This is a genomic window from Micrococcoides hystricis (genome assembly GCF_042434215.1).
GTDB lineage: Bacteria > Actinomycetota > Actinomycetes > Actinomycetales > Micrococcaceae > Micrococcoides > Micrococcoides hystricis.
The window spans coordinates 403512-459882 of record NZ_JBHLUB010000001.1; the positions used below are offsets into that span (position 1 = coordinate 403512).

The following is a 56371-nucleotide window of genomic DNA, read 5'->3' on the forward strand; positions in this document are numbered from 1 at the left end:
AAAGTTGACTTGGTTGCTACCAAGAATTGGCCAATTCAGTGATGACATAGTGGAGAGACTTCTCATCCAGTAATTCTTTGCCTTCATACTTCACAGATAAAATTCTGCGTACGTGTCGCTCCTGTGGTTCGTTTAAACCCAAAACCAACTCCGAGTCAGATGCCACGCTACATTCTTTGGTCGTCATGTCATCATTTTTATCCGGCCGATCTCTGAAGAGCTCACCAGAAGGGAAACTCAGAGTAAAGGCACAAATGATATACGTTTACTCCCTAACCTTAAGTCCCGAGTTGCACCAAACCCTCACTCGCGGCTCACTTAATTTACTCGTGAATACCCTAGAGTTTTGTCGGCACACCACCGACGCCATCATTATTGAGGAAAACAACGATCCTTTCTATTCGGATCTACCTAAATCCGAATAGATCTTGTCATTTGTCAAGTTGCTTTTGCAAAACTTGTCGCAGAGATTTATAACGCGCCTCTAGCGCAGACATCGCTTTTTCGATAACGTCAACGCGCTGGGTACGCCATTTAGCGGCATCATTTTGATAGAGAATATTAAATCGCGGAATGATTTTATAAGCAAGATCAAGGCTGGTTGTCAGCATGAAATCATTATGATTCAGCTCTTCGGGAACTAAGATGTTGTTTCTTTTGATCTCGAATCCTCCATCGAAATGGAGCTTCACTTCATAAGAGAACTTTTCTGTTCCAACGTCACGTATGAAACAAATATCCATTGGCCCGAGAGTGTCCTTTTCTGCCACAGCTGTCAAAAAATTAGAACGGTCAAAATCAACTCCATACCGTAAGTCAGCTGTCCTTGAAGTTCGATCGCGACTACTAATGCCTTCAATTTTTTCAAGGAAAATATCATTAGCTAACTGTGGTTTATCTCGATGCTGCACAGCTAGCCAGAGAAAAATCTCTTCGTTAGTAAGTCTAAACGGAGATTCGTAACGATCTATTGCTTGATTAGCGTCGGTGGACTTTAGAATCGAGTTTAAAGATGCGATCACGCCCATCTTTCGATTAAGATACGTACGCGTACGGGTCGAAAACAAGAGAGCGAGTTTACCGCTCCCCTGAGAAGTGATCATGACATCAATGGCGTTCAGTTTTCGCACTGTACGCGGATCTATATCTTGATTTTCCCTAAAACCAGCGGGCGGAGCGTCCCAGTAATAGAACCGAGCTCTAAGCATTCTAGGAATTTCAAGATCAGCTTCCACTATCTCAGGAACGGATTCGGGAGGTTCGGCATTTACCTGTCCGAGATTTGAACCTTCGTTTTCAATGCTAGCCCAGCCCGCTCTTAATTCACTGAGTAGGGGCTTCTTCTCAGCCATCCGGTCCCGAATTTCTTCAAGAGTCATCTCTGATCGCGCCAACATAGGAAGAACTCTGACGGAACTCTGACTAATCGTGGGCATACTTCACTGTCCTACTATTCGAAAATGGCGTGCGTTTGCCGAGCGCCAAATAAGCTTTAATAACCAGTTTCTTAGTCGGTTTTTGTTATAGAAAGAATACTCAACATTGAATTCTTCCCCCTTAGGCGTCTGCTCATCCTTCCATCGTACTTCAGCCCAATGCCAGAGAGCTGGACGACTGGGTGGTTTGCCTAAAAGCACCTTAAATCCGTTAAACTCATCATTTGATTTGATTGCGATCAAATCATTTACCTTAGATGATAATTCGCATATAGGCACTATCGAAGCTCTTTCGATACTAATCTTTAGCTCGGTTTGTTCATCAACGACCAGTCGAAGTACTTTATGCCCCAACCAACCCCTTCGTGCAGCAGATATTTTAAGTAAGAACACCTGGGATTCGGGATTAGAGAGACGCACTCTGGCTTGCAGTTCGTTTAGTGGAGCGCCCTCATCTTTCACACTCCATTCAATCAAGATTGTTGGCCAGCCGAAAAGTAATTGCACAACTATTTCGAGCGCGATCGCTGCTATCAGAGCTGCGATCAGGACCGACCATGGCATACCAATTGATTGGAACTGATCCACCCACGGTTCAATCCATAAGACATTCCATGCTGCAAATGCGACTTTTGCTGCATCGAACAATACCGAAGCAAATCTTGAGGTCACGTGAGTTGTAGCTCCTGCCAAGCGGCTTTGAGTAACTTTTCAGCTTCATTCACTACGGAAGTTTCCACATAACCATGACGCCGGATACTGATACGTCTTCCACTCTTGGCAGCTATCAGATTAACAGCTATGACATATAAACCCGAGAACTCGTCACGCATGGCCGCTTCTAGTTCATCACTACCGAAGTCATGCAGCATCGAAAGCATATCTTCCGAAAGCTCAGCTGCCTCATCCGCTGGCAAAGGAACGAGATTGGCATCAGCAATGATCAAAGAGGAGACCTGGAATCCTATCCGGGACGCATAGGCTGCCAATCGAATCAGGTCCTGACTACCAAGGTGTAGTTCACTTCCAGACACTCTACGAAATTGAGCATTTTCACACACTGAATCAATGCGAAGAGAATGCTTCCCGTCGCTAGCTTGGCTCAGAACAACCTTGCTCATCATGCGTCTATTCTAGCCAACACCTCCGACAGCTTCCTGCAAGAGTTAACATGTCGCTGCTCTGAAGCCGATCACACGCGTGTTTCTTGATTACACTCTCGAACTCCTAAATCTAAGGTCAAATATGCAAACTCCACACGCCTACTTCGTTGTACACGATTCAGGCTCGTAGAATGAAGCGGCCCTAAGTGTCGGTGTCGGACACCAACAGAGATAGGTCAGCGGCCCACCTAGATGTCTCACAGATGGGCCGCTGCCACTTGCTTAGAAGTATTGGATGAGGAGCTTAGAAGTCCCAGTCCTCGTCTTCGGTGTTGACGGCCTTGCCGATCACGTAGGAGGATCCGGAGCCGGAGAAGAAGTCGTGGTTCTCATCGGCGTTCGGGCTCAGTGCGGACAGGATGGCCGGGTTCACGTTGGTGACCGAGGATGGGAACATCGCCTCGTAGCCAAGGTTCATCAAGGCCTTGTTGGCGTTGTAGTGCAGGAACTTCTTCACATCTTCGGACAGGCCGACTGGATCATAGAGTTCGTGCGTGTAGGCTACCTCGGACTCGTACAGGTCGTAGAGCACGTCGAAGACCATGTCCTTGAGTTCTTCGCGGCGTGCCGGGGTCTCGGTTTCCAGCGCGCGCTGGTACTTGTACCCGATGTAGTAGCCGTGCACGGCTTCGTCGCGGATGATCAACCGGATCATGTCTGCGGTGTTGGTCAGCTTGGCGTGTGCGGACCAGTACATCGGCAGGTAGAACCCGGAGTAGAACAGGAAGGACTCCAGCAGGGTTGAGGCGATGCGCTTCTTCAGCGGGTCATCGCCGTGGTAGAAGGCCTCAATGGTCTGGGCTTTCTTCTGCAGGTGCTTGTTCTCGTAGGACCAGCGGAACGCGTCGTCGATCTCCTGGGTGCTGCACAGCGTGGAGAAGATCGAGGAGTAGCTCTTGGCGTGCACTGACTCCATGAAGGCAATGTTGGTGTACACGGCTTCTTCGTGTTGGGTCAGGGCGTGCGGGATGAGGCTGACGGCGCCGACGGTGCCCTGCAGGGTGTCCAGCAGGGACAGGCCGGTGAATACGCGCATGGTCAGCAGCTTCTCGTCCTCGGTCAGGGTCTGCCAGGACGGGATGTCGTTGGACACCGGGATTTTTTCCGGTACCCAGAAGTTGTTGACCAGACGGTTCCAGACCTCGAGGTCTTTGTCGTCCTCAATCCGGTTCCAGTTGATGGCCCTAATGTTTTTGGCCAGCTGAACCTCAGTCATGGTGGCTTATGCTCCTTGAAAAATGTGTGCGTGACGTCTTACAGCATGCAGGAGACACAGTTTTCCATCTCTGTGCCTTCCAGCGCCAGCTGGCGGAGTCGGATGTAGTACAGGGTCTTGATGCCTTTACGCCAGGCGTAGATCTGGGCGCGGTTGATGTCCCGAGTGGTGGCGGTGTCCTTGAAGAACAGGGTCAGGGACAGGCCTTGGTCTACGTGCTGGGAGGCAGCTGCGTAGGTGTCGATGATCTTCTCGTAACCGACCTCGTAGGCGTCCTGGTAGTACTCCAGGTTTTCGTTGGTCATGTACGGAGCTGGGTAGTAGGCGCGTCCGAGCTTGCCTTCCTTACGGATCTCTACCTTGGCCGCGATCGGGTGGATCGAGGAGGTGGAGTGGTTGATGTAAGAGATGGAGCCGGTCGGTGGGACGGCCTGCAGGTTCTGGTTGAAGATCCCGTGGGCCATGACTGATTCCTTCAGTGCACGCCAGTCATCTTGGGTTGGCACGTGCACGTTGGTGAACAGTTCCTTGACCCGCTCGGTTGCTGGTTCCCAAACTTGGTCGATGTACTTGTCGAAGAACTCGCCGGAGGCGTACTTGGATTTCTCGAACCCGGAGAACGCCTGGCCGGTTTCCATGGCTAGCTTATTGGAGGCACGCAGGGCGTGGTACAGCACGGTGTAGAAGTAGATATTCGTGAAGTCGATACCTTCTTCAGAACCGTAGAAGATCCGTTCGCGGGCGAGGTAGCCGTGTAGGTTCATCTGGCCGAGGCCGATGGCGTGCGTGGCGGCGTTGCCGTTGGCGATGGATGGGACGGATTCGATGTTACTCATCACGGAGACGGCGGTCAGCGCGCGGATGGCGGTCTCAATGGAGAGCGCGAAGTCCGGCGAGTCCATGGTCTTAGCGATGTTCATCGAGCCCAGGTTGCAGGAGATGTCCTTGCCGACTTCGGCATAGGTCAGGTCCTCGTTGTAGGTCGATGGTTCGGAGACCTGCAGGATTTCCGAGCACAGGTTGGACATGATGATCTTGCCGTGGATCGGGTTCTGCCGGTTCACGGTGTCTTCAAACATCACGTACGGGTAGCCGGATTCGAACTGGATCTCTGCCAGGGTCTGGAAGAACTCGCGGGCATTGATCTTGGACTTCTTAATCCGTGCGTCGTCGACCATCTCGTAGTACTTCTCGCTGACGTCCACATCCGAGAATGGGATACCGTACACGCGCTCCACGTCGTACGGGGAGAACAAGTACATGTCTTCGTTGCGCTTGGCGAGCTCGAAGGTGATGTCCGGGATGACCACGCCCAAGGACAGGGTCTTGATGCGGATCTTCTCATCGGCGTTTTCCCGCTTGGTGTCTAGGAAGCGGTAGATGTCCGGGTGGTGGGCGTGCAGGTAGACGGCGCCGGCACCCTGACGTGCACCGAGCTGGTTGGCGTAGGAGAACGCGTCTTCCAGCAGCTTCATGATCGGGATGACACCGGAGGACTGGTTTTCAATCTGCTTAATCGGGGCGCCGACTTCACGGATGTTGGTCAGTGCGAAGGCCACACCGCCGCCGCGCTTGGACAGCTGCAGGGCGGAGTTGATGGACCGGCCGATCGACTCCATGTTGTCTTCGATGCGCAGCAGGAAGCAGGAGACGAGTTCGCCGCGCTGCTTCTTACCGGAGTTTAGGAAGGTTGGGGTGGCTGGCTGGAAGCGGCCGCCGATGATTTCATCGACGAGGTGCTCGGCCATCTTCTCGTCACCACGGGCCAAGTGCAGTGCGACCATGACAACGCGGTCTTCGTAGCGCTCCAGGTACCGCTGGCCGTCGAAGGTCTTCAGGGTGTAGGAGGTGTAGAACTTGAAGGCGCCCAAGAAGGTTGGGAAACGGAACTTTTTGGAGTAGGCACGATCGTAGAGGTTCTTGATGAACTCATCGGAGTACTGATCGAGTGTTTCCTTCTCGTAGTACTCGTTCTCCACCAGATAGGTAAGTTTTTCTTCGAGGTTGTGGAAGAAAACGGTGTTGTTGTTAACGTGCTGCAGGAAGTACTGACGCGCGGCAGCCTTGTCAGCGTCGAACTGGATGCCACCGTCCTCGCCGTAGAGGTTCAGCATGGCGTTGAGCTCGTGATAGCCCAAGCCCTTCCATTTTTCAGGCAGGTCCTTGTCGGTGTTCACGTGCTGTAGTTCGTGTGTTGCGGTCACTGTTTTCCCCAAAACTCTTCTAGGCCTTCTTTAACTTTTGTCACATCTTGTTCGGTGCCCATCAATTCGAACCGATACATGACGGGCTTATCCGTTTTGCGTGCAACGATGTCCCCACCGAGGCAGTACGCGTCATGGAAGTTGGTGTTCCCTGAAGCGATGATGCCTTGCAGGAGGTCCCGGTTCTCCGGGACGTTCAAAAACTTGATCACTTGCTTGGGTACGGCTCCCCTGCCATCACCCCCACCGTAGGTGGGAAAGAGCAGAACGTATGGCTCCGTTGTCAACAGGGTTGGTCGTGAGGTGATCAGGGGCAATCTGGCCACAAGATCATCTGCGAAGCCAAGTTTCTCGACGAACCGGTGCGTGTAATTGGACGCCGAGGAAAAATAGATCAGCTTAGCCGCGGTTGTCTGGCCTTCAGCTGAGGGTTTCATGGTTGACTCTGCCATAGTGCTGGCAACCATTGAGATTCACCTTCAGATCCATGTTCGACGGTGGATGGGTGGCTGACATAGATCAAGGTGATGTCTACCGGTCTTGAGTTATACCTCGGTAGACACCACCTTGGGCGGAGGAGTTTGTGGCTCCTCCCGAAACTTAGTTAGGCGACCACGCTTGCGGACTCGTCAGAGATCTGCGCGATCATGTCTGGGCGGAAACCGGACCAGTGTTCGGAACCGGCCACCACAACTGGGGCCTGCATGTAGCCCATGGCACGAACCTGCTCCAAGGCCTGTGGGTCCTGGGACAGGTCGACAGTCTTGTAGGCGATGCCACGCTTGTCGAGGGCGCGGTAGGTTGCATTGCACTGGACACATGCTGGTTTGGTGTACACAGTCACCGACATGGTTTCTGCCTTTCCTCTGGCCGCCCTCTTGGCGGGACCTCATCATTTGTTGGTTTCCAACTCGTAGGGCCGAATTGGAGTGATAATTCTGCTCTTTCGGGGAAGCAAGATCCGGATGTCTAGCACCGGATCCGGTGGACCCCAACAACAGCTTCAATACTACATGTAGGGCCTCGCTCCAGAAACAACACTACATGATGTATCACACCGTTGTAATTACCTTTGCACAATTTATGCACATCCGGCTGTGGAAACCTCCTGGTGGATTAACTGCTGATTCAAGCCTAAGTAGGGCTACCGACAGGTTTAGATCCACAGCTTGTGGAGGGAGCCATAAACAATTCAAAAAAGATTCTCCGCACCGCGTGTCGTGTTGGCAGCGGGGCTGCGACCTACACTTAGTACAACGATTTTTCCGGCCAAAGGATTCCCCAGATGAGCTCTTCGCAGACCCCCGCTACCCCGCCGCGGCCGTCCCGTGCCCACGCCATCGAACAGGCCACCGGTCAAGATTGGCAGGACTGGATCAGCTGGTTGGAATCTGCGGATGCAGCCAGCCTTGAGCACCAACCAATGGCCGAACTGATCTTGGCCCAGTTAGAGGCAGGAGGTTTCCAGCAGCTGGAGAACAAGCCGTGGTGGGCCCAGACCATCGCCATCAGTTACGAACAGCAGATTGGGCGGCGGATCCCCGGCCAACGCTCCGACGGAAGTTTCGAAGCAACCGCCTCCAAGACGGTGGCCCTGGACAGGGCCGATGCTTGGGACGTCATTACCAATAACGTGGCCAATCGCACCAGTTTGTTTGGTGCGCAGCTGGCCGATAGTCGCACCTCCACCACCCTAAAGCGCGACTACTGGCGGGCAACGCTGGTGCCCGAACGGAAGATCCAGATCGCGTTGGAGTCCAAACCGGGTGGAAAGACGCTGGTCACCGGCACCTCCTACGGGCTGGTGACCGATGCGGAACGGCAGGAGCACAAGCGGGAGTGGAAAGAGCTCTTCGGGCAGCTGTTTAGCTAGTCCTTTCGCCCCGGTTCGGGTGTGATTCAATGAATATCTGGTGTTGAAATATCCGCACCCGCCTGCTTGAAACACCGCACTCACACTAAGGATGTAGCTGAACTTGATCGAGATTCGAAGTCTGCGCAAAACCTACCGCCAAAAGAAGCGTCAGGTGCAGGCACTGGATAACGTCGACCTGAGAGTCGGACCCGGACAGATCCACGGCATTATTGGCCGCTCAGGTGCCGGTAAGTCCACCCTAGTGCGCTGTCTGACCCTGCTGGACCGGCCGACCTCCGGCACCGTGTCCATCGCCGGTAAGGACATGAGTTCACTCTCCGGCAAAGAGCTCCTTCAGGCTCGCCGGAAAATCGGCATGGTGTTTCAACACGCGAACCTGTTCGACTCTAGAACCGCAGCCGCCAATGTTGCTTACCCGCTGGAGTTGGTGAAGACCTCTAGGGCACAGATCAACGCCAAGGTGCAGGAGCTGTTGGACCTTGTCGGGTTGGCCGAGTACGCCGACGCTTACCCAGCTCAGCTTTCCGGTGGACAGCGTCAGCGCGTGGGGATCGCCCGGGCGCTGGCTACGGACCCGGATGTGTTGCTGTGCGATGAGCCAACTTCTGCGTTAGACCCGCAGACGACCTACGATGTGCTGGATCTGATCAAGTCGCTGCGTAATCGGTTGCGGTTGACCGTGGTGATCATTACCCACGAGATGCATGTGGTGAAGTATGCCTGCGACGCGGTCTCGCTCTTGCGCGATGGCCGGATCGAAGAGTCCGGTTCCATTCATGACGTTGTACGTCATACGGGCAGTGATCTTTCTCACGCGCTACTGCCGTTGCCTGCCACGCTCCCGGAGAACTTGGGCCCTGGCCCGGTGCTAGATCTGCTGTATGCCGGCACGCACGCCACCGAACCGGTGATCTCCGGTTTGACCAAGCGTTTCGGCATCGACGTGAACGTGCTGGCGGGCACGGTCGAGGAATTGGCCGGACAGCAGTTCGCCCACCTGCGCATCCAGTTGCCACCGGAGTCGGATGTGTCCGTGATTCAGAATTTCTTGGCCGCACAACAGGTCACCGCGCAACCTGCTGAGCTGGTTGACCCGACCGAAGAGTTGGAGTCCTAAATGCACTTCCCCACTGAATTTTTCAACGACCTGCTCTCCCACCCCGGGATCACCAAGGCCCTCTGGCCGGCGGTAGTCGAAACTCTGCAGATGACCGGGATTACCGCGGCCATGACGATTCTGATCGGGTTGCCGTTGGGGGTTCTGCTGAACAATCTGTCCCCGCGCGGACTGACCCCGAACGGGCCGATCTATTCGGTGCTGGCGGTCATCGTGAACATCACCCGGTCGATCCCGTTTGCAATCTTGCTGATGGCCCTGTTGCCGGTGGCAAAGTTCCTCACCAACAAGACCTTAGGTCCGGTTGCGGCCTCGGTCTCCTTGTCTGTGGCAGCCATTCCGTTCTTTGCCCGCATCGTCGAATCCGCCCTACGTGAGGTGGATCCGGGCAAGATCGACGCGGCCCTGGTCATGGGCTCCTCCAACGGCCAGACGGTGCGCAAGGTGATCATTCCGGAAGCTATGCCCTCGCTGATTTCCGGTTTCACGACCACCATCGTGGCGGTGATCGGGTACACGGCCATGGCCGGCCTTGTCGGCGGTGGCGGCCTAGGACGGCTAGCATACAACTATGGATTCCAGCGCTATGAGACGACGATCATGATTGTCACGATTGTCATCATCGTGCTGTTGGTCCAACTGATCCAGATGATCGGTGACCGCCTGACCAAGGCTGTCTCCCATCGTTAGGTTGGACAAAAAACGCGTCGGGAAACGGCGCACACGCAGCCAAGTAGCCGCTTGCTGCGACCCTTAGCAGAATAGGAACACGCACACTATGCGTAAGAAACTCGCTCTCGCTCTCACCAGCGTCACTGCTCTGTTTGCGCTGACGGCTTGCGGTGGCGGCAACGCCGACACCCCCAGCGCTAACGAATCCACACCCGCCGGTGAGAACACCGTGGTGAAGGTTGGCGCCTCCGCCGTACCGCACGCCCAGATTCTGGAATTCGTGGATGATGAACTGGCTGAAGAGGCCGGCATCGACCTGGAAATCGAAGAAATCGATGACTACCAGATCCCGAACCAGGCCCTGACGGACGGTTCGATTGACGCCAACTTCTTCCAGCACAAGCCGTTCTTCGACGATCAGGTTGAAACCAAGGGCTACAAGCTCGAACACGGTGAAGGCGTCCACTTGGAGCCGCTGACCGCGTTCTCCAAGAAGTACGACAAGGCCGAAGAGGTTGAAGATGGCGCCACCGTGGTCATCAATAACGACCCGGCCAACCAGATCCGCGGCCTGAAGGTCTTGGAGACCGCTGGGCTGCTCAAGGACATCAGCGATGATGACACCGTGCTTAGTGTCCAGGACGATGAAGCCAAGAACCCGAAGAAGCTGACCTTCAACGAGGTTCAGGCCGAGCAGGCACCGAAGTTCTACACCGACGATGATTCGGTGGACATCGCCATCGTCAACGGCAACTACATCCTGCAGGCCAAGTTGAACATCGAGGAGGCCATCGCGGTGGAAGACCCAAAGGATAACCCGTACGCCAACTTCCTCACCTGGCGTGAAGGCGAGCAGACCGATGCCATCAAGACCCTTGATGAGCTGCTGCACTCCGATGAGGTCAAAAAGTTCATTGAAGAGACCTGGGACGACGGCTCCGTCATTCCAGCCTTCTAAGCTCAGCTGAGCTTGCCTCAGGGTGTCCCGGTATCGCACCGGGGCACCCTGAGTCGCTTTAAGCTCCGTATTTACGGCGAAGGCGCTAGCATGAATAAGGTGATCAACCCGACCCATTTGAAGACCCTCTTGCAGGTGCTGGCCACCGGTTCTTTTACCGCTGCGGCCGAGCAACTCGGTTACACGGCCTCTGCTGTCTCCCAGCAGATGTCTACCCTTGAGCGGGACCTGCAGGTGAGTCTGTTCCAGCGTTCGGCCAAGTCGATCACCCCCACTCCGGCCGCCGAGGCGGTCGGCAGGCACGCCAAGAAGGTGCTGACCGATCTGGCGGCGTTGGCCGCCGCCGGGCAACGCCATCAAGCTGAACGCACCGACCTGTTGCGTGTCGCCCTGTTTTCCTCGCTGGCCGGGTACGCGATCCCCAGGCTGCTCGCCGATGATGCCTTCAGCTCCGCGGGCGTGGAATTGCAGTTGCTGGTGGCCGAACCCCACGATTCGATCGAACGGCTGCAGCACGGCCACGATGTGGACATCGCCCTAGTGTTTCAAGTCGGCCAGACCGGTCTGGCCTGGCCGCATCGACTGGAACGCTCCTGGCTCGGCGAAGAAGAATTCCGGGTGGTGCTCCCCAAACGGTGGGGTATCCCGCACGGCGCCCAAGTCGAGGTCGCGCAATTAGCCGAAATGCCGTGGCTGATGCACCATCCTGGAACCGCCGATGCCACCGTGATTGAGCGGCTCTTCACCTCTTGCGGGATCAACCCGACCATCACCGCGTTCTGCGATGACTTCTCCGCGTCCCTGAATCTGTCCGCCGCCGGAGTCGGCGCAGCCTTGGTCCCGGACTTAGCGCTCGAACACCGGGTGGTGCAGGAAAAAGCGAGCACCTTCGACCCGGTGTACGGCACTGTGATTGTGGACGTGCCGGAGATCAGACTCTCCCGTAGCATCTTCGCGTTGACCGCGGCCGAGCTCTCCGGACGTAAATCCACCGCCGCCTCCAGACTCTTTTTGGATCGTCTGGCGGCGGTGTTAGAACCGGTGGCAGAAACTGATCCCCTCTTGCGTTATGGGCGTGGGACGTAAACAATAGCTAACTAAGCACAGGGCGTGTGGCGCACCTCACAAAATCCTAAGGGGATCCTATGTTGCTTAGTACCTATGAGGTCACCGAACCGGTGGCTGAACTGTTCCAATTCCACCGCGGCCAAGACGTGTTCTTCATGCTCATGTTGGTCGCCTTCCTGATGTTGTTCATCAGGCGTTACGAATGGGGTGTGGCGCTAGCGACCATGCTCTCCTTCGTGGTTGCCTGGCCACTTTATTTGCTCATTTCCAATACTGTCTTAGGCATCGACATCAACATTGAGTCCGTCATCTTGGCGGTGTTCTGCGCGATCACCTTGGTCATTGCGATCGGTGTCTTCCTCGGACAAATCTCGACCATTCACTACATCACGGCCGCAGTGTTGTTCGTGCCCGCCTACATGTTCAACGAGTGGTTCATCTTCTCCTTCCTCGACGGGGTGCTGGACGCCGGTGGTTCCATCTTGGTCCACATGTTTGCCGCCTATTGGGGCTGGGGCGTGATCTTGGGGCTGCGCAACCGCAAGATCAACGATGAGCCGATGAAGACCTCGGTCCATTCGGTCTCCTTCGTCTGGTTGGCGTCCATGCTCCTGCTGGTGCTGTGGCCGTCCTTCGTGACCGCATTGCTGCCGCCGGAAGAAGTCCTGCCGGCCATGTTCACCTGCTACATGGCGCTGGTCGCTTCCGCGCTGAGCACCTACCTGCTGTCCTACATCCTGAAAAAGGAGATCGACCCGCTGGTCTACACCTACGCCATGCTGGCCGGCGGTGTCGCCATCGGTGCCACCGTGAACCTGGTGGGTCCGCTGACCGGGTGGATCATCGGTTTCATCGCCGGTTTGGTCTCCACGTGGTGCTTCTACTACCTGCACGACTGGCTCAACAAGACCACCGGTGTGCTGGACACCATGGGCGTGCACAACCTGCACGGTGTGCCCGGCATTGTGGGTGCGGTGGCGGCGATGGTTGTCGCCGGTGCACCCTTGGCTCAGCTGTGGGCCATCTTGGGCACGCTGGTGATCGGTATCGTCACCGGCGGCATTACGGGGCTGATCTTGAAGATCTTCAAGGAACCGAAGCAGCTGCTCGATGACTCCGAGGCTTTCGATATGACGGAGGCCCGGACACCTGATTCGCCGTTGATTCACGGTGAACAGCACGGTGGCACCGCTCCGGCGTGATCACCTCCTAGCGCCACAAGCAGCACAAGGCCCGGTGAGAAATTGTCTCTCACCGGGCCTTGTGCTGTGTTATTCAGGTGTGTCAGCGGCGGCTGACCAGCACCTCAGTGGCTTGCTCGTCGTCGGGGTGACGGCGCAAGTGGATGATCGCGGCAGCTAGGCCGCCCCAGACCGTGCCCAAGGACACGATCAGCATGATGATGGCTCCTGCAGACATGGTTACTGCCTTCCTTCACGGTAGGGATTGTCCGGATTGACATCGGCGTCGGTGGCCCCGGCGTTGGCGGCCCCGGTATTGGCGGAGACCAGTTCGGCCTCTTCATCGTCCTCGTGGGATGCTTCCCGGTGCAGGGCGGCGTTGGATGGCCACGGCATCACGGCCAGGACGATGGACAGGATGATCAGGGAGGCTGACATGCCCCATCCGAAGACGGCCAGGAAGTCCAATGGCATGTCTTCGTACGGGGTGGTGGCCTTACTGACGATGTCCGCAATGAGCAGGTAGCCCAGCACGATCGGCATCACCACGGAGACCAGCACACGCCAGATCATGCCCACCTTGAAGGAGGAGATCGCGTTCAGGTGCTCGGCCAAGGCTGGTAGGCGGCGCAGACCCCAGGAGACAACCAAGACGGAGACGAAGGCTGCGCCGACGATGCCGAGGTTGTTGACGAATGCGTCGGAGACATCCAAGACGTACACACCGGTGGTGGTACCGAACAGGACGACGGAGATGATGGCGCAGGCGCCGCCGACGATGGCGGTGGTCAGCCCGCGGGACCAGCCCAGCTTGTCCTTGACCGCGGAAATCACGACTTCCAGGATCGAGACTAACGAGGTGAACCCGGCGAAGACGAGCGAACCGAAGAACAGCACACCGATGAGCGAGCCCATGGGGGCTTGGGAGATGATCGCTGGGAAGGCCACGAACGCCAAGCCGAGCCCGCTGGTGACCACGCCATCAACGCTGGTGTTGGCGGCTTGGGCCATGAAGCCCAGGGCTGCGAAGACACCGATGGCGGCTAGGATCTCAAACGCCGAGTTGGAGAACCCGACGACAAGACCGGAGCCGGTCAGGTTGGAGCGGCGCTTCAGGTAGGACGAGTAGGTCACCATGATGCCGAACCCGATGGACAGGGAGAAGAAGATCTGACCGTAGGCGGCGATCCAGATCTGTGGGTTCGCCAGTGCGGCCCAGTCCGGGGTGAACAGGGCGTCCAGACCGCTGGTGGATCCTGGCAGGGTCAGGGCGATGCCGACCAAGATCAGGAACATGATGATCAGCACGGGCATGGCTACCAGAGAGGCCTTGGCGATACCGCGGCGAACACCCAGACCCAGGATGGTCAGCAGGACCAGCCAGACGGCGACCATCGGGATCCACACACCGTCGACGAAGTCGAAAACGACTCCTGGTGCGTCGGCGAGCTCGAGGTAGTTGCCGAAGAAGAAGGCTTCTGGGTCGTCTCCCCACGCTTTGGTGAAGGAGAAGTAGGTGTACATGGCGGCCCACGCGACGATGGCGGCGTAGTAGACGCCGATCACGAAGCAGATCAACACCTGCCACCAGCCGATGGCTTCAACGCCCTTGCCCATGCGGCGGAATGCCAGCGGTGGGGAGCCTTTGTAGCGGTGACCGATTGCGTAGTCGAAGAACAGCAGTGGGATACCGGCGGTCAGTAGTGCGACTAAGTACGGGATGATGAACGCGCCGCCACCACTCTCGTAGGCAACATATGGGAAACGCCAAATGTTACCCAGACCGACTGCTGAGCCGATCGCCGCGAGAATGAAGGCACCGCGGGTGTTGAAGGATTCGCGGGCAGCACGGCCCAGTCCCCCACCACCTTGTTTCAAGGTAGTCATGATTTCTCCTGGTGCGAGTAGGAAAAGTGCGCAGCATGATGCACGCGAACTTGTGGGTTATGTTATCCCAGTTGCACCGGGCAAAACTACGGTCAAGTTTAACGATGGTCGATGTGTCTTACTGATAAGAAACAAAATGCGGAATCGGTTTCACTTTCACGGTCTGTTCCGGGGTCAGCATCGGGTGGTCTTCGTCGATGAAGTTTTTCCAGCCCCACGCCACCTCGGGTGCATCTTGGTGCAGGTTGTCCCAGGTGGCGTTCTTTTCGCCTTGGCTGCCCTGACCGTCGGCGTGGATGAGCACGGCGATCTCGTCCCTGTCGAGTTTGATCTTGTCCCGGTCACGCAGCATCTGGGTCTGGAATTGGTGCAGCACCAACGCCTTTTGCGGAAGCTTCTTCTTGGCGGTGAAGTCAGCGAGGTAGTCCACGACGTCATTGACCTCGTCCGCTTCGACATGGCCGATGCGGGCTAGGTGGCGTTCGTTGTCACCGATGCGCCATTCCGGGTCGAGGGCGACTCCCACGTGTGGGTAGGCCAACAGGTCTTCGTAGAGTTTGATTTGTTCGACGAATTCGGTGCGGCCGGGCTGGAAGTCTAGGACGACGTATTGGCCGGCTTTCTCGGCGGCTTTGATCAGCGGCAGGAATTCTTTGGCGTCCCACTCTTCGGAGTAGTTATTGTCCGGACCGGCGGAGGACGAAGCGACGGTCACGATGATTTCCAGTGCGGGGATGGAGGCATCTTTGCCGAAGAGTCCGTCGTATTTCTTGGCGTAGGCTGCCGCTTTCTTAATGGTGGCGTTGGTGCCCTGTTCACCCAGGACACCTAAGGCCGGGGTGATGGGTGAACCGTAGAGGGCGACGTAGCGTTTACCGTCGAAGACCAGCTGGCCGCCGCCGGGAAGTTGTTTGCCGGTGGCGACGGTCGCCAACCGGTTCGAGAACTGTTTGGAGTCGTCAGCGGTGGCTGATATCCCAACCACGTGCTCGGCGGCGGAGACCTGCTTGATCAGCTCTTGCTCCGAGCGGATGTCGCCGGTGTACGGCTGCAGAGAGGCACCGGCGGCCAAGCCGTTGGCGGCCGCGCTCAGCGAGTCTTCGCTGTCTTCAATCACGGCGACGGTGGACGATTCGTTAGTCTCATCCGGCTCCAGCTCAGTAACGAGGTCTGTGATTGGTTTGCCGGAGGAGGCTTTCTCAGTCGGGGCCTCATCTCCGGTGGCCTCTTCTTCGGAAGGCGCGGAGGATGATTCCGGGACGTCTTTATCGAGATGTTCGTTGAGGACCGCGTGGTCTAGTTCGAAGGATTCGGCCTCGAGGTTGCGTACTTCCACGAGGTCACGGTCATCGGCGGCCACAGCGTCGCGTTGTTCGTCGCTGAGCTCACTGGCGTTCAGCACGGTCTGGGTTTTCAGATCGGTGAGGGCCTCAGTTGTCGGATCGACGTCCTCGCCAATTTCCAGCAGCGGAATCTGGGCGAAATAGGCAGTGCGGGCCAGCTGAGCTAAGGCAGCCGTGTCCTCGCTGCCGACGAGCAGGACGGTTGGTGCTTCGGTGAAGAAGGTGGTGGCCGCAGCGGCAGAAAGGGCGGCCGGGTCAGCATTGGTGTGGCTGATAAGTTCATCGGTGAGCTGCGCCACCGTAGCCTGTCCCGTTTTTTCCTGTTCGGACTGGGAGGTTGCTCCCCCGTCACAGGCGACGACACCCAAGGTGAGGATGCTGAACAGACTGAGGATTTTGGCTGCGGTGGCGCGCTTCACGCGATGATGCTCGTTTCGTTGGGAAGTGGTTGTCCTACAGGACGCGTTTGAGGAACCCTTGGGTCCGTTCATTCTTGGGACGTTCGAAGATGTCGGAAGGCTTGCCTTCTTCGACGATCTTGCCACCGTCCATGAACAGCACCCGGTCGGCGACCTCGCTGGCGAAGCCCATTTCGTGGGTCACCACGACCATGGTCATGCCTTCTTGGGCCAGCTGCTTCATGACGGCCAGCACGTCCCCGACGAGCTCGGGGTCCAGTGCGGAGGTTGGCTCGTCGAACAGCATGATCTTCGGTTCCATGGCCAGTGCGCGGGCAATCGCCACACGCTGCTGCTGGCCGCCGGAGAGCTGGCTGGGCAGCGCGTCGCCGCGGTCCCCGAGACCCACTTTGTCCAAGAGTGCTTGCGCACGTGCGGTGGCTTCAGCTTTGTTCAGGCCACGGACCTTCATGGGTGCCAGCATGATGTTCTCCAGCACGGTCTTGTGTGGGAACAGGTTGAACTGCTGGAACACCATACCGATCTCGGTACGGACCTCGTTGATATCAACTTTCGGGTCAGTCAGGGACTGGCCGTCAACGATGACTTCTCCGGAGGTGATGTCTTCGAGCAGGTTCAGGCAGCGCAAGAACGTGCTCTTACCGGAGCCGGAGGGCCCGATCACGCAGACAACCTCTCGTTCTTCGATGCCAGCGTCGATGCCGGTGAGCACCTCGTTGTCACCGAAGGACTTATGTAGGTTTTTGACTTCAATGATCATGAACGGTTCAACCTCTTCTCAACAAGGCCCAAGATCTTGGACAGAGTCACCGTGATCACCAGGTAGAACAACGCAACTGTGGTGTAGATTTCCACGGCGTTGAAGTGGTTGGACGCAATGAGGCGGCCCTGGAAGATCAGCTCTGGGACCAGAATCACCGACAGCAAGGAGGTGTCCTTGATGGAGATGATGAACTGGTTGCCCAGTGGTGGGATCATCCGGCGGAAAGCCTGCGGCCAGATGACGTGGCGCATGGTGTCTCGATGGTTCAGACCCAAGGAGCGGCCTGCTTCCATCTGACCCTTGTCCACCGACTGGACCGAACCGCGGACAATCTCCGCGATATAGGCGCCTGCGTTCAAACCGATGACGATGATACCGGCGGTCAGAGAAGGGATCTTCGCACCGATCACCAGCGGCAACGCGAAGTACAACCAGATGGCCTGGACCAGCAGCGGGGTGCCACGGAAGACTTCAATGTAGATGCCGGCGAGGATGCGAACGATCTTGATGCGGGAGATACGTCCCAAACCGAAGATCGCACCAAGGACGAAGCCGATGAGCAACCCGACCACTGATACAAGGAGGGTGTACCCCAAACCTTGCATCAGGGCCGGGAGGAACTCAACTACGCCGACCCAGTCGAAACGGGAGGGTGTGAGTACTGTATTCATAGGGTGGCTACGCCTTAGTTATCCTTGGCGTCAGTTCCGAACCATTCCTTGTGCAGTTCGTTGTACTTGCCGTTGTCCTTCAAGGTGGCCAAGGCTTCGTTGACTGCGGTGCGCAGGTCATCGCTACCCTTCGGGAAGGCGATACCGAAGTCGACGGTGTCGTCAGCTTCGCCGACCATCTTCAGGCCGTCACCGGTGGTCTTGATGTAGTAGGCAACGTTTGGCTCATCGTAGAGGATGGCGTCAGCGCGACCATTCTCCACCGCCAGGTAGGCCTGGTCGAGCTGCTCGTATGGCTGTGCCTCAGCTTCTGGGACATTGTCGGCCAGGTACTTGGCCGAAGTCGAGCCCAGACGGGTGGCGACGTTCTTGCCGGCCAAGTCATCGATGCCCTTGATCTCATCGTTGTCCTCGGTCACGGCAACGATCAGACCGGCACGGTAGTACGGGTCAGAGTAATCGATGGACTTCTTACGCTCTTCGGTGATGCCGATACCGGCGATCGCCATGTCGTAGGAGTTGGTCTGCAGACCTGGGATGATGCCATCGAAGTTCGAGTTCTTCAGATCGATCTCAAAACCGGCTTCTTCGGCGATGGCGTTGATCAGGTCGATATCAAAACCAACGGTCTTGCCATCTTCCTGGAATTCGAATGGGACGTACGAGGTGTCAGTGACGACCGTGAAAGTCTGACCTTCAACCTTTGAAGCATCCCCCTCACCGTCTCCACCTCCGTCACCGCATGCAGTTGCGCCCAAGGCCAATGCTGATGCCGCCAGTACTGCGGCGAGTTTCTTCCGGATAGTCATGAAAGACCCCCAATTGGTTGATTCGAGTGATGCTCGTGCCGCACCGTACGGGTACGACGTACGGTATAAACACTAGAAAGACCCTTCCAAGGTGTCAAAGGTCACGGCTTGGCAACGGAGCCGATCTGGTACCGTTCGCTCAATCTTCTGTTGCTAAGCTTGCTTGCATGAAACGGCTCGAGGCCTCAGCGCCGAGTTCAGCAGCCACCGTCGAAGGCCCAGGCGGCGGTGAGGTGAAGGGAATGCTGTCCTGGCCCGCGTTGGCGGCAGCCTGCTGTGCGGCCGGGGCCGTCGGACTTTTCGGGTTCTTCAGCCCTCTTGGCTACCTTGGTCTGATCGCCGCGATCGTGGTCGCTGCACTGAATTCTCGGCGATTATTCAAAGACATTGTGCTCATCGCTGGCGCCTTGGCGCTGATCTCAACCATCAGTTTGGAAGCGGACATCTCCGTGTCCAATATGTTGCTGATGGGCACGGTGCTGGCTCTGGCGGTGGCGATCCCCTATTGGATTTCCCGCTACGTATACAAGGACCATGCCATCCGGTTCCCGCGGCGTACCGGACAACCGTGGAGTCGGCTGGAATGGGGCTGGCTTCTGGTCACAATATTTCTCGCATGGCTTATTCTGCCCGCTTACTTTTTGGGTACCGGGGTCTACCAGAACTGGCCGGCCGTGCAAGAGTGGCATGAGATTGCCCGGCTGTTCGTGGGCGTGAACGCCGTGGGGATCTGGGATGAACTCTTTTTCATCTGCACCATCTTCACCCTGTTGCGTAGGCACCTGAACTTTTGGACGGCGAATATTTTCACCTCGGTGATCTTCGTGTCCTTCTTGTGGGAATTGGGGTATCAGTCGATCGGGCCGGCCTTGACCATCCCATTCGCCCTCGTCCAGGCCTGGATCTTCACCAAGACAAAGTCATTGCCGTACACCATCACGGTGCACCTGCTGTTCGATGCGATCGTGTTCCTCACGATCGTGCACGCCCACCATCCTGAAGCGCTGCCGATTTTCCCGTTTGTTTAGTCGCGCTTTGTCACGATGAACTTCGCCGTGGGGCCTTCCACGTGGTACTCCACATGCCAGCCGTTGACGTCACCGCGGGCGTTGCGTTGACCGGAGTGTTCCTTCTGCCAGTCGACAAAGTCGGCCCACTTGCCGGTATCAAAGTTGCCTTCATCCGGTAATGCTTCACCGTAGGCTTCGGTGTGGCTCAGCAACTGCTCTGCTTGCTGCGAAGGATCTGGCTGGCGCTGTTTGCGTTACATGATGAAGGCGCGTTGGTCACTGAGTTCGATGACCGCTTCGCCTTGATCTGCTTGGGTGCGACAGCGGCTTTCACCCTGACACGTCCAGCCGGCTTCCTGCAGGGCTTCAAGTACGCGGGCGTCATTCGGGGCGACCGCGTCCGAAGCTGTCTGGGCCGGGGTGGCTTCACTGTCCGTTGTTGGGGTGTCTTCGGTGTCACTCGGTTCCGGTTGAGACTGCTGGGTCTGGTTCGCGGTGGCAGACTCTACGGTTGCATCCGTTGCCTCTGGGCTTTGGCCTTCTCCCGCGCAGGCACTCAACGCGAGGGTCACCGCTGCGGCTAGGCCTAGGACTCGTTGTCGGTTTTTAGTCGCACGTGTCATGTTTTCCAGTCTAAACCGCTTGGCGGGTCCCCGCTCTAATCACCCATTCGGGTGATGTCGGCTCTGCCTTGAATTCTTAGTCTCGAATTAACAGCACGATTGGCTAAGGAGAACGCTGACATGTGGGAGAAGACTGTCCAATGGATGGTGACGAAGAAAGGTGCGTGGATCACCATCTTGGTGATGACCATCCTCGGGGTGGGCATCGCCGGTGGACTGCGCAGTTTTAGTGTGCCGAACTCGGTTGGATCTGTGCCCTCGCAGGCTGAGTCAGCGGTGGTGCAGGAATTGGGCGAGCAGTTCCCGCATGCCGATGAAGCACAACTGCTAGTCGTCTACACCTCGGCTGAGGACGATCAGATCCTCTCGAGCACGACACTCCAAGAACTTCGCAACACTGCCGGCGAGTTGGCTGGTTTCGGTAGCGCAGACTCCACCAGCGAACCGTTTGGCCCCATCACCTCGGAGGATCAAAAAGCGGCGATCCTATCCGTGCCAGTACAAACCGCCGAAGTCGCCGCTGATGGTACTCAGACAGCGATCCCGAATGCCGAGCTGGCAACGGTCATCGAACAGGTGCGGGCTGAAGCCGCTGCCACGGCACCGGATCAGACGAAAGTCTGGGTGACCGGCGGGCCGGCCTTTGGCGCCGACATCGCAGCCGCGTTTGACGGAGCAAACTTCACCCTGTTGGCCGTGACGGTTGGTATTGTCGCCCTGTTGCTGCTGCTGACGTATCGTTCTCCGGTGTTATGGCTCATCCCGCTCCCGGTGGTGGGCTTGGCCGACGGCGCTGCGGGGGCCATGACGGCGATGACCGGTGAACTATCGGGCCTGGGATTTGATACCGGCATCATCTCTGTGCTCGTTTTTGGTGCTGGCACCAACTACGCGTTGCTGTTGATCTCCCGCTATCGCGAAGAGTTGAGAAAAACTTCCGACCATCGCACCGCCCTGCGGGATGCCGTGCTGGCTACCACCGGTGCCATCGTTGCCTCCAACCTGACGGTGGTTATCGCTTTGGCGACCATGTTGTTGGGCATTGTTCCCAGCACCCGGGGGCTGGGTCTAGCCGCAGCCGTTGGCTTGGTGTTTGCGCTGGTATTCGTCCTGACGCTGCTGCCTGCTGTGCTTTCTCTGGTAGGCCGGAAAGTGTTCTGGCCATTCATTCCCAAACCGGGCCAAGAACGCTCCGAAAAGCAAAGCCGCTGGTTTACCGTGGCCAATTCGGTGGTCCGCTTCCGCCTACCGGTGTTGCTCACCGCCATTGCCGCACTGACGGTCATGGTGTTACCGCTGTTGAGCACCAGCATCGGTTTGTCCAAGACCGAACAGTTCCGGGTGCCCAGTGAGTCTGCGGCCGGGTTCGAAGTATTGCAGGAGCACTTCCCAGCCGGAGAGGCTGAACCACTCACCGTGGTCACCACCGCCGGTGCGGCCGAGCAACTACGCTCAGATCTGGAGTCAGTTGATGGCGTCGAACGTGTCGGTCAGGCTGAGACTGCGGTGGATTCGGATTTGGTTCGATTCTCGGTGGTCGGTGAGGCCGAACCCGACACTGATGAAGCGAATGAGCTCTTGGAGCGGGTGCGCACCGTGGCACACGGTACCGAACTAGATTCGATTGCCGTTGAAACGAATGTACTCACCTCCGGCGACGTCACCGCATTGGTCGGCGGGGCTTCTGCCGAAAGCTACGACCTACTCCAAGCGTCCGCTCGTGACCTTGTGATCATCGCCCCGCTAGTACTGCTGGTCGTGTTCATCGTCTTAGTTCTCCTGCTGCGGGCAGTGCTCGGACCGGTGGTCCTCCTGCTGCTCAATAGCCTCTCTTCGCTGGCAGCCATTGGGGCGGGCACGTGGATCGGGACAACCGTGTTCGGTTTTCCGGCACTGGATGTCAACGTTCCGCTGCTAGCCTTCATCTTCTTGGTTGCCTTGGGTATCGATTACACGATCTTCTTGGCGCATCGGACCATGTTGGAGTCTCGTACGGCACCGATCCGCGAAGCGGTCGTGCAGGCCGTCGGTCACACCGGTGTGGTGATTACCAGCGCAGGGGTTGTCCTTGCCGCAGTCTTCGCAGCACTGGGTGTCTTGCCACTGGTCACACTAGGTCAGCTGGGACTCATCGTGGGCTTGGGTGTACTGATCGATACTTTGGTGGTCCGCTCCATGGTCGTGCCGGCGGCGCTTGCCCTGCTCGGCGAGAAGACATGGTGGCCCCGGAAACCACGCAACCCGGAACTTCCAGACCCAGCAGAAACTGTGCACGAGCAGCGACCGGTCCGTCAGTTGGAGAAGGTCTAGCCGAACGCCGACTCGTCAGCTGGATGCGTGGTCTGGTTATTTTTCCTCGACATAGATAATCGGGTTCAGTTTCACGTCAGTGATGCACGTCGGTGCATCACTGGCGGTACTGAGCTGGACCTTCGGTGACTCGAGGCCATGGTCCGCGTGCGTGGACAGTTTCATCTCCACATTGCGGTCCCGGGGTAACCAGAAACCGACGAAACCGTTGGGGTTCGTCCGGTAATGGTCGTTAACATAGTTTTCCCCGGTTTCGGTGTCCCGAATATGCACGAAGAATTCGGTGTCCGTGATTTCACCGAGACAGCTCGTGAGCGCGTGGTAAAAGCAGTCGTGCGTTTGCTCCTTGTAGGGAGCAATTGACAGGTAGAACTTGTCCTGAGGAAGCGGCATCGTGTGCTCGGTACCATCCGGTTGTTCCTGGATCACCAGTTGATCGGCTTGGACTGACACCAGCAGATCATCCGGTCGGTCCTGCGGATCCATCGTTTCCAGATGCTCAATGATTTCTTCGGCATTCTTGCCGGCCATCCCGTACTTGGAGAGAACATCATCCAAAGAGGAAGCTGGCGCACACGCCGTCAACAACAGGAGCGAGGCAGCTAATAACGCTAGGACTCGACGGTACAGGGACATGGCGAGGATCCGATCTTCAGTCGCAATGATTCATCATCATTAAACCTGAACCACTAAGCAACAGACAGGTACGGAAGTCATAATCGGGTAGTTTAGACTTCAACGTCGAGCCGGCCCCCTTGGCTGGGGCTGAAACGAGTCAAAGTTGGGAGTGCACATTACGTGAGATGGCGACCACCGATTAAGCGGCTGTCAGGATGGTCCATCTTCGGACGGTTCATTCTTCTGACCGTGATTGGCTTCATCACGTTCTTCATCATCTCTTTCGGCGGCATCAATCCCTATGGGACCAGGCGCACCAACAGCGAATACATGGTCACCTCCGGGCTGGTCTTCACCGGAATCATGTTGTTGCTGGTCTTTTTGCTCACGCGAGCTGATCGATCCAGCCTGCGGTATGCAGGCCTTGGGCGTTGGTGGACGGCACCAATCCACTTCGTTTTGGGTCTGCTTTTGTGGATGGTTCCCGCTGCACTAGTCATCACTGCGGGGCGTTTGCCATGGCATTATCGACTGGATCCGGAGTGGGACGGCACCTGGTGGGAAGAGATTCTCCTGACATCCGGAGGCGTCTTTTTCTCCTTCATTTTGCCGGTGTTACTGGTCCTGTTTGGCTACTTATTTTCAACCCTGAACCAATATCGTCGCCCGTGGCTGTTCATCGTGTTGCTGGCGGCCTTGTTAGCGCTGCCGCCATACCTTGTCTCCGGAAGCATCTTCGGCTTCCTGACGTTCTTTGTCGGCGGTGTTGTGGCTGGTGGGCTGCGTCATATCTCTGGGTCAATATGGTTACCGGCCGGATTCTTCGTAGCGCTGCTCGAGCTGGGAAACGACGTAAAGATCCTGCAGCCTCCCCTAGGGGTCGAACCGCTGACAGCCACCATTATCGTCACCATCGTGGCTCCGGGTATCGCCGTGGCTGCGATTCTTATCAGCCATTTCTTGGCTACACGCAGCCATGTTCGTCTCGAGCCAGTGCAGCAGCCGTACCTTCCTGCCAACATGCACAATCCCTACGTGCAGAATCCTTACGCACAGAATCCTTACGATCCGCGGGCCTAGGGTTCACGCTCCGGCTCAAGGACGACGCTACGCTGGCGCCGTAAGACCATGAACACCAAGATCCCCGCAATCGTGACAGCGATGGCACCGACGATCGAAGCAGCGTCAGCACCGAGGGTGAACGCTTCCCGCGCGTTGGATGCTAGTTCCTCACCTACAATGGCAGGAATTCGTTCGCTGATCTGAATCGCAGCCCCCAAGGTTTCCTGCGCTTGCAGGCCTAGCTCTTTGTTGATGCCCACCGGTACGTGCAATGTGTACCGATAGACCGCCGTCAAGATGCTCCCCAACACGGCGGTACCCAAAAGTGCACCAACTTCGTAGGCGGTTTCAGAAATACCGGATGCCGCACCAGCTTTATGCGGTGGTACGGAAGAAAGAATCGCATCGTTGGTCAAGGTTTCAGCTAAGCCGACGCCCATCCCCACCAAGACGAACGCTACGACCAGCAACCACACGGAACTTCCAGCCTGTAGCTGCGCACCGACCACAAAACCGCCGGCAGACATCAACAGGCCCAACGGGATGAGCGCCCGCAACGGGAACCTGTTCGCCAGTTTCACCGCGATCAAGCCAGCCAGAATGGTCGCCACCAAGCCAGGGATCAAGTACATGCTCGCGCCCATCGGCGAGTATCCCAAGACCAGCTGCAGGTACTGGGAGATGTAGTAGAGCATCCCGGTCAGCGCCATCAGGCTGAGCAGATTCGCGACCACAGAAACGCTGAAGACTCGGTTGACGAACAGGCGCACATCCAGCATCGGGTTAGGAATCCGTAGCTGCCTGCGAACGAAGTTCCAGCTGAGGATGACACCTGCGGCAAAGAGACCGATCGCGATCAACAGATTGTCTCCTGCCGCGACGGACTTGATCCCGAAAACAATCAGGAACATGGCACCGATTGATATCGCAGCACTGATCAGGTCTAGTTTACCCGGGGACGGATCCTTAGACTCTGGCAAGAGCAGCGGCGCCAAGACCAAGAACAACGCAATGACGGGAACGTTGATCAGAAAAATCGATCCCCACCAGAAGTGTTCCAGCAGCCAGCCACCAACGATAGGGCCAAGGGCTGCACCGGCGGAGAACCCGGCAGCCCAGATCGCCACGGCGAGTCTGCGCTGGATGGGATCTTGGAACATATTCCGCAGCAGGGCCAACGTCGACGGCATTAAGGTTGCCCCGAAGAGGCCGAGTAGAGCGCGGGCGACGATCAGCTGTTCCGCCGAAGCCGCGAATGCCGCGAACACGGATACCGCGCCGAAGCCGATGGCACCGATCAACAACAGCTTTTTCCGACCTACCCTGTCCCCCACGGTGCCCATCGTGATGAGCAGCCCGGCCAGAATCAGCGGGTAGATGTCCACGATCCAGAGCAACTGGGTTCCCGAAGGATTCAACGCTTTGGAAATGTCGGGCAGCGCAAAAGACAGCACGGTGTTATCGATAGAGATCAGTAACACAGTGAGCATGAGAGCTGCGAAACCCAACCATGTTTTCGCGCTCGCCCGATCCGAAACCAGTGGCTGTTCCACCAACTCCCGTGTCATCAACATACGATCCATTTCATTACGTTACTGTACCGTCTAGACGGTATCATAACTGCTAGGCTTAACCCATGTCCGAGCACGTAAACAAGAAGCAAAGAAAGCACAAACGCGGAAGCGGAAAAGATCGCGTATTGGCCGCTTACGTAGACATTCTGCTCGCTGACGGGGTTGCCGCGGCCACGCTCGATGAGGTCGCGCGTCAGGCTGAGATCTCCAAGGGAGGGTTGTTACACCACTTCCCGTCCAAGGAGGATCTCAATGCCGGGCTCATGGATTTACTGGTCGAACTCAATGAGGCGGATATAGAGCGCACGGTGGCCCAAGGCGATGATTTGATCAGCGCCTACCTCACCTCGTCATCCATTGCGCAGGATGAGTATTCTTCCGTCTTCATGGCCGCCCTGAAGCTGGCTGGTTCGAACATTCCGGAAGTCGATCGGACTCTTCAACAGGTGCTCCAGTCCTGGCACCAGACACTGCTGGAACATCTCCCCGATCCGGCGTTGGCCAAGATCGTTCACTTGATTGGCGATGGACTCTACCTGCACGCGATCGTCGGCTCGAATCCCGGCAATGGTGTTCAAGAATTGATTCAGGCGTTAGAAGAGCTATCCGAACACAAAACTGATTGCGGTGAGGACGCCTAGCAGTTCACGCCTGCTTTGCGCAGGTAATGCACGAGGTGGTCCGTCAGCGGGAATTGATCCAGCTCGGACAAGGGAATCCATCTCGCGTCGGCGGCGTCGTCTCCAGCGACCAGCTCGCCGCCAATAATCGTTGCGGCAAAATCGTGAATCTGGAAGTAGTTGCCATCCCCTATCGGGACCTGAAGTTCTAAGAGCTGGTCCTCTACCCTGACTTCATACCCGGTTTCTTCTGCCACCTCACGTCGCACGGATTCTTGCAGTGACTCCCCCGGGTTGACCTTTCCGCCAGGCAGCGTCCAACGTCCCTGCTGCGGTGGATTTCCCCGCTGGATGAGCAAGATCTGCTCATCACGAACAATGATGGCAGCGGCGGCGAGGACGGGTTCACTCATAGCTCGCTAGCCTAGTCAAAATCGTGTGTGCTTGTGTGAAGCCGCCTCTCCAAGCCGTGTCGGTGATTCTTCATAGGGCTGTTATCTCTGTTACGCTCAAGGCTGTCACGGGAGTTCGGTGATCCGAACTGAGAGGAAGACACCTAAGTCTTCGACCGTCGAACCTGACCCAGATCATGCTGGCGCAGGGAGACCCTCTTACACTGTTGACACCGCCAACGGTGTCAATCCCCGTGCGCTTTCACGATCTACAGAAAGAGCACATACTGTGAGTACTACTCAAACAGTTTCTCCTCAGACTTCCCCTCAGCTGGCTCCGGCTCGACGTACCTACCGTTGGCGGGTTGTCGACATCATCGTCATGGCAGTCTTGGCCGTCCTAACCGGTGCGATTTTTGCCGGCTGGAACATTGGCGGAGTCGCCTGGATGACTGTCATGGAATCTCTCACCCCCGGTCTTGGAGGCCTTGCCCTTGGCGGCTGGCTGATCGGTGGCGTTCTGGGTGGTCTGATCATTGGCAAACCTGGGGCCGCACTCTTGGTCGAACTGCTCGCCGCATTTACTGAAGTCATTTTCGGCGCGCAATGGGGTTGGGGTGCCGTCACCGCCGGACTGGCTCAGGGCTTGGCCGCTGAGCTCATCTTCTTGGCCACCGGGTACCGCAAATTCACACTGCCCGTCGCCTTTATTGCCGGTGGTGCTGCTGGTTTTGCGAACTGGGTTCTCGGACTGATTACTTCCGGGAACTTGGCCAAAGGTCTGGAATACAACGTCATCTTCGTCTCCAGTGCAATTCTCTCCGGTGTGGTGATCGCAGGCCTCGTTGGCTGGCTCTTCTCCCGCGGTTTGGCCTCCACTGGTGCCCTGCGGCAGTTCCCCTTGGGTCGCCTACAGAAGCGGGTCTAAATGACAGTCCACATTCGTGCACAACAATGGGGCTGGCGTCATTCCGGCAGGAATGCATGGGCGCTATCCGGCGTTGATTTCACCATCGAGCGCGGCGAACGCGTCTTGATCCTCGGCCCTTCCGGCGCTGGCAAGTCAACCTTGTTGAAAGCCATCTCTGGGGTGCTCGGAGGCCAAGACGAAGGCGAGGAGCTTGGTTCGCTTACAGTCAACGGGCAGCACCCGAGTCAACAACCCGGACGCACCGGGCTGATGTTGCAGGACCCGAACGCGAACACCATCATGTCCCGGGTCGGAGATGATCTTGCGTTCGGTTGCGAGAACCTCTTCGTCCCACCGAGCCAGATTTGGCCACGAGCAGCTGCCGCCTTGGAAGCTGTTGGACTAAACCTGCCTCTGGACCACTCCACCGAGTTCCTCTCCGGGGGTCAACGTCAACGTCTGGCCTTGGCCGGAATCCTAGCGATGGCTCCTGAGCTACTGGTACTGGATGAACCGACCGCGAACCTAGATCCTGACGGGGTCGTGGAAGTCCGTGATTCGGTCAAACGCGCGCTGGACCACAGTGATGCCACCATGGTGGTCGTGGAGCACCGAGTAGACATTTGGTTGCCCCTGATCACACGTGTCATCGTGCTGGAGCCCGGTGGCGGGGTCCGGGCCGATGGTGATCCGCAGACAGTGCTCTCCGAGCTAGGCACGGAATTAGCGGCCGAAGGCATCTGGGTTCCCCACCTACCCGTGGCAGTTGAACGAAACAGCAGCACACCCGGGCAGTTATTGCTGGAAAGCAACGATTTGCTCGTCGGTCGCCATGGCCAGGCTGTTGGCACCACCCACGAGGTTCAGGTGCATGCCGGCGAGTCGATCGTCATCACCGGGCCCAACGGGGCGGGTAAATCTACCCTCGCCTTGACCCTTGGCGGGCTCCTCGCCCCAGTTGCGGGAGATGTCACGGCTACCCCGGCGCTGCGAGATGGACAGAAATCATCGGACCCACTGAAATGGCGGTCCCGTGAACTCGTCCGGCGCATTGGTACGGTCTTCCAAATCCCAGAACAACAGTTCGTGACCGGTTCGGTCCGAAAAGAACTGGAGCTCGGGCCGAAAGCAACCGGCATGTCTAAGTCAGACATCAACGAACGGGTCGACCGACTGCTCGTCGCGCTCGGTTTGGAATCGCTAGCTGAAGCGAACCCCTTCACACTCAGTGGCGGAGAACAGCGGCGGCTTTCAGTCGCCACGGCGTTGGCTACCCGTCCTAAAATTCTGTTCCTCGACGAACCGACTTTCGGGCAAGACCGCCGGACCTGGATCGAATTGGTGCAGCTGATGTCAGAGCTTGTCTCTGACGGGACCACACTTGTGTCCATCAGTCACGATGCCGATCTTGTCCGCATCATGGGTGATCGCATCATCAATGTGGGTCTGGAACAACAGGAGCGTGTGCATGTCTGAGAAATTCACGGGGGCTGCCCGGGTGCAGGACTACCCCATCAGCGCGCATGCCGATGTTGTGGCCGAACGGCATCAGGCACAGCTAAACCGAGTCGGATTTGAAGGCCCACTGGTAGAGCGCCTGAACCCGCTTTTCCTCTTGCTGGGGACGTTCCTGTACTCGATGCCGCTGATGATCACGTTGGATTGGGTCAGTGCGTCAATCGCGCTGTTGCTTGGACTGGTCGGTTCCTATGCCATTGGTGTGCCGATTTCAGCCACGTGGCGACGAGGGTGGTTCTTGCTCGTCGTTGCCGCAGGTTCGTTTGTGAGCATGCTGCTGTACGCCCGTCCAGCAGGCCAGAGCTATTTCGAATTTGGTCTGATCAACATCACCGACAACTCAATCCAGTTGGCAACGGGGATTTCCTTCCGCGTGCTTGCCATCGGGCTACCAGTGTTGTTGGTGTTGGGAAGCATTGATGTGACCCGGTTGGCGGACGCCATGGCTCAAAACGGCAAGGTTGCACCCCGGTTCGTTTTGGGCACGCTAGCTGGTATCCGGCTGGCGGGCGTTTTCAAACGCGATTGGCAGGCGATGGATCAGTCCCAGCGAGCTCGCGGAATCGGAGAAGGAAACAAGTTCCGGAAGCTGTTCAGCATCTCTTTTGCGTTGCTGATTTTGGCGATCAGACGCGCTTCTTCACTGGCGACTGCGATGGAATCTCGCGGTTTTGGTCGGAATGACCGGACGTGGGCGCGCCCCTCCCCGGTGCGTCGCCAAGACTATGTGTTTGTTGCGGCGTGTCTGATCGTCATCAGTGTGGCGTTGGCTGTGTCCGTCTTGACCGGGACGTTCAACTTCTTGGGACTTAGTTCTGTGAGCTAGTCTCGGAGCATTGTGAGAACCACGTTCGATACGAACATTATTCTGATTGATGGGCGAAGCGGCTCGGGCAAAACAACGTTTGCCCGAGCCCTCGCTCATTCACGCGAGCTCGACATCGTGCACATGGATGACCTTTATCCAGGTTGGAAAGGGTTATCGGCCGGCGCTCACACAGCTGCTTGGATGAGCGCACTCCTAGCAGCCGGACACCCCGCCCGGTATTCTCCGTGGAATTGGCATAACTCCACTTGGGATCCCGAAAGAACCTTGCACCCGGGCGGAACGATCGTCTTTGAAGGATGCGGGAGCCTCAACTTGAGAACCGCTCCTTTTTCTTCCGAGCGCTACTGGTTAGATGTTCCTGCAGGCATACGTCGGGAACGAGCCACCTCGAGAGATCAAGACGATACTTGGTGGGCCGATTGGCAAGCTTTGGAAGAAGACTTCTACGCTCAGCATCAGCCATGGCGGCTGGCCACGAAGGTTTTGACCTAGCTAACTCGGCAGCACATTTCTTGGTCTACGACCAACAACATGAGCGGTAGCTTAGCTTCCACGATGCCGGTTTCCGCGTAGGCTAGAACCACGTCTTTGGAAGGAACTGATCATGGCTGGTTGGCAGCAAGAACGTACGCACTACATCGCAGCAACACCGGATGCTGTTTTCTCAGTGGTGCGAGATCTGTCGCAAACTCATGAATGGATGCGCAGCTTCCATGGCTTCAAACTGCATGAACCAACCGCGGCTGTCGGCACCAAAGTCGATTTCCTGCCTCCCGGTGACAAGCTTTCTTTGCTGCATCAGAAGACCGCGCCGGCCGGATCCGTTACGGAACTGGACGAACGTGCCCGACGCATCGCTTTTACACAACAGCAACCAGGCGGACAGCTCACCGTCACGTGGGCGGTAGACCCCGCACTTGAAGGCTCCACACTGCGCGTGACTGTGGCGATCGACGGACCGCTCCGACTAGCTTTCGCCAAGACCGTCGCCGAACCTCTCTTGGAAGACTTTGCCATTGCGGCTGCACGACTCTTCCGCATGTTGCCTGAGACGAAGTCCCCCGCGGACCCGATCAAGTGTGTCATCGCTGGGGGACACAGCTACCAGGGGCGCAACCTCGCAGCAGATCTCATCTGCCGTGGCCACGATGTATTCGTGCTGACCGACTCCTCTGAAGAATATTTCCCAGCGCCACAAGTACTCTGGGACGGCCACAGCCTCGGCGCGTGGACCGATGTATTCCGCAGCACCGCAAAGCCTGTCAGCGTGATTAACCTGGCTTCTTCAGAAAACGGCCGTGAGCTGTCCGATATTGAGACATCGAATACCCCGGGTTTGCACAGTACGCGGGTCCTTGCAGAGGCAGTATCCGCTCTAGATCGGCCCGTCCGCACTTGGGTTCAAGGCAGTGACACCGCTGTCTACGGAAATACCGGTGAACGTATTCTTACCGAGAACTCACCATTACAAAGTGCAGAAGCAGATCGCCTAGAAGCGGCAAGTGAAGGTGTGCGAGCCGAGCATTTCTATGTCTTGCGATCAGCCGAGATTATCGGCCCCGACGCTCCCCTCTTCCGACGTTTTCGACTCATGGCAGAGACCGGCCTGAGCGGACCCGTGGGCAGTGGCCGTCAATGGGTCAGCTGGATTCACATTGCCGACTGGCTCAAACTAGTACGCACCCTTCTAGGCCTCACCGGGAATGTTTTGCCTAGCGGAGTGATCAACGCATCGGCACCAAACCCGGTGAGGAATGCCGATTTGATGCGTATTCTTCGCAAGGAGTTCGGACCGCATATCTTGGGTGACCGTGGTCTTCCCATCCCCAAAACCTTCATGAAGCTGGGAGCAAAACTTGGCCGCAACAGGGATGCCCAAATGCTCACCGGCAATCATGTGACCAGTGAAGTATTGCGATCCGCGTACTACCAGTTCGATCACCCGGAGTTTTCCGATGCCGTGGAAAGCTTGGCTGACCGCTAAGCCAACCAAGCTTTCGAGGCAACGAACTGAAACGTTAATCGTCGATCCGGAAACCCAACTTGACGGAAACTTGCCAGTCGGCAACTTTCCCATTTTGGATGTGCCCACGGATTTCGCTGACCTCGAACCAGTCGAGATTGCGGACTGTCTCGTTCGCTTTGCCGACCGCGTTTTCAATGGCGGCTTGAACCGATTCTGGGGAGCTACCGACGATCTCGGAAATTCCGTACGTATTGTTCGCCATGGATTTCACCTTTCCTCAGGATGTCCTTCCATCCTACGAAAGATGTGATCTAGGCAACACCGCTCACGTATTGGTCTATGTGCGGGTTTTCTTCGGCCGGTAGACTGCCGCCGGAACCGTCCACTGCCACTTCAGTGCTGCAACCCTAAAGACAAACACTAAGGCAGCAGTACCGACTGCCGTGTAGGCGTTAAACATGTCAAGGTAAACGAGCCCGATCGTGATTCCGGCCCCGACGAATGCTGGAATGGCGTATACACCGCGCACACTGAAAATCTGTGGCACTTCATTCGCCACCACATCACGCAACACACCACCGCCCACTGCGGTCGTCAGCCCCAGCAAGGCTGCCGCAACTGGATTGGCCCCCGCGTTATGTGCAATCAATGTTCCACTGACACAAAAGAGTGCCAGTCCTACCGCATCTGAGATCAGCAAAGTCCGACGTAGTCGGTGTACTTTCAAGACCTTTACGTAGACCAACAGGGCAGCAAATACAGCGGCCGCCAAGTATTCCAGGCGTTCGAAAGAGGTTGGAGGCGCCTTGCCTAAGATGATGTCTCGAACTGTTCCGCCGCCCATACCGGCAAGACTTCCCAAGAGCAGTGATCCTACAAAGTCGAAGCCTCGTCGAGCGGCAAGGAGACTACCGGAGGCAGCAAAGGCAACTGTTCCGCCCAAATCTAGGACGAGCAACAGGACATCAAGATTGAGAATCGTGGTTTCCCCAATACCTAGTGCGTATACCAGTACCCCAAAGTCTACTCAGCTAATCTCTGCGCACCGAAAGTAGGCCCTTCACGGGGACGTCCTCAAAGTCCTCAGGCCGTCTCTTGTGGTGTCATCGAGATCTCTAAATATGGGTTACTATATGAGCATCACGAGCACGCGCTCACACCTTCTTGTTTACTTTCACTGGTGGGGATCAGTCATGACAATTTCTGTTTCTTTTCGTCGTTCACTGGCTGCGGGCCTAGCTGTTCTCGCTCTGGCTTCCGGTTCTGTTGTTGCCGACGCCAGCCCCGCAGAAGCGGCGACCAAGAAGTGCAAAGTGACGATGTCCAATAGCAAGCCTCGCCAGTACTCAAACACCTACGTTAAAGTCTCCGGTGTTGGCTCGAAGGCTAAAGTCACGACGGTGGCCCACTACAAGACATCTAAAAACCGGAAAAGGGTCACTGCTACTTCCAAAGGCAGAGCCAACGTCAAGTACAACGTCAGCCGGGCCACCCCTAACCGTAAAGTGCCAGTGACGGTGACTGCGGTGAAGGGCAAGACCAAGTGGACCTGCAAAACCTCTTTCACTCCTCGTAAGAAGTAGGGCGGCGCACCTGCTAGCTATTGGCTGGTCTGATACACGGATCTAGCCGTGCTCGGCGGTCTCCTCGCCGTCGCGGTCATCGTGATCGCTCCGCTCGTCCTGCGCGAACCGAAGGGCGGGGCACGGCCGAAGCTCGACGTGCCCGGCGGGATTACATATTCGTGGCCACCGAGCAGAGCTGGCAACGCCTGCAAGTCTTTTGCCTGACTGACTTTTCCGTCGCCTACCACGTCCCACTAGGTTCGGACCTTAGGTCAGGAGCGCCTTGATGCCGTCGGTGAGGATCTCCTGCGGACTGAGGTGGTGCGATCCGTGGAGTCGGGCGTAGGTGGGCGCTTGATCCGGGTCGATAGCCACACGCTTCTCATCGGGCGCCATCGGAGCAGTTAGCGAGGCACCGATGACCAAGTTAGACAGGCGGTAGGCGGTTCCCAGCGGATCTGTGACGTCAGCTTGTTCGAGCAGGACACACATTCGTTCCGAGAGGGCTAGGTATGCGGGTCCCCTGGGCGCGCGCATGCCGATGACTTGACCTGCCCAGCGGTGAGTCGTGAGGTGTTTGAAAAAGGCTTGCATTAAGGACACTAGGTCAGCGTCGCGAATTGCCTCTGACATTACAGGGTCCTCGGCGAGTGCCGTGTCGAGGGCAACGTCAAACAAGTCATCGACTGAAACCACGCGTGAGTACAGACTAGCTGGCGCCACCCCTACCTCTTGCGCCACCGAGCGCAGAGTCAGGGCTCTCAAACCGCCCTCATCCAGCAGTCTCACCGATGCACGCGCTACCTCCACAATGTCCACTGCACGGAAGCGTTGCACAGGCTTGCGATGTTCCCAGTAACTCACCCCATCAGCCTAACCGAACAGGCTTCAGCTAGCTATCCGACCTATGTTAGGTTTAGTTTATGTTCGATATCGCTGCTCTTCCAATCACCTCCGAGAACACGCGTCTGCGTCCCTTATCCGAGCAGGACTCGGAAGCCTATGCAGCCGGCACCAAGGATGAACTAGTTCAGCGATTTGGCCACCTCCCCGAACCGGACTACACCCCAGAGTCTGTCCGACGGATGATCCGCGCCGAGCTCGCAGAGGGTCTGTCCTCTGGCACGTTGGCCGTACTAGCACTCGCGGACGCCGCAACGGACCGATTTGTGGGCTCCTTAGTGCTCTTTGATGTCAGTTCCGATACTGCCGAGATCGGGTTCTGGATTCACCCTGACGCTCGTGGAGAAGGGCACGCCAGGAGGGGGTTGGAGTTAGCATCGCGCTTCGCGCACAGCTGCGGGCTTCGAATACTGACTGCACGCACACTTCCAGAAAACCGGTCGTCACAGCATTGCTTGGCCACAGCGGGCTTCCGTGAGGTTGAGCGGCACATCGGAACCACGCCTGCAGGGCACTCTGAGGAGTTGATCCACTACCGACGCAATCTCGTGACCACAGTTGAGTGGCCGATATCGACACAGCGACTGCGGCTCCGTCTGCATGAGGCCGGTGATGCCGGATGGCTTTACGAGATCTACTCTCGACCCGACGTTACCCGCTACCTCTTGGACGAGCCGTGGACGATGGCAACCACCCAGGTCGAACTCACCAAACGCCTAGCCAAAACCGGCATCGATGGTGAAAGCGGTGCGCTTGCGCTGGTCATCGAACATAAGGGCGTCGCGATCGGAGATGTGACGCTGTGGCTCACTGATCACGAGCATCGCCAGGCGGAGATCGGGTGGGTCCTCGACCCGGCACACGGAGGGCGTGGTTTCGCGACCGAGGCAGTTCAAGCAGTGCTCGCCCTTGGGTTCAATCACTACAAGCTTCACCGCATCACCGCCCAGATGGACGCTCGCAATAAGGCCTCCGCGGCTCTGGCTCTCCGCGTGGGTCTGCGGCTAGAGGCCAACCATATTCAGAACTGGTTCAGCAAAGGCGAATGGACAGACACCCTTGTCTATGCCCAACTTGCTGCCGAAAATGCTTGATCTCGGTGGCTTAGCTTGTTTGCGAGTTAGCTTCACTTCGTTACCTACGGTTGCAGGATGTCAAGGAACGCTTGTGCTGCTGGCGTGAGGTTGAACTTGCGCCATGCAAGGTATTCGACCCGGGTCGGGCCTGCCGCGACCGGGATGGTAAGCAGATCTTGATAACCGGTCGGGACCGCATCTGGTGATAGGAGCGCTATGACTAGGCCCTGCCTGACCAGATCAAGGATGAGTGTTGTGCTCATGGCCTCGAAGGTCACTTCGCGCCGCACTCCGGCAGCTTCAAACGCGAGGTCCGAGGGCACCCGGCCGGGCGTTCCTTCGGGAAAGTCCACAAACGCTTCATCGGCGAGATCATCCAATCGCAGTCGACGCCGACCGGCAAGCGGGTGCCCGGCAGAGACGACGGTGACTAGGCGCTCTTTGGCAAGCACTCGGGTCATCACTCCTGTCGGCGGTGTGTCGTCCGGGAGCCCGAGCACGGCGATGTCCATGTGACCGGCGCTGATCGCAGCGATGAAGTCGTCACTGCCGCCGCTCTTGAGCCTAATCCGCACCGCTGGATGGGTACGGTGGAACTCCCCTAGAGCTGCCGGCATGTCGATCGTGGTCACGGTGGGGATCACACCGACTGTCAGGGTGCCGCGGATCTGTCCGTTCGCTGCCGCAGCTTCTGAGATCGCACGCTCCGCCGCCCCAAGGCTCGCCCGCGCATGCACAAGAAACGCTTCACCGGCGGCGGTGAGTTCGACGCGACGGCTACTGCGCGCAAACAGCGTCACACCCAGCTCGCGTTCGAGTGCCTTGATCTGGTGACTGAGCGAAGACTGCGCTACGAAACACTTTTCAGCTGCACGGGTGAAGTTCTTTTCTTCCGCAACGGCCACAACATACCGCATCTGCTGTAATTCCATATATCTATGGTTTCAGTGCATTGCTAACATGGCAATAATTTGTTAGACCCATGATGGGGATTCGTGGACGATGGATGCATGAGCATCACTACAGCTGCCCCGGCGTCGCAGAGTGCTAACGCAGGAACGGCGAACCGCCTGGGATGGACGGCCCTGACAGCGGTCGTTCCAATGGTGTGGGGCACTACCTACATCGTCACTACGCACATGCTGCCCCCCGGTCATCCGCTGTTTGCTGCGATGATGCGCGCACTCCCTGCCGGCCTAATCGGGCTTCTTATCGCCCGTCAACTGCCGCGCACCTCCTGGTGGTGGAAGAGCCTCGTGCTCGGCACCCTAAACATGGGTGCGTTCTTTCCGCTTCTTTTTCTGGCCGCCCAAGAACTCCCAGGCGGCGTAGCTGCGACCCTCGGCGCGGCCCAGCCCATTGTGATCGCTTTCTTGGCGGTAGCGATCCTGCACGAGAAGCTATCGGCCTGGCGCATCACTTGGGGCGTGCTCGGGATGATCGGGGTCGCTCTCGTCGTCCTCAGTCCGGAGGCAGCCCTGTCGCCTATGGGCGTCCTCGCCGGGCTCGGAGGTGCTGCGTCCATGGGTACCGGCGTTGTGCTGACGAAGAAATGGGGCCGCCCAGAAGGAGTTTCCCCCATCGGACTCGCCGGCTGGCAACTCACGGCCGGTGGAGCCGTGCTCCTGCTACCAGCCCTAGTCATCGACGGCGTACCGCCCAATATTGACGGCACGGCATGGCTGGGCTACGGCTGGCTCGGCATTGTCGGGGCACTCATCACATTCACGATCTGGTTCGACGGCATCCGGCGCCTTCCGGTCACTTCGACCGCGCTGCTTGGCTTGCTTTCCCCGCTCGTCGCGGCGATCCTCGGTGCCGCGATCGCCCGCGAAGCCCTCACTCTTACCCAACTCCTTGGCTTCGCTCTCGCGCTGGTCGCGATAGTCGCCGGCCAGCTCCCATCCCCAAAACAGAAAGCACTGATTCAATCATGAAAATCACCGTACTCGGCGCCACAGGCATGGCCGGAAGCGCCATCGTCAACGAAGCCCTCACACGAGGACACCAAGTAGTCGCAGCATCTCGACATCCGGCCACCATGAACATGAACGAGAAGCGCCTGGAAATACGCGCTATCGATGTCGCAGACCGAGATGCCGTAGACTCGGTGCTAGCCGCTGTCGACGCCACCGTGCTCAGCATCCGGTTGGCCCCCGGAAACGAAAACCAGCTCGCTGCCTTGACACGTAACGCTCTGGACGCCGCGGCCCGTCACAGCACCCGCCTGCTGGTTGTGGGAGGCTCCGCACCACTACTCTCGCCGAGCCGTCCAGACCGATTGCTGATCGATGACCCCGACTATGTTCCGGAGGCATGGAAGTCCATCGCTCAAGCCAGCTTGGAGCAACTCCGTGCCTGCAAAGAACACCCATATGCAAAGTGGGTTTACGTCAGCCCACCCGCAATTTTCGAGCCCGGTCGACGCACGGGAAGCTATCAGCGCGGTACAACCACATTACTGACTGACACAGACGGGGTATCACGCATCACCCCTCCTGACTTTGCCGCTGCCATGCTCGATGAAATTGAACAGCCTAGCGACGACCAACACTTCACTGTTGCGCATGGCCGCCCGTCATGGCGCGCTGACCCAGCCTTGCAGTTTCGGTAAATTTGGCGGAATTCGGCGGGTGCATCTGGACGCCGTTTTGACCCACCCTGCACCTCTTCACGAGTGTCAATACACAGGCTTGACCGATACCCCTAGGGGGTATACTGTGAGTGACATTCGCAGACCGGTGCAAGAAACGAGCAAACCTCGGTCACCGGATTGGACCGAACATGATTGGACCGAACATGAGCGAGAAACACGCTTCCGACACCAGCAGGGTTGACGTTCACGTCGACCAGCACAGCCACGCACAGCACGATGAGCACAAGGATCACCAGCATCATGGCGGCCACGGAGGTCATGGCGATCATGTGGCTCAGTTCCGGCGGCTCTTCTGGATCATGCTGGTCCTTGCGGTTCCGGTGGTCGGTTTCAACGACATGTTTGCCCATCTACTCGGATACCATTTGCCCGATGCTGATTGGGTCTGGTGGGTCTCGCCCATTCTCGGTACGCTCATGTATTTCTGGGGCGGGTGGCCTTTTCTTTCCGGGGGCTGGAGTGAGATCCGTTCCCGTAAACCTGGGATGATGCTGCTGATCGCGCTAGCGATCACCGTCGCATTCTTGGCGTCTTGGGGTGCGAGCCTGCACGTGCTGGATCAAGAGCTCAACTTCTGGTGGGAACTGGCGCTGCTGGTGGTCATCATGCTGTTGGGCCACTGGATTGAGATGCGTTCTTTAGCTGAAACCACCTCGGCTCTGGATTCGTTAGCCGCGCTGCTGCCGGATGAAGCCGAGAAGGTTGTCGGTGAGGAAACCGTGAGTATCTCACCTGCAGATCTGGTGGTCGGAGATGTTGTCATTGTGCGGCCCGGTGCCGCCGTCCCCGCTGACGGCAAGATCGTGGACGGATCGGCGTCAATGGATGAATCGATGGTTACCGGTGAATCTAAGACGGTCCGTCGTGAGCGTGGCGAGCATGTGGTTGCCGGCACTATCGCGACCGACTCTGGGCTACGTATTGAAGTCACCGCTACCGGTGATGACACCGCTCTTGCCGGTATTCAGAAGTTGGTTGCGGATGCCCAAGCCTCGTCCTCGCGTGCGCAGCGTATCGCCGATACGGCGGCTGCTTGGCTATTCTGGTTCGCTCTCGGCGCGGCCGTGATCACCGCGTTTGTGTGGAGTGTTGTGGGCATGCCGGATCTCGCTGTTGTGCGTACGATTACCGTTCTCGTCATCGCTTGCCCTCATGCTTTGGGCTTAGCAATCCCGTTGGTCGTGTCGATCGCTACCGAAAGGGCTGCTCGGGGCGGTGTGCTGATCAAGGACCGGCTCGCGCTAGAGTCGATGCGGTCCGTGGATTCAGTGCTCTTTGATAAAACTGGCACTCTCACCAAGGGCGAACCCACCGTTACCGGCATCGAACCGGTTGGCGACCGTACCGAAAAAGAGGTGCTGATGTTGGCCGCTGCGGCTGAAGCGGCCAGCGAACACCCGCTGGCTCGTGCGATCGTCGGCGCAGCGCAGGCTTCGGAGCTGACGGTTCCGAGGGCCTCAGACTTTTCTTCTTCACCGGCGGTTGGCGTCAAAGCCAGCGTCGAAGGAACCATCATCGAGGTCGGTGGCCCCTACCTGCTGGAGCAACATGGTGCCGATGAGCTTTCGGTGGCAGATCGCTGGCGAACCGAAGGTGCGATCATTCTCCACGTATTGGCTGACGGTGAGGTGATCGGCGCACTGCGGCTGGCCGATGAGATCCGCGCAGAATCACAGGACGCCGTGGATGCCTTGCATGCCGCGGGCGCGGAGGTCGTCATGATTACAGGCGATGCGAAGGCCGTCGCTGACCAGGTCGCCAAAGAACTCGGGATCGACCGGGTATTTGCCGGTGTGCGTCCTGAGGATAAGGCCGCCAAGGTCGCCGAGCTGCAGGACGAGGGGCGGACGGTAGCGATGGTGGGTGACGGCGTGAACGATGCTCCTGCTCTCGCGCAGGCGGACGTAGGTATCGCCATTGGTGCAGGCACGGATGTGGCCATTGGCTCTGCCGGCGTCATCCTGGCCTCATCCGACCCCCGCTCGGTACTGTCGGTGATCGATCTTTCGCAAGCGACGTATCGGAAGATGAAGCAAAACTTGTGGTGGGCTGCAGGGTACAACCTCATCTCGGTACCGCTGGCAGCCGGCGTGCTGGCACCTATTGGGTTTGTGCTACCCATGAGCGTGGGCGCGATCCTTATGTCTGCTTCCACGGTCGTCGTTGCCCTGAACGCCCAATTACTCCGTCGCCTAGATCTATCCCCGGAAACCAGTACGCAGAAGATTCTCCAACGGAACCCAGCGTGAGCAGCTGCCCCCCCCCAGCCACGAGATTTTATGTAGGCGCGTGGACTCAACGAAGGCTCAGGAGCGACTCATCTCTTGGGCTCCCCCCACCCGGCATTCGGAACAGACTGGGAAGGAGCGGACAAATATGCCCCCGACGGACCGCCAAGTTCGCCGTCTGGCGTGCTAGCGCCCCGGCAGAAGCCAGAGTTATGTCGGAGGCACACTCCATTTGGCATGTTGACAGAACGTGTTGACGGGAGCAATGGAGGCTTGCCGAGATCCTCGTAGAATCAACGATGCTGAACTGTGGAGGATGGGGGATTTGAACCCCAATCCTTGTAGCGGGTCATGGAATGCCATAGGAATTCATCGTCCGATGTTGCTTCTCTGGGATCCATGATCCGCAACTACCTTCGTGTGTGGCACCCTTTCACGGAGGCCCTCATCGAGCACCATTCCACGATGACCAACAATGAGCCGGAGACCATCGCAAGGAGTTTGGCTGACGTCCCCTGCCTTTACCTCATGCCCGAAATCTCGGCGGTCGGAAGCCGTCTTTAGTACGTCCTACGCCATGCTTGTGGGGAAAAAGACCCGGCCGATCGAAAATCAGGCTCGACGGAATATCAACCAGAAACCTACGATGGTCAAAAGAGCCGCAGCACTCCAAGTGATGACAGGTGAAACGCTGATGTTCAGGGACTCCCCCAGCGTGGGTGATACCGCTACAAACACCGCACCAACGAAGAACCACACCGCGGTGTTGAAGTCCTTTCTTTTGGCTGCCTCACGCTGAGGCTCGTCCTGGCCCGTACCGTGTTGCTGCATCTGTGTCATGGCCATGTGTCCTATCGCGCTCTAGGTCTAGTCCTAGAAATAACTACCAACAGGCGTGGACAGATCGAATTCGGATCACTGGTATGCTCTTGCCCCTGAAGATCTCTCATGAAGGTTCGCACCGACGCCCTTGCTAGGACTTAACCCGGAAACAAGAGGTTTCGGCTCGGAGCAACTCACCCCGTTAAACAAAACAAAAGAGTCGGAACACTGTTTTCGATGCTCCGACTCTTTTGGGATTTTGTGGAGGATAGGGGATTCGAACCCCTGACCTTCTCCATGCCATGGAGACGCGCTACCAACTGCGCCAATCCCCCGTATTTTGTTTTGGTTGGCTTCCGTATCCGGAGCACTCATCTAATATACACACACCGGTGGCGCAAAACAAAATCGGCGCCGCACCGGCCTAGATCCGCATGTTGGCGGGGTTTACGTTCATTTCGGCAAGCCGCCAACCGACCCGGTCTGAGTTCCATTCCAGCCGGTGGTAGTGGCAGTTTTGCAGCCCGCCAATCACGGACCAGTATTCCTCCGGCAGGCCCAACAAATTGGGCACGGCCGCTCTGATGGCGGCGCCGTGGGCGACCACAAGCAACGTTCCATCCCGTGGGGTCAGTGCGCGGGCTTCTTCGACGGCCTGAGTGAAGCGCTCGGCTAATTGGACTCTGGACTCGCCGGAGGCGGTTTTGGAGCCGTAGACGCCGGAGCGCCAGGCGGAGAATTCGTTGGGGAACTTCTCGTAGAGTTCGGCGAAGGTCAGCCCCTCCCAGTTACCGCCTTCGGTTTCGCGCAGCCGATCATCAAGGTTCACCTGCATGTCGAGGCGTTCGGCGACGGCAAGTGCGGTGTGGTGGGCACGTTGCAGTGGACTGGCGACAATGCAGTCCGGGTTGAGATTTGCCATGTAGGGCGCCACGGCGTGCGCTTGTGCCCGGCCGATGTCGTTGAGTGGAATGTCGGTGCTGCCTTGGAAGCGCTGTTCGGCGTTCCAGTCGGTTTGGCCGTGGCGTAAGAGGTAAATGGTGGAGGCGGACAAGGACTATTCGGCCTCGGTTTCGTCCGTGTTGGACTCCCCTGTCTCGGGAAGCTGCAAATCGAGTACCGGCGCCCCGTCGTAGAGGCGTTCCAGTGCGTAGTAGGCGCGTTCTTCTTGGTGCTGGACGTGCACCACGATGTGCCCGTAGTCCAAGAGCACCCAGCGGCCTTCGGCGGCGCCTTCGCGGCGGATCGGTTTGAGCTCGTGTTCTTCTCGGAGCTTGTCTTCGATTTCGTCGACGATCGCCAGCACCTGACGTTCGGTGGGTGCGGCGGCCAGCAAGAAGGCATCGGCAATACCGAGACGTTCGGCCACGTCTAGGCCCACGATGTTCTCGGCCAGTCGTTCGGCTGCCGCCGCTGCGGCGGTGCGAACTTCGGCGAGCGACTGCTCGGGAATGCTCACGCAAGGGCTCCTTGGTCGGTTAGTTGATGATGAACAGGACGATGGCGATGATTAGTGCCAGAATACCGATCCCGGCCACGATCAGTGAAGAGGTGGAGACCAGCCCGAAGTCGAAACCGGTGGTTTGCTCTTGGGGTTCAAGCCCGTGGGCGCGCTGGGCCTCGACCGGGTGTTCGGCCGCATAGCTGGACTCGACGACTCGCTCATCGGACTCGGGTCCACCGATGACGGCGTCGAAGGACTGCTCTTCTTGAACCTCGACGATCGGGTCCCCGGAGATCTGATCCAATGGGGTGTCGGCTTGGCCTTCGAGTTCTTCGGAGACGGCCGGGATGATGGCGGAGTGGCTTAGCGTGGAGGTGTCGAATTCACGTCCGGTCTGCTGTTCCTCCGGGCCAACCAGTCCACTGGAAGAGGTCTGTAGCTGCTCCAGAGGGCTCAGGTCGATCTCGAGCTCTTCGGCCTCGTCCGCTGCGGTGTAGTACTCCTCTTGATCAGCTGGCTCAGCTGGCTCAGCTGGTTCTTCGAGGTCTTCGGCTTCCACGACCGGCACGGGTGCCGAGTCTAGGTCTTCGGTGGGGCCGGGTGCTCCCCCGGCGATTTGGACGCGGGAGGTGATGGTCTGGGCGATCTCCGCTAACCGGGACTGGTTGGCCAGCAATTCAGGATCGATGGCGGAGGCGAATAGGTTGGTGCTGGTGGCCAAACCGGGGACGGCGCCGGGCACCGGGGTGTGGGTCTGCCGGTCCCGCTGGGCCAGGGCTTGTTCGACGCTGATGTCTAGTTCGAGTTGGCCTTCGACCGGCTCGATCTGCTCGGATTCCGCCGGCTCGGTATCGGCGAACTCGGCATCAGCTGATTCAGTGTCTGCAGGGTCGGTCTGGGCAGGATCGGTGTCGGCGAGATCTTCGTCTTCGAAGTCGGCGACCGGCAGGACTTGTTGGCCTTCGGTCTGCGGGGCAGGGTCTTCGTTGAAGTACTGAACCTGCTCAACGACTTCGGTCTGGGGTTCTTCTTCCTGGGATTCTTCTTCGTCCCGCTGCGGGGTGCGGATGGCGTCGACCGGTGAGTCGGCGGCGCGGCGGGAGCGGTTGGCCGTTCGGGTGCGGTCGCGGCGGGCAGCGGCGGCCATTTCGGCCTCGTAGGCGGCCTTCTCTTCATCGGAGAGGCCTTCTGGCATATCTGCTAACCAGTCAGAGAGTTCCCGGTTCTGGGCCCTGCGTGCGCGGCGGGATAGCGGCTGGTCGCTCATACTCTCACGTCCTTACCCTCGGCTGGTTTTACTGCAGGCTCCGGTTTGGGGTGGTAGAGCCTGTGTTTTGCAATATACTGCACCACTCCGTCTGGGACGAGGTACCACACCGGTTTGCCTTGGGCGACGCGTTGGCGGCAGTCGGTGGAAGAGATCGCCATGGCCGGGATTTCGGTGAGGGTGATGTCTTCTTTGCGGCCGAAGTCAGAGAGCACGTGCCCGGGCCGGGTGACGCCCACGAAGTGGGCTAGCGGCCAGAGTTTGTCGATGTCTTTCCATTTGAAGATCTGCGCTAGGGCGTCGGCACCGGTGATGAAGTAGAACTCAGCGTCCGGGTATTGCAGCTTCAAGTCTTTCAGCGTGTCGATGGTGTAGGTCAGCCCTGCACGATCGATGTCCACGCGGGAGACGGAGAAGGACGGGTTGGAGGCGGTGGCGATCACCGTCATGAGGTAGCGGTGTTCGGCCTCGGAGACATCCCGGCCTTGTTTTTGCCAGGGCTGGCCGGTGGGCACGAAGATGACCTCATCCAGCCCTAGGCTTGCCGCCACTTCACTGGCGGCAACCAAGTGCCCGTGGTGGATGGGGTCAAAAGTGCCACCCATGACCCCGATCCGCCGACGGGCACCGGTGTTTTCAGTCTTCACGAACGACTATTTTTTGATGCTGTAGTCGAAGCGGGCTTCGTCGTCGTTGCCCTTGACGGCACCGTGGCGCTGCGGGACCTTGCCCAGGTTCAGGATGATGGCCAGACCGATCATGAACACGACGAACACGAAGGCGCCGTAGGTCCAGGCTGGGAATGGTAGCTCGTTGACAACTGGCACATCGGCAGCGAGGACGAGTGCGTTGGAGAGTGCGAGGCTCATGAGGTAGATAGTCCTTAGTTGTTGCAGTGCTTACTACTGGTCTTTATCTTAGCGGATTTGGCCGTCACCACGGACAACCCACTTGGTCGTGGTGAGCTCGGTGAGTCCCATGGGGCCGCGGGCGTGCATTTTCTGGGTGGAAATGCCGACCTCGGCGCCGAGGCCGAACTCGCCCCCGTCGGTGAACCGGGTGGAGGCGTTGACGTTGACGGTGGCGGCGTCGACTTCGCGGATGAAGCGTTCGGCGGCCGCGTTCGAGTCGGTAATGATCGCCTCGGTGTGTCCGGTGGAGTACTTCCGGATGTGCTCGAGGGCCTCATCGAGGCTGTCGACTACCTTCACGGCCAAGTCCATGTCCAGGTACTCGGTTTCCCAGTCGACGTCGGTGGCGGCGCTGACGTCGGTGGCGTTGGCGGCCTTGAGCAGCTCGGTGGCCCGTTCGTCCGCGTGGAAGCGGACACCGGCCTCGGCCAGCGCAGCCAGCACGTCCGGGTTGGCAGCGGCGTCCTTGTGCAGCAGCAGGGTTTCTGCGGCGTTGCACACCGAGGTGCGGTGGGTCTTCGCGTTGAGCACCACGGAGGCGGCCAGCTCTGGGTTGGCTGCTGCGTCCACGTAGACGTGGACGAGGCCTTCACCGGTTTCAATGACGGGAACCTTGGCGTTGGTGACCACGTTCTGGATGAGGGCGTGGCCGCCGCGGGGGATCAGCACGTCCACCAGTCCACGGGCCCGCATGAGGGCGTTGGCGCCTTCGCGGCCGTAGGGATCGACGGTCTGAATCAGGTTGGCGGGCAGCCCGACGGTTTCGAGGGCTTCACGCATGAGCCTGACCAAGATCTCGTTGGTGTTCTCGGCTGCGGTTCCACCGCGGAGCATGACGGCGTTGCCGGATTTCAGGCACAGCCCGGCGATGTCCACGGTCACGTTCGGGCGGGCCTCGTAGATGGCCCCGACCACGCCCAGGGGCACGTGGATTTGGGACAGGCGGATGCCGTTGGGCAGGGTGGAGCCGCGCTTGATCAACCCGACCGGGTCAGGCAGGGCCATGACTTCTTCCAGGGCCCCGGCTAGGGCTTCCAGTCGGTCTTCGTTCAGGGCCAGCCGGTCCAGCATGGCTTCGGAGGTGCCGTTGTTGCGGCCGGCTTCCAGATCGAGCCCGTTGCCTTGGATGATCTCGGCGGCGTTGCTCCGCAGGGATTCCGCGATGGCGGCTAGGGCCGCGTCTTTGGTGTCGCGGGTGGCGCCGGCCAGGGTGCGCGAGGCTTCTTTGGCTTCTTCAGCCAAAGTGAATACGGCGTTCAAGACCTGTTGTGATGGTTCGTTGCTCACGTCGGTAGGCTCCTTAGACCAAGACGAGATCGTCGGTGTGCACGACGACTCGTTCGTATTCTGGGCCGAGTTCGGCCCGTAGTTTCAACGTTGATTTGCCCAGCATGGCTGGAAGTTCTTTGGCGGAGTAGTTCACCAGGCCCCGGGCAATGACCTTGCCCTGCAGGTCGACCAGTTCGACCGGGTCGCCGGACTCGAAGCGGCCTTCGACCCGGACCAGTCCGGCCGGCAGCAGGCTGCGGTGGTTATCGACCACGGCGGTGACGGCCCCATCATCCAGGACCAGTTTGCCGTGGGAGGAGGCCAGGTGGGCCAGCCAGGTGGAGCGGGCGCGGCGGCGTCGGCCCTGCACCGCGAACCAGGTACCGACGTCTTCGCCGGAAAGGATGGCCCGGGCGTTATCGGCGTTGGTGAGGGCGGCCGGGATGCCAGATCCGGACGCGATTTTCGCGGCCTCAACCTTGGTGACCATGCCACCGGTACCGACCCCGGCCTTGCCAGCGGAGCCTAGCTTGACCCCGGCCAAGTCATCTTCTGATTCAACGAGCGGGATGCGTTGGGCACCATCGGCCGGTGGCCCGTCGTAGAGGGCGTCCACATCCGAGAGCATGACCAGCGCGTCAGCTTTGACCACGTTGGCGACCAGCGCGGCCAGCCGGTCGTTGTCGCCAAAGCGGATCTCGTGGGTGGCGACTGCATCATTTTCGTTCACGATGGGCAGCACGCCGAGTTTCAGCAGGCGGTTCAGGGCACGCATCGCGTTGGTGTAGGTGGAGCGGCGCATCAGATCGTCCACGGTCAGCAGGACCTGCCCGACCGGGTAGTTGTAGACCGCGAATTCTCGGGTGTAATGCGCCAGCAGCAATCCCTGCCCGACGGCGGCTGCCGCCTGTTGGGTGGCGAGGTCCTTGGGCCGGCGTTCCAGGTTCAGCGGTGCGAGTCCGGCGGAGATGGCACCGGAGGAAACCAAAATAACCTCGGTGCCGCGCTGACGGACAGCGGCCAAGGTGGAGACGAGGTTGTGCACGGCATCAAGGTTGATGCCGCCGTCCACCGTGGTCAGCGAAGAGGACCCGATCTTGACGACGATCCGGCGCGCTTTGGGCAGGTCGGCGCGTGTCTTGACGGGGTTTCTGGATGCACGAACAGCTGTCTTACCGGCCATGTTTTATTCGGACTCTCCTTCACGCTCACGCAGCGCCTTGTCGGCGAGGCGTTCTGCCTCCATTTCGGCCCGCACTGCGGCCCGGGCTGCTTTGCGTTCTTCGTAGTCTTGGCGTTTCTCTTCGCGGGTCGGGCGATGGTTCTGTTCGAAACGGATGTCGGAACCGCGTGGTGCGGCCAGCATCACGGCCCCGGTGGTCATGGTTGGTTCCCAGTCGAACACCACACCGTCTTCTTCCGGTCCGATCACCACGGCGTCCCCGGCACGGGCACCGACGTTGAAGAGTTCTTCTTCCACGCCCAACGCGTTGAGCCGGTCGGCCAGATAGCCGACGGCTTCGTCGTTGTCGAAGTCGGTCTGCAGGATCCACCGCTCGGGTTTGGCGCCGCGCACCCGCCACAGTGGTGCCAGGTTCTTCTCTTCCCGGGTGATGGTGAACTCTGGTCCGCGTTTGGCACGTGGAATGAGTTCGATCACCGGTGCGGGTTCCTCGGCCGGGGCGTTGGCGCGGGCTTCGGCGACCAGCTCGGCCATGGCGAACGTCAATTCGCGCAGGCCTTCACGTGCCAAGGCGGACGCCTCAAAGACCCGGTAGCCGCGTTCTTCCAAGGTGGGCCGGACCATCTCTGCCATGGCGGCTCCGTCGGGGAGGTCAATCTTGTTCAGCAGGACCAAGCGTGGGCGTTCGGTCAGCGCGGTGGCCGCTTCCTTGTCGGCAGCGTAAATCGGGTCCACGGCGTAGGCGGCCAGTTCAGCTTCGATCACTTCGAGGTCGCTGATGGGATCGCGTTCCGGTTCCAGCGAGGCACAATCCAAGACGTGCACGATCGCGGCGCAGCGTTCCACGTGCCGCAAGAACTCGTGTCCGAGCCCCTTGCCTTCGGAGGCACCAGGGATCAGCCCCGGGACATCGGCCACGGTGAAGCGGGTGTCGCCGGCTTCCACCACGCCCAAGTTTGGGACCAGAGTGGTGAACGGGTAGTCGGCGATCTTGGGTCGGGCTGCGGAGATCGCGGCGATCAGGGATGATTTTCCGGCGGAGGGGAATCCGACCAAGGCGATGTCCGCCATGGATTTCAGTTCGAGCACCACGTCTTGTTCGCGGCCGGGGATGCCCAGCAGCGCGAAGCCGGGTGCTTTGCGTTTGCGGGAGGCCAGCGCGGCGTTACCGAGCCCGCCTTGGCCACCTTCGGCGGCGACGAAGCGTTGGCCGGCGTGGGTGAGGTCGGCCAGGATGTTGCCGTCCCGGTCTTTGACGACGGTGCCGGCGGGTACGGGCAGGATCACGTCTTCTGCGTTCTTGCCGTGGCGCAGGTCCCCTTTGCCGGGTTCACCGTTGGTGCCCTTGCGGTGTGGGGAGTAGTGGTAGTCGAGCAGGGTGTTGATCTGCGGGTCGACTTCTAGGATGACGGAGCCACCGTCTCCCCCGTTGCCGCCGTCCGGGCCGCCGAGGGGTTTGAACTTTTCCCGTTTGACGGAGACACAACCATGCCCGCCGTTGCCTCCTGCGGTATGCAGGGTGACGCGGTCAACAAAGTTGGACATGGGTTCCTTTCAAAACTGGGGTGTGCGTTTTGTGCGCACTTAAACGAAATTGAGGGTGAGCGTAGTTGCTCACCCTCAATTGATTCTACTGACTCAGGCGAGACTTACTCAGCCGGAACAATAGAGACGGTTTTGCGACCGCGGCGGGAACCGAATTCCACGGCGCCTGCGGCCAGTGCGAACAGGGTGTCATCCTTGCCGCGACCGACGTTGGAGCCAGGGTGGATCTTGGTGCCACGCTGACGGACGAGAATTTCACCGGCGTTGACTTCCTGACCACCGAAGCGCTTCACACCGAGGCGCTTGGCGTTTGAGTCGCGACCGTTACGAGTTGAACTCGCACCTTTTTTTGTTGCCATGATTCAAACCTTCTCTGGTTGAAAACGTTGCTACGTTTTTACGGGTGGGCGCCTAGTGTTAGGCGATGGAAGTAACTTTGACCTTGGTCAGCTCTTGGCGGTGACCCTGGCGTTTCTTGTAGCCGGTCTTGTTCTTGTACTTCTGAATAACAATTTTTGGACCGCGCAGGTTTTCAACAACCTCAGCGGAAACCTTAACCTTTAACAGCTCATCGGCTGCGGTTACGACCTTGTCGCCGTCAACCAGCATCAGTGGCTGCAACTCAATGTTGCTACCGGCCTCAGCGGTCACGCGGTCAAGGGTAACGAGGTCTCCTACTGAGACCTTCTCCTGGCGGCCACCAGCGCGGACAATCGCGTACACCACTTGGGAACTCACTTCTCTCGACGTTAACTCTTGGAAACTTTTGTGCTTGTGCGCCTCACTTTGGGCAGATCCACTCACAAGAATTAAGACATCAAGGATCTACTTAGGGCTCAGCACCAGTCATCTAGTTTATGACATCAGACCCCGTCAGACCAAAACTGACACGCCAACGGGATCTATGCCACATCTTCTTATTCGTTTTTCATGACGGAGGCAGGTACTCCAACACCGAGGATTGTCGGCGTCTTTTCGCTGGTCGCCTTGTGTTCGGCCTGCTTCTGCTCCTGCTTGTCCGCAGCTGGTTTCACCTGTGCGGAACGGCGTCCGACCGCCTTCGGCTGATCGTACTCGGCCACCTGAACCTTGGTCCGATCCACTGCGGGAACCGCTGGGGCCTGCTTTTTGGTCTCGGACTCGGCTGCAGGCTTCTTGTCCTGACGATCGTCGTGACGCTGCGGTTGGCGATCCTGCTGCTCGTGCGCCTCGCCCCGGCCTCGACCACGTCCGCGGCGGCGTGGTTTACGGCCCTGGTGCTCGGCACCGGTATCGGTGTCATCTTGGTCACGCTGGGCGGCACCGGCATTCATCTCGGCGCTACCGATACCCAGCTTGTCGATGGCTTCAGACAGACGCTGCAAGTCAGCCTTGCCGCGCGGATCTTCTCGGCGGGCTTGACCGCGTGGAACCGGAACGGCTTCCCCTGCGATCGTCAGGGTTGCTACTTGCTCGGCATCATCCTGCCCAGCTTTCGGTTCTGACTTGGTGTCTTCTTCGCTCTGGACGGTGGCGGCGGCGATGCTTGCCAGCGCGGCGCGGGCCTGTTCGGCACGCGCCTGCTCTGCCGGATCTTGCTCCGGCTGGGCCGGTTCGGACTTAGCAGCCGAAGCGTTCTGATCCTGCTGCTGGTCCTCGCGCTGATTGTTCTTTTGTTCCTGCTGACGTTCGCGGTTGCGGCGTCGGCGCTCGGAACGAGACGAGCGGGAAGAGCGTTCGGAACCGTGAGACTCCCCTTGGGAGTTGTAGGATTTACGGTTCTCCAGCGGTTCGGAATGCGTGAGGATACCGCGGCCTGCACAGCTCTGGCAGGTCTCGGAGAAGACCTCGATCAATCCGGTACCCATGCGCTTACGGGTCATCTGGACCAAGCCGAGCGAGGTGACTTCAGCCACCTGGTGCTTGGTGCGGTCCCGACCGAGGCATTCGATCAGCCGGCGCAACACCAAGTCGCGGTTGGCTTCTAGGACCATGTCGATGAAGTCGATAACGATGATGCCACCGATATCGCGCAGGCGAAGCTGGCGGGCAATCTCTTCGGCAGCCTCCAAGTTGTTCTTGGTGACGGTCTCTTCGAGGTTGCCACCGGAGCCGGTGAACTTACCGGTGTTCACATCCACCACGGTCATGGCTTCAGTCCGGTCGATCACCAAGGAACCACCGGAAGGCAGGTACACCTTGCGGTCTAGGGCCTTGATGAGTTGTTCATCAATGCGGTTCCCGGCGAAGATATCGTCGTCTTCATCCCACTTGTGCAAGCGATCCAGCAGGTCCGGGGCCACGTAGGTGACGTAGGCTTCGATGTTGTCCCAGGCCTCATCGCCCTGGATGACCATCTTGGAGAAGTCTTCGTTGAACACGTCCCGGACGACCTTGATGGTCAGGTCCGGTTCGGAGTACAGCAGCTCCGGGGCCAGGGTCTTGGGCGCGTCAGCCTTTGCTTGGATGTCGCTCCACATGGCGTGCAGGCGGTTGATGTCGTTGACCAGTTCCTCTTCGGAGGCGCCTTCAGCGGCGGTCCGGACAATGACACCGGCGTTTTCCGGCATGTTGTCTTTGAGGATCTTCTTCAGGCGGCTGCGTTCGGTGTCCGGAAGCTTGCGGGAGATCCCGGTCATGGAACCGGAGGGCACGTACACCAGGTAGCGGCCCGGCAGGGAGACCTGTGAGGTCAGGCGGGCGCCCTTGTGTCCGACCGGGTCTTTGGTGACCTGCACCAGGACCGAGTCGCCGGATTTTAGAGCGTTTTCGATTTTGCGCGGCTGACCGTCGAGGCCGGCGGCATCCCAGTTGACTTCACCGGCGTAGAGCACGGCGTTGCGGTTACGGCCGATGTCCACGAACGCGGCTTCCATGGAGGGCAGCACGTTTTGGACTTTGCCCAAGTACACGTTGCCGATCAAGGAGTCTTGGGTGGTGTGGGAAACAAAGTGTTCGGCCAACACGCCGTCTTCAAGGACGGCGATCTGGATGCGTCCCTCCCGTTGGCGCACCATCATCTGGCGGTCAACGGATTCGCGGCGGGCTAGGAACTCCGCTTCGGAGATGCCGCGGTTGCGCCGTGATGACTCGCGGGTCTCGCGGCGGCGTTGGCGCTTGGCTTCCAATCGGGTGGAGCCGCGCACGGATGCCACCTGAGTTGGCCCGGTGGTGTCGGTCTTGGCGCGTGGGGCCCGAACCCGAGTGATGGTATTCGGCGGGTCAGTCTCTGCCCCACCGTCGAGCTCGATATCCATGTCTCCACGGCGGCGACGGCGCCGGCGCCGGGAGACGACCTCTTCTTCCGGCACTTCCTGTTCCGGCTCGTCGTCCTCGTCACGGTTGCGACGGCGCAACGGCTTGTCCTGGGATTCGTCGGCGCTGTCCTGGTCATCCTGCTCGGACGGGCCGGACTCGTTCTTGTCCCGGGAGCGGCCGTCTTGGTTGTTGCGGCGCTTGCGGCGGCGGGAGGATGCGGATTTTCCGCCCTGGTCTTCAGTCTCATCGTCGGAGCAGGACTGTTTCGGCGGTGCTGGTGGCAGCGTGGAAAAGTCTGGTGCCTGAAAAACGAGGTTGACGGCACTTGCGGCGGTCGGTGACTCTTGACTCGAGTTCGTTTCCGTCTGCTGGTCTTGGTCCATGTGTGGTTATAACTCCTGTTGCCCGTACGTTCACGGCCCACCCGCATGAACGTTGAGGCAACGCCCGGTCCCAACGTGTTCCGGCGGCGTTACCCCGCTCTTATGCGGGTGCCAGCCGGTGAAGCTGGGAGTTTCAAAAACTCATTACTCTGCGCGTCCAGCTGGGGCCTGATGCAGATGCAGGAAGAAAAGTAGTCAAAAATTATCTGCGCTCGGCCGCCCATAGCACTGGTATCGCGGTCAGCAGTGGCGCCAGAACGAGGGTGGTCGTCCCTGTGCCACACCCCATTCTCTCACATGGGAGTGATTTTCTACGTATTGCCGAAAATGACGGGCGCTCACCGGTGCCGGTTTATGATGACTAGTGAGCCTTTATCCCGTCATCTTCGTAAGGTCCGCATGAGCACCAACACCGAAACCGCCACCGATTCTGTTCAAGAAACCGAGGTTGAGTCGAGCCCGTGGTACACCAGAGACACGGTGTTCGGTTGGTTCTGGGCCATCACCTCGGTGATCGCGCTCATCGCGTCGGTGACGCTGATGGCGGAGAAGATGGCGGTGCTGGAAAACCCGAACCACGTCACCAGTTGTGATGTGAACCCGTGGGTGTCCTGCGGAACCGTGATGAAGTCCTGGCAGGCCTCCCTGTTCGGTTTCCCCAACCAATTCATTGGTGTGATTGGCTACGCCATGATGGCCGCGATCGGCATGGCCATGGCCGCCGGCGCCAAGTTCGCCCGCTGGTTCCGGATTGGCATGTGGCTGGGCGCCACCTTCGCTCTGGTGTTCTGTCTGTGGCTCTTCACGCAAGCCGTCTGGGTGATCGGTGCGTTGTGCCTGTACTGCATGGTCGTGTGGGCCATGGCCATCCCCATGTGGGTGTACTTGAGCGCGAAACTGTGGTCTGAACGCAAAACAACCAGTCCCCAGACCCGGCGCGTGGTGGCCGAGTGGTCGTGGGTCCTGGTTGTTGTGCTGTATGTGGCGATCACCGGTGCAATCTTGTTACACTTCCGCAATCTGTTTTTTGGCTAAGAGTCGTTCTCTGACGCTTAGTTGTCGCTGAACCAGATCTCCAGTTCGCGTTCTGCCGACAGGGTGGAGTCGGAACCGTGGACAAGGTTTTCCACCACGGCGGTGCCCCAGTCGCGACCAAAGTCACCGCGGATGGTGCCCGGTGCGGCTGAGGTCGGATCGGTGGTTCCGGCGAGGGAGCGGAAGCCCTCGATCACGCGTTCGCCTTCCACCTGCAGGGCGACCAGTGGGCCGGAAGACATGAATTCCAGCAGTGGCTCGTAGAACGGTTTACCCTCGTGCTCTTCGTAGTGAGCCGCCAAGATGGTGCGATTGGCGGTGGTCATCTCCATCTTGGTGATCGAATAGCCCTTGGCTTCGATCCGGCGGATGATCTCCCCGCACAGGTTGCGCCGGACACCGTCTGGTTTGATCAGAACGAGCGTTTTCTCCACTCTTTATTCCTCCACGTTGTTCTCGGCCGCTTCATCATGGGCGGCCGCGTATTCTGCTTCTAGTCTGTCACGCTCGGCGTTCTCAATATCAAGTTGACGGCCCTTGGTGACGGCGTACCACCAGCACAGGCCAAAGCCGATGCCGATGAAGAACATGGTGTAGTCCAAGAACCCGCCGGCGATCAGCACGATCTGTAACGCCCAGCCGATCCAGTACCCCAGAGGTTTGCGCAACAAACCAACCGTGATGAAGGCGATCAGGGCCAGCACCAGACCCGTGACCAGCAGGGGGACCCCACGTTCGTCGTTGCGGTGCAATCCGAACAGGGCCAGCGCGAAGAAGATCAGCACCAACCCTTCTAGGGACAGCACAGTGGTGGCGAACAGAACCTTCACCGAACGCCGTGGTTTGATCTGGCCGGGGCGCCATTCTTGTTGGGCTTTGGTCAGTCGTGCCATTTAGGCAGTTCCCTCTCGTTGTTCTAACAGCATGCGTGCTTCACCAATCACCGTGATGGATCCGGTCACCAGGATTCCCGAACCCAATCCCCCGCCTACCGACTCCGGGTCTTCGGCCCGGGAGACGGCCCACTCCAGGGCGTCATCGAGGCGCTCGGTCAGGTACAGATCTTCTTCCGCGAAACCGGCGTCCAAGGCCATCTCCCCCAGCTCTCCGGCGGGGATGGCCCGCGGGGAGGTTGATTGGGTCAGGCAGATATCTTCGGTCAGCTCGTCGTATTCGGTGTGCAGGACCGCCAGCATTTCGGCGGCGTCCTTTTCCGCCAGGATGCCGACCACCAGAACCAGTCGTTCGAAACCGAAGGACTCTTTGATGGCCTTGGCGCTGGCGGCCAACCCGGCCGGGTTATGCCCGGCGTCCATGATGATGGTGGGTGCCGTGCGAATGATCTCTAGCCGGCCTGGGCTCTTGACCTTCTCGAAGGCTTCTTCCACCAGTTCATGCTCCAGAGGTTTCTCGCCCCCAAAGAACGCTTCGACTGCGGCGATCGCCACGGCGGCGTTCTGGGCTTGGTGCTCACCGAAGAGCGGCAACAGGACCTGCTCGTAGTGGGCTGCCAACCCGCGGACTGTGATCGCTTGGCCACCGACCGCTAGGGTGCGCTCGGTGACCGAGAAGTCGACCGGTTCAAACGCGAACCTCGCATCGTTCTCGCGGGCGGCATCGAGCAGCACTTGGGCCGCGTCGACCGGTTGCGCGGCAGAAACCAGATAGCCATTGGGCTTGATGATCCCGGCCTTTTCCAGCGCGATGTCGTAGGTGGTATCGCCCAGCAAGTCGGTGTGGTCCAGCGCGATCGGGGTGACCACCTGAACTTGGGAGTCCACCACGTTGGTGGCATCGGTGATGCCGCCCAAGCCTACTTCGATGACGGCAACGTCGACGGGTTCGTCGGCGAAGATCGCCAACGCCAGAATCGTCACGCATTCAAAGTAGGTGAGCTTGTTTTCACCGGCGGCGGTCAGCTCCTCATCCACCATGACCAGCAGCGGACGGATTTCGTCCCAGATCCGCACGAAGGTCTCATCACTGACCGGCTCTCCGTCTAGGACGATCCGCTCGGTGACCGACACCAAGTGCGGAGAGGTGTAGCGGCCGGTGCGCAGCCCGTAAGCCTGCAGCAGCGACTCGATCATCCGTGCCGTCGAGGTCTTACCGTTGGTGCCGGTGATGTGAATGACCGGGTACGCCTTGTTGGGTTCGCCCAACAGTTCCATGGCCCGGTACAGCGGATCCATGCGTGGCTCCATCTTGTTCTCCGGGGCACGAGAGAGCAGCTCCGCGTAGACGGAGGCCACCGAGAATTCGGCGTCAGAGTTCATCGACTACTCCCCTACCTTGGTCACGGTGACCTGCGGTGTTGCCGCCGAAGGCTCCACAACGGTGTCCAATTCGACCGTCAGCGTCTCAGCCGTAACCAAGTCACGGTTAGCTTCAACCGCGGCGATAAGCTCGGTATTACCGGTGATGGTCGTGGACACCCGATCATCGACGTTCAGGCCGGCCTCACGGCGGGCGTTGGCGATGGCGCGGATCGTGTCGCGGGCTAGGCCTTCGGCGGCCAGTTCCGGGGTGACCTCGGTATCGAGGACGAGGAAGCCGCCACCGGGCAAGACCGTCACGGATGCCTCACCGGCGGATTCATCAACCTTGGTGGAGAGCTCGTATTCGCCCTCCT

General features: G+C 58.6%; 59 protein-coding genes, 1 tRNA gene and 1 riboswitch (1 of these 61 running past the window's edge). Of the genes, 21 read left to right on the forward strand and 39 right to left on the reverse strand.

The features are described from left to right. Positions 1-431 precede the first annotated feature (431 nt). From ACFFFR_RS01820 to nrdH, 7 genes are all read right to left on the reverse strand, one after another. The gene (locus ACFFFR_RS01820; protein WP_377457718.1) at positions 432-1352 is read right to left on the reverse strand and encodes a hypothetical protein; all 921 of its coding nucleotides are present in this window, start codon (positions 1350-1352) and stop codon (positions 432-434) included. Between the two features lie 87 nt (positions 1353-1439). Continuing rightward, positions 1440-2108 (reverse strand): hypothetical protein, encoded by a 669-nt coding sequence (locus tag ACFFFR_RS01825; RefSeq protein ID WP_377457720.1) that lies wholly within the window; start codon positions 2106-2108, stop codon positions 1440-1442. Then, a complete protein-coding gene (locus ACFFFR_RS01830; RefSeq protein ID WP_377457722.1) occupies positions 2105-2560 on the reverse strand; it encodes a hypothetical protein in 456 nt (151 codons plus the stop codon). Before ACFFFR_RS01830 ends, ACFFFR_RS01825 begins: the two co-directional genes overlap by 4 nt. 283 nt (positions 2561-2843) lie before the next feature. Then, the gene (gene nrdF / locus ACFFFR_RS01835; RefSeq protein ID WP_377457724.1) at positions 2844-3815 is read right to left on the reverse strand and encodes a class 1b ribonucleoside-diphosphate reductase subunit beta; all 972 of its coding nucleotides are present in this window, start codon (positions 3813-3815) and stop codon (positions 2844-2846) included. 38 nt (positions 3816-3853) lie between these two features. Then, entirely contained in the window at positions 3854-6019 is a 2166-nt protein-coding gene (nrdE, locus tag ACFFFR_RS01840) for a class 1b ribonucleoside-diphosphate reductase subunit alpha (protein WP_377457726.1), read from the reverse strand. After that, entirely contained in the window at positions 6016-6486 is a 471-nt protein-coding gene (nrdI, locus tag ACFFFR_RS01845) for a class Ib ribonucleoside-diphosphate reductase assembly flavoprotein NrdI (protein WP_377457728.1), read from the reverse strand. The genes nrdE and nrdI overlap by 4 nt, the downstream gene beginning before the upstream one ends. A 137-nt stretch (positions 6487-6623) precedes the next feature. Continuing rightward, on the reverse strand, positions 6624-6869 hold the full coding sequence (nrdH, locus tag ACFFFR_RS01850) for a glutaredoxin-like protein NrdH (protein ID WP_377457730.1): 246 nt from the start codon (positions 6867-6869) through the stop codon (positions 6624-6626). Positions 6870-7304: 435 nt separating this feature from the next. On the opposite strand from nrdH, the gene ACFFFR_RS01855 reads away from it, so the two are divergent. The 6 genes from ACFFFR_RS01855 (at position 7305) to ACFFFR_RS01880 (ending at position 12912) form a co-directional block, all read left to right on the forward strand. Continuing rightward, positions 7305-7892, forward strand: a complete 588-nt coding sequence (locus ACFFFR_RS01855) for a hypothetical protein (RefSeq protein WP_377457732.1) — start codon at positions 7305-7307, stop codon at positions 7890-7892. A gap of 103 nt (positions 7893-7995) precedes the next feature. Continuing rightward, a complete protein-coding gene (locus ACFFFR_RS01860) occupies positions 7996-9012 on the forward strand; it encodes a methionine ABC transporter ATP-binding protein (protein ID WP_377457734.1) in 1017 nt (338 codons plus the stop codon). After that, positions 9013-9702 carry a methionine ABC transporter permease gene (locus tag ACFFFR_RS01865; RefSeq protein WP_377457736.1) on the forward strand — a complete coding sequence of 230 codons (690 nt, stop codon included), beginning with the start codon at positions 9013-9015 and terminating at the stop codon, positions 9700-9702. Between the two features lie 88 nt (positions 9703-9790). Beyond that, complete coding sequence (locus tag ACFFFR_RS01870) at positions 9791-10642, forward strand: MetQ/NlpA family ABC transporter substrate-binding protein (protein WP_377457737.1); 852 nt, start codon at positions 9791-9793, stop codon at positions 10640-10642. A 90-nt stretch (positions 10643-10732) separates the two neighbouring features. Continuing rightward, positions 10733-11728: a LysR family transcriptional regulator gene (locus ACFFFR_RS01875; protein WP_377457739.1), complete on the forward strand. Its 996-nt coding sequence runs from the start codon at positions 10733-10735 to the stop codon at positions 11726-11728. A gap of 59 nt (positions 11729-11787) precedes the next feature. Beyond that, on the forward strand, positions 11788-12912 hold the full coding sequence (locus ACFFFR_RS01880; protein WP_377457741.1) for an ammonium transporter family protein: 1125 nt from the start codon (positions 11788-11790) through the stop codon (positions 12910-12912). Between the two features lie 82 nt (positions 12913-12994). Here ACFFFR_RS01880 and ACFFFR_RS01885 read toward each other — a convergent pair whose 3' ends face one another. From ACFFFR_RS01885 to ACFFFR_RS01910, 6 genes are all read right to left on the reverse strand, one after another. Then, positions 12995-13129 carry a methionine/alanine import family NSS transporter small subunit gene (locus ACFFFR_RS01885; RefSeq protein WP_377457744.1) on the reverse strand — a complete coding sequence of 45 codons (135 nt, stop codon included), beginning with the start codon at positions 13127-13129 and terminating at the stop codon, positions 12995-12997. Positions 13130-13131: 2 nt separating this feature from the next. Further along, positions 13132-14778 carry a sodium-dependent transporter gene (locus ACFFFR_RS01890; protein ID WP_377457746.1) on the reverse strand — a complete coding sequence of 549 codons (1647 nt, stop codon included), beginning with the start codon at positions 14776-14778 and terminating at the stop codon, positions 13132-13134. A 118-nt stretch (positions 14779-14896) separates the two neighbouring features. Further along, entirely contained in the window at positions 14897-16540 is a 1644-nt protein-coding gene (locus ACFFFR_RS01895) for a hypothetical protein (protein ID WP_377457748.1), read from the reverse strand. A 34-nt stretch (positions 16541-16574) separates the two neighbouring features. Next, positions 16575-17300 (reverse strand): amino acid ABC transporter ATP-binding protein, encoded by a 726-nt coding sequence (locus ACFFFR_RS01900; protein WP_377457750.1) that lies wholly within the window; start codon positions 17298-17300, stop codon positions 16575-16577. Then, positions 17297-17974 (reverse strand): amino acid ABC transporter permease, encoded by a 678-nt coding sequence (locus ACFFFR_RS01905; RefSeq protein WP_377457752.1) that lies wholly within the window; start codon positions 17972-17974, stop codon positions 17297-17299. Before ACFFFR_RS01905 ends, ACFFFR_RS01900 begins: the two co-directional genes overlap by 4 nt. A gap of 14 nt (positions 17975-17988) precedes the next feature. Next, positions 17989-18783 carry a transporter substrate-binding domain-containing protein gene (locus ACFFFR_RS01910; protein WP_377457754.1) on the reverse strand — a complete coding sequence of 265 codons (795 nt, stop codon included), beginning with the start codon at positions 18781-18783 and terminating at the stop codon, positions 17989-17991. 167 nt (positions 18784-18950) lie between these two features. Here ACFFFR_RS01910 and ACFFFR_RS01915 point away from each other — a divergent pair, with 167 nt between their 5' ends. Continuing rightward, on the forward strand, positions 18951-19811 hold the full coding sequence (locus ACFFFR_RS01915; protein ID WP_377457756.1) for a CPBP family glutamic-type intramembrane protease: 861 nt from the start codon (positions 18951-18953) through the stop codon (positions 19809-19811). On the opposite strand, the gene ACFFFR_RS01920 is transcribed toward ACFFFR_RS01915, so the two are convergent. Next, positions 19808-20005, reverse strand: a complete 198-nt coding sequence (locus tag ACFFFR_RS01920; RefSeq protein WP_377457758.1) for a hypothetical protein — start codon at positions 20003-20005, stop codon at positions 19808-19810. The two genes, ACFFFR_RS01915 and ACFFFR_RS01920, sit on opposite strands and share 4 nt — an antisense overlap. 42 nt (positions 20006-20047) lie before the next feature. Continuing rightward, positions 20048-20416: a hypothetical protein gene (locus ACFFFR_RS01925; RefSeq protein WP_377457760.1), complete on the reverse strand. Its 369-nt coding sequence runs from the start codon at positions 20414-20416 to the stop codon at positions 20048-20050. Between the two features lie 120 nt (positions 20417-20536). Here ACFFFR_RS01925 and ACFFFR_RS01930 point away from each other — a divergent pair, with 120 nt between their 5' ends. After that, the gene (locus ACFFFR_RS01930) at positions 20537-22726 is read left to right on the forward strand and encodes an MMPL family transporter (RefSeq protein ID WP_377457761.1); all 2190 of its coding nucleotides are present in this window, start codon (positions 20537-20539) and stop codon (positions 22724-22726) included. A gap of 36 nt (positions 22727-22762) precedes the next feature. Here ACFFFR_RS01930 and ACFFFR_RS01935 read toward each other — a convergent pair whose 3' ends face one another. Continuing rightward, entirely contained in the window at positions 22763-23362 is a 600-nt protein-coding gene (locus ACFFFR_RS01935; protein WP_377457763.1) for a CueP family metal-binding protein, read from the reverse strand. A gap of 162 nt (positions 23363-23524) precedes the next feature. Here ACFFFR_RS01935 and ACFFFR_RS01940 point away from each other — a divergent pair, with 162 nt between their 5' ends. Further along, positions 23525-24424, forward strand: a complete 900-nt coding sequence (locus ACFFFR_RS01940; protein WP_377457765.1) for a hypothetical protein — start codon at positions 23525-23527, stop codon at positions 24422-24424. Here ACFFFR_RS01940 and ACFFFR_RS01945 read toward each other — a convergent pair. After that, positions 24421-25974, reverse strand: a complete 1554-nt coding sequence (locus ACFFFR_RS01945) for an MFS transporter (RefSeq protein WP_377457767.1) — start codon at positions 25972-25974, stop codon at positions 24421-24423. The two genes, ACFFFR_RS01940 and ACFFFR_RS01945, sit on opposite strands and share 4 nt — an antisense overlap. Positions 25975-26042: 68 nt before the next feature. Here ACFFFR_RS01945 and ACFFFR_RS01950 point away from each other — a divergent pair, with 68 nt between their 5' ends. Next, the gene (locus ACFFFR_RS01950) at positions 26043-26621 is read left to right on the forward strand and encodes a TetR/AcrR family transcriptional regulator (protein ID WP_377457769.1); all 579 of its coding nucleotides are present in this window, start codon (positions 26043-26045) and stop codon (positions 26619-26621) included. Here the strand turns inward: ACFFFR_RS01950 and ACFFFR_RS01955 are convergent. Next, on the reverse strand, positions 26618-27013 hold the full coding sequence (locus ACFFFR_RS01955) for an NUDIX hydrolase (protein ID WP_377457770.1): 396 nt from the start codon (positions 27011-27013) through the stop codon (positions 26618-26620). The two genes, ACFFFR_RS01950 and ACFFFR_RS01955, sit on opposite strands and share 4 nt — an antisense overlap. 97 nt (positions 27014-27110) lie before the next feature. Further along, positions 27111-27221, forward strand: a riboswitch (TPP riboswitch). A gap of 60 nt (positions 27222-27281) precedes the next feature. Between ACFFFR_RS01955 and ACFFFR_RS01960 the strand changes: the two genes are divergently transcribed. The 5 genes from ACFFFR_RS01960 (at position 27282) to ACFFFR_RS01980 (ending at position 32233) form a co-directional block, all read left to right on the forward strand. Beyond that, on the forward strand, positions 27282-27920 hold the full coding sequence (locus ACFFFR_RS01960) for an ECF transporter S component (protein ID WP_377457772.1): 639 nt from the start codon (positions 27282-27284) through the stop codon (positions 27918-27920). Next, the gene (locus ACFFFR_RS01965; protein ID WP_377457774.1) at positions 27921-29378 is read left to right on the forward strand and encodes an ABC transporter ATP-binding protein; all 1458 of its coding nucleotides are present in this window, start codon (positions 27921-27923) and stop codon (positions 29376-29378) included. Continuing rightward, positions 29371-30246, forward strand: a complete 876-nt coding sequence (locus ACFFFR_RS01970) for an energy-coupling factor transporter transmembrane component T family protein (RefSeq protein ID WP_377457776.1) — start codon at positions 29371-29373, stop codon at positions 30244-30246. Before ACFFFR_RS01965 ends, ACFFFR_RS01970 begins: the two co-directional genes overlap by 8 nt. A gap of 12 nt (positions 30247-30258) precedes the next feature. After that, positions 30259-30741 (forward strand): AAA family ATPase, encoded by a 483-nt coding sequence (locus ACFFFR_RS01975; RefSeq protein WP_377457778.1) that lies wholly within the window; start codon positions 30259-30261, stop codon positions 30739-30741. Between the two features lie 112 nt (positions 30742-30853). Beyond that, the gene (locus tag ACFFFR_RS01980) at positions 30854-32233 is read left to right on the forward strand and encodes an SRPBCC family protein (protein WP_377457780.1); all 1380 of its coding nucleotides are present in this window, start codon (positions 30854-30856) and stop codon (positions 32231-32233) included. 34 nt (positions 32234-32267) lie between these two features. On the opposite strand, the gene ACFFFR_RS01985 is transcribed toward ACFFFR_RS01980, so the two are convergent. Together ACFFFR_RS01985 and ACFFFR_RS01990 are read right to left on the reverse strand one after the other, a co-directional pair. Continuing rightward, positions 32268-32477, reverse strand: a complete 210-nt coding sequence (locus ACFFFR_RS01985; RefSeq protein ID WP_377457782.1) for a dodecin — start codon at positions 32475-32477, stop codon at positions 32268-32270. A gap of 75 nt (positions 32478-32552) precedes the next feature. Further along, the gene (locus tag ACFFFR_RS01990) at positions 32553-33173 is read right to left on the reverse strand and encodes a trimeric intracellular cation channel family protein (protein WP_377457784.1); all 621 of its coding nucleotides are present in this window, start codon (positions 33171-33173) and stop codon (positions 32553-32555) included. Between the two features lie 235 nt (positions 33174-33408). On the opposite strand from ACFFFR_RS01990, the gene ACFFFR_RS01995 reads away from it, so the two are divergent. After that, positions 33409-33798 carry a hypothetical protein gene (locus tag ACFFFR_RS01995; protein ID WP_377457786.1) on the forward strand — a complete coding sequence of 130 codons (390 nt, stop codon included), beginning with the start codon at positions 33409-33411 and terminating at the stop codon, positions 33796-33798. Positions 33799-34047: 249 nt separating this feature from the next. Here ACFFFR_RS01995 and ACFFFR_RS02000 read toward each other — a convergent pair whose 3' ends face one another. Next, entirely contained in the window at positions 34048-34644 is a 597-nt protein-coding gene (locus ACFFFR_RS02000) for a TetR/AcrR family transcriptional regulator (protein ID WP_377457787.1), read from the reverse strand. A 59-nt stretch (positions 34645-34703) separates the two neighbouring features. On the opposite strand from ACFFFR_RS02000, the gene ACFFFR_RS02005 reads away from it, so the two are divergent. Continuing rightward, positions 34704-35777 (forward strand): GNAT family N-acetyltransferase, encoded by a 1074-nt coding sequence (locus ACFFFR_RS02005; protein WP_377457789.1) that lies wholly within the window; start codon positions 34704-34706, stop codon positions 35775-35777. 44 nt (positions 35778-35821) lie between these two features. Here the strand turns inward: ACFFFR_RS02005 and ACFFFR_RS02010 are convergent, their stop codons facing one another. Further along, on the reverse strand, positions 35822-36676 hold the full coding sequence (locus ACFFFR_RS02010; RefSeq protein WP_377457791.1) for a LysR family transcriptional regulator: 855 nt from the start codon (positions 36674-36676) through the stop codon (positions 35822-35824). A gap of 93 nt (positions 36677-36769) precedes the next feature. Here ACFFFR_RS02010 and ACFFFR_RS02015 point away from each other — a divergent pair, with 93 nt between their 5' ends. The 3 genes from ACFFFR_RS02015 to ACFFFR_RS02025 all read left to right on the forward strand — a co-directional run bounded on the left by ACFFFR_RS02015 (position 36770) and on the right by ACFFFR_RS02025 (position 40664). Then, positions 36770-37696 (forward strand): EamA family transporter, encoded by a 927-nt coding sequence (locus tag ACFFFR_RS02015; protein WP_377457793.1) that lies wholly within the window; start codon positions 36770-36772, stop codon positions 37694-37696. Then, complete coding sequence (locus ACFFFR_RS02020) at positions 37693-38373, forward strand: NAD(P)-dependent oxidoreductase (protein WP_377457795.1); 681 nt, start codon at positions 37693-37695, stop codon at positions 38371-38373. Before ACFFFR_RS02015 ends, ACFFFR_RS02020 begins: the two co-directional genes overlap by 4 nt. 185 nt (positions 38374-38558) lie before the next feature. After that, positions 38559-40664 carry a heavy metal translocating P-type ATPase gene (locus tag ACFFFR_RS02025; protein WP_377457797.1) on the forward strand — a complete coding sequence of 702 codons (2106 nt, stop codon included), beginning with the start codon at positions 38559-38561 and terminating at the stop codon, positions 40662-40664. A gap of 591 nt (positions 40665-41255) precedes the next feature. On the opposite strand, the gene ACFFFR_RS02030 is transcribed toward ACFFFR_RS02025, so the two are convergent. The 13 genes from ACFFFR_RS02030 to ACFFFR_RS02090 form a co-directional block, all read right to left on the reverse strand. Further along, positions 41256-41489 carry a hypothetical protein gene (locus tag ACFFFR_RS02030; RefSeq protein WP_377457799.1) on the reverse strand — a complete coding sequence of 78 codons (234 nt, stop codon included), beginning with the start codon at positions 41487-41489 and terminating at the stop codon, positions 41256-41258. Positions 41490-41727: 238 nt separating this feature from the next. Further along, positions 41728-41800, reverse strand: a tRNA-Ala gene (locus ACFFFR_RS02035). Positions 41801-41889: 89 nt separating this feature from the next. Beyond that, positions 41890-42519 carry a histidine phosphatase family protein gene (locus ACFFFR_RS02040; protein ID WP_377457800.1) on the reverse strand — a complete coding sequence of 210 codons (630 nt, stop codon included), beginning with the start codon at positions 42517-42519 and terminating at the stop codon, positions 41890-41892. Between the two features lie 3 nt (positions 42520-42522). Beyond that, positions 42523-42924 (reverse strand): ribosome silencing factor, encoded by a 402-nt coding sequence (rsfS, locus tag ACFFFR_RS02045; RefSeq protein ID WP_377457802.1) that lies wholly within the window; start codon positions 42922-42924, stop codon positions 42523-42525. Positions 42925-42943: 19 nt separating this feature from the next. Further along, positions 42944-44176: a hypothetical protein gene (locus ACFFFR_RS02050; RefSeq protein WP_377457804.1), complete on the reverse strand. Its 1233-nt coding sequence runs from the start codon at positions 44174-44176 to the stop codon at positions 42944-42946. Continuing rightward, entirely contained in the window at positions 44173-44823 is a 651-nt protein-coding gene (nadD, locus tag ACFFFR_RS02055; RefSeq protein ID WP_377457806.1) for a nicotinate-nucleotide adenylyltransferase, read from the reverse strand. Before nadD ends, ACFFFR_RS02050 begins: the two co-directional genes overlap by 4 nt. Before the next feature lie 6 nt (positions 44824-44829). Continuing rightward, on the reverse strand, positions 44830-45045 hold the full coding sequence (locus ACFFFR_RS02060; protein ID WP_377457808.1) for a hypothetical protein: 216 nt from the start codon (positions 45043-45045) through the stop codon (positions 44830-44832). 48 nt (positions 45046-45093) lie between these two features. After that, complete coding sequence (locus ACFFFR_RS02065; protein ID WP_377457810.1) at positions 45094-46374, reverse strand: glutamate-5-semialdehyde dehydrogenase; 1281 nt, start codon at positions 46372-46374, stop codon at positions 45094-45096. Positions 46375-46387: 13 nt separating this feature from the next. Further along, a complete protein-coding gene (proB, locus tag ACFFFR_RS02070; protein ID WP_377457812.1) occupies positions 46388-47539 on the reverse strand; it encodes a glutamate 5-kinase in 1152 nt (383 codons plus the stop codon). Between the two features lie 3 nt (positions 47540-47542). Further along, the gene (obgE, locus tag ACFFFR_RS02075; RefSeq protein WP_377457814.1) at positions 47543-49084 is read right to left on the reverse strand and encodes a GTPase ObgE; all 1542 of its coding nucleotides are present in this window, start codon (positions 49082-49084) and stop codon (positions 47543-47545) included. Positions 49085-49188: 104 nt separating this feature from the next. Further along, a complete protein-coding gene (gene rpmA / locus ACFFFR_RS02080) occupies positions 49189-49443 on the reverse strand; it encodes a 50S ribosomal protein L27 (RefSeq protein WP_377457816.1) in 255 nt (84 codons plus the stop codon). Positions 49444-49501: 58 nt separating this feature from the next. Continuing rightward, positions 49502-49810 (reverse strand): 50S ribosomal protein L21, encoded by a 309-nt coding sequence (gene rplU / locus ACFFFR_RS02085; RefSeq protein ID WP_377457872.1) that lies wholly within the window; start codon positions 49808-49810, stop codon positions 49502-49504. 191 nt (positions 49811-50001) lie between these two features. Then, the gene (locus ACFFFR_RS02090) at positions 50002-52704 is read right to left on the reverse strand and encodes an Rne/Rng family ribonuclease (protein WP_377457818.1); all 2703 of its coding nucleotides are present in this window, start codon (positions 52702-52704) and stop codon (positions 50002-50004) included. A 399-nt stretch (positions 52705-53103) separates the two neighbouring features. Here ACFFFR_RS02090 and ACFFFR_RS02095 point away from each other — a divergent pair, with 399 nt between their 5' ends. Beyond that, the gene (locus ACFFFR_RS02095) at positions 53104-53739 is read left to right on the forward strand and encodes a vitamin K epoxide reductase family protein (protein WP_377457820.1); all 636 of its coding nucleotides are present in this window, start codon (positions 53104-53106) and stop codon (positions 53737-53739) included. A 17-nt stretch (positions 53740-53756) separates the two neighbouring features. On the opposite strand, the gene ndk is transcribed toward ACFFFR_RS02095, so the two are convergent. The 4 genes in view from ndk to ileS are tightly spaced (at most 3 nt apart) and all read right to left on the reverse strand, a layout consistent with a single transcriptional unit that may run on beyond the window. Then, positions 53757-54173, reverse strand: coding sequence for a nucleoside-diphosphate kinase (gene ndk, locus ACFFFR_RS02100; RefSeq protein WP_377457822.1), 417 nt, complete (start codon positions 54171-54173; stop codon positions 53757-53759). A 3-nt stretch (positions 54174-54176) separates the two neighbouring features. Beyond that, complete coding sequence (locus tag ACFFFR_RS02105) at positions 54177-54632, reverse strand: DUF4233 domain-containing protein (RefSeq protein ID WP_377457824.1); 456 nt, start codon at positions 54630-54632, stop codon at positions 54177-54179. After that, complete coding sequence (locus ACFFFR_RS02110) at positions 54633-56015, reverse strand: bifunctional folylpolyglutamate synthase/dihydrofolate synthase (RefSeq protein WP_377457825.1); 1383 nt, start codon at positions 56013-56015, stop codon at positions 54633-54635. A 3-nt stretch (positions 56016-56018) separates the two neighbouring features. Beyond that, positions 56019-56371, reverse strand: partial view of an isoleucine--tRNA ligase gene (gene ileS, locus ACFFFR_RS02115; protein ID WP_377457827.1) — the final stretch only. The gene runs 2956 nt beyond the window's last position; only the last 353 of its 3309 coding nucleotides appear in the window; the start codon falls outside the window, past its right edge — the gene reads right to left on this strand; its stop codon occupies positions 56019-56021.

Coding starts and splice junctions, on each gene's coding strand:
- ACFFFR_RS01820 (WP_377457718.1), bottom strand. CDS start 1,352: ATGGCTGAGAAGAAGCCCCTACTCAGTGAATTAAGAGCGGGCTGGGCT.
- ACFFFR_RS01830 (WP_377457722.1), bottom strand. CDS start 2,560: ATGATGAGCAAGGTTGTTCTGAGCCAAGCTAGCGACGGGAAGCATTCT.
- nrdF (WP_377457724.1), bottom strand. CDS start 3,815: ATGACTGAGGTTCAGCTGGCCAAAAACATTAGGGCCATCAACTGGAAC.
- nrdI (WP_377457728.1), bottom strand. CDS start 6,486: ATGGTTGCCAGCACTATGGCAGAGTCAACCATGAAACCCTCAGCTGAA.
- nrdH (WP_377457730.1), bottom strand. CDS start 6,869: ATGTCGGTGACTGTGTACACCAAACCAGCATGTGTCCAGTGCAATGCA.
- ACFFFR_RS01855 (WP_377457732.1), top strand. CDS start 7,305: ATGAGCTCTTCGCAGACCCCCGCTACCCCGCCGCGGCCGTCCCGTGCC.
- ACFFFR_RS01865 (WP_377457736.1), top strand. CDS start 9,013: ATGCACTTCCCCACTGAATTTTTCAACGACCTGCTCTCCCACCCCGGG.
- ACFFFR_RS01870 (WP_377457737.1), top strand. CDS start 9,791: ATGCGTAAGAAACTCGCTCTCGCTCTCACCAGCGTCACTGCTCTGTTT.
- ACFFFR_RS01875 (WP_377457739.1), top strand. CDS start 10,733: ATGAATAAGGTGATCAACCCGACCCATTTGAAGACCCTCTTGCAGGTG.
- ACFFFR_RS01880 (WP_377457741.1), top strand. CDS start 11,788: ATGTTGCTTAGTACCTATGAGGTCACCGAACCGGTGGCTGAACTGTTC.
- ACFFFR_RS01885 (WP_377457744.1), bottom strand. CDS start 13,129: ATGTCTGCAGGAGCCATCATCATGCTGATCGTGTCCTTGGGCACGGTC.
- ACFFFR_RS01890 (WP_377457746.1), bottom strand. CDS start 14,778: ATGACTACCTTGAAACAAGGTGGTGGGGGACTGGGCCGTGCTGCCCGC.
- ACFFFR_RS01900 (WP_377457750.1), bottom strand. CDS start 17,300: ATGATCATTGAAGTCAAAAACCTACATAAGTCCTTCGGTGACAACGAG.
- ACFFFR_RS01905 (WP_377457752.1), bottom strand. CDS start 17,974: ATGAATACAGTACTCACACCCTCCCGTTTCGACTGGGTCGGCGTAGTT.
- ACFFFR_RS01910 (WP_377457754.1), bottom strand. CDS start 18,783: ATGACTATCCGGAAGAAACTCGCCGCAGTACTGGCGGCATCAGCATTG.
- ACFFFR_RS01915 (WP_377457756.1), top strand. CDS start 18,951: ATGAAACGGCTCGAGGCCTCAGCGCCGAGTTCAGCAGCCACCGTCGAA.
- ACFFFR_RS01925 (WP_377457760.1), bottom strand. CDS start 20,416: ATGACACGTGCGACTAAAAACCGACAACGAGTCCTAGGCCTAGCCGCA.
- ACFFFR_RS01930 (WP_377457761.1), top strand. CDS start 20,537: ATGTGGGAGAAGACTGTCCAATGGATGGTGACGAAGAAAGGTGCGTGG.
- ACFFFR_RS01935 (WP_377457763.1), bottom strand. CDS start 23,362: ATGTCCCTGTACCGTCGAGTCCTAGCGTTATTAGCTGCCTCGCTCCTG.
- ACFFFR_RS01945 (WP_377457767.1), bottom strand. CDS start 25,974: ATGACACGGGAGTTGGTGGAACAGCCACTGGTTTCGGATCGGGCGAGC.
- ACFFFR_RS01950 (WP_377457769.1), top strand. CDS start 26,043: ATGTCCGAGCACGTAAACAAGAAGCAAAGAAAGCACAAACGCGGAAGC.
- ACFFFR_RS01955 (WP_377457770.1), bottom strand. CDS start 27,013: ATGAGTGAACCCGTCCTCGCCGCCGCTGCCATCATTGTTCGTGATGAG.
- ACFFFR_RS01965 (WP_377457774.1), top strand. CDS start 27,921: ATGACAGTCCACATTCGTGCACAACAATGGGGCTGGCGTCATTCCGGC.
- ACFFFR_RS01970 (WP_377457776.1), top strand. CDS start 29,371: ATGTCTGAGAAATTCACGGGGGCTGCCCGGGTGCAGGACTACCCCATC.
- ACFFFR_RS01980 (WP_377457780.1), top strand. CDS start 30,854: ATGGCTGGTTGGCAGCAAGAACGTACGCACTACATCGCAGCAACACCG.
- ACFFFR_RS01985 (WP_377457782.1), bottom strand. CDS start 32,477: ATGGCGAACAATACGTACGGAATTTCCGAGATCGTCGGTAGCTCCCCA.
- ACFFFR_RS01995 (WP_377457786.1), top strand. CDS start 33,409: ATGACAATTTCTGTTTCTTTTCGTCGTTCACTGGCTGCGGGCCTAGCT.
- ACFFFR_RS02005 (WP_377457789.1), top strand. CDS start 34,704: ATGTTCGATATCGCTGCTCTTCCAATCACCTCCGAGAACACGCGTCTG.
- ACFFFR_RS02010 (WP_377457791.1), bottom strand. CDS start 36,676: ATGCGGTATGTTGTGGCCGTTGCGGAAGAAAAGAACTTCACCCGTGCA.
- ACFFFR_RS02015 (WP_377457793.1), top strand. CDS start 36,770: ATGAGCATCACTACAGCTGCCCCGGCGTCGCAGAGTGCTAACGCAGGA.
- ACFFFR_RS02020 (WP_377457795.1), top strand. CDS start 37,693: ATGAAAATCACCGTACTCGGCGCCACAGGCATGGCCGGAAGCGCCATC.
- ACFFFR_RS02025 (WP_377457797.1), top strand. CDS start 38,559: ATGAGCGAGAAACACGCTTCCGACACCAGCAGGGTTGACGTTCACGTC.
- ACFFFR_RS02030 (WP_377457799.1), bottom strand. CDS start 41,489: ATGGCCATGACACAGATGCAGCAACACGGTACGGGCCAGGACGAGCCT.
- ACFFFR_RS02050 (WP_377457804.1), bottom strand. CDS start 44,176: ATGAGCGACCAGCCGCTATCCCGCCGCGCACGCAGGGCCCAGAACCGG.
- ACFFFR_RS02060 (WP_377457808.1), bottom strand. CDS start 45,045: ATGAGCCTCGCACTCTCCAACGCACTCGTCCTCGCTGCCGATGTGCCA.
- proB (WP_377457812.1), bottom strand. CDS start 47,539: ATGGCCGGTAAGACAGCTGTTCGTGCATCCAGAAACCCCGTCAAGACA.
- obgE (WP_377457814.1), bottom strand. CDS start 49,084: ATGTCCAACTTTGTTGACCGCGTCACCCTGCATACCGCAGGAGGCAAC.
- rpmA (WP_377457816.1), bottom strand. CDS start 49,443: ATGGCAACAAAAAAAGGTGCGAGTTCAACTCGTAACGGTCGCGACTCA.
- ACFFFR_RS02090 (WP_377457818.1), bottom strand. CDS start 52,704: ATGGACCAAGACCAGCAGACGGAAACGAACTCGAGTCAAGAGTCACCG.
- ACFFFR_RS02095 (WP_377457820.1), top strand. CDS start 53,104: ATGAGCACCAACACCGAAACCGCCACCGATTCTGTTCAAGAAACCGAG.
- ACFFFR_RS02105 (WP_377457824.1), bottom strand. CDS start 54,632: ATGGCACGACTGACCAAAGCCCAACAAGAATGGCGCCCCGGCCAGATC.
- ACFFFR_RS02110 (WP_377457825.1), bottom strand. CDS start 56,015: ATGAACTCTGACGCCGAATTCTCGGTGGCCTCCGTCTACGCGGAGCTG.